Source organism: Neisseria sp. 74A18 (genome assembly GCF_001308005.1).
In the GTDB taxonomy this organism is placed as follows: domain Bacteria; phylum Pseudomonadota; class Gammaproteobacteria; order Burkholderiales; family Neisseriaceae; genus Neisseria; species Neisseria dumasiana.
Map to the genome: position 1 here is coordinate 1 of NZ_LGZA01000026.1, position 41,264 is coordinate 41,264.

32 protein-coding genes and 1 pseudogene are annotated in these 41,264 nt (G+C 51.6%); 18 read left to right on the top strand and 15 right to left on the bottom strand.

Annotated elements, in window-relative coordinates:
- Window positions 1-100 precede the first annotated feature (100 nt).
- The 8 genes and pseudogenes from AKG43_RS08620 (at window position 101) to AKG43_RS12400 (ending at window position 10,311) form a co-directional block, all read left to right on the top strand.
- Window positions 101-1,891: a 2-isopropylmalate synthase gene (locus AKG43_RS08620; RefSeq protein WP_054600167.1), complete on the top strand. Its 1,791-nt coding sequence runs from the start codon at window positions 101-103 to the stop codon at window positions 1,889-1,891.
- A 405-nt stretch (window positions 1,892-2,296) separates the two neighbouring features.
- Window positions 2,297-2,542, top strand: a complete 246-nt coding sequence (locus tag AKG43_RS13350; RefSeq protein ID WP_231718143.1) for a hypothetical protein — start codon at window positions 2,297-2,299, stop codon at window positions 2,540-2,542.
- 289 nt (window positions 2,543-2,831) lie between these two features.
- The gene (locus AKG43_RS08625; RefSeq protein ID WP_054600168.1) at window positions 2,832-3,089 is read left to right on the top strand and encodes a GNAT family N-acetyltransferase; all 258 of its coding nucleotides are present in this window, start codon (window positions 2,832-2,834) and stop codon (window positions 3,087-3,089) included.
- Between the two features lie 220 nt (window positions 3,090-3,309).
- Window positions 3,310-4,212 carry a ribokinase gene (rbsK, locus tag AKG43_RS08630; protein ID WP_054600169.1) on the top strand — a complete coding sequence of 301 codons (903 nt, stop codon included), beginning with the start codon at window positions 3,310-3,312 and terminating at the stop codon, window positions 4,210-4,212.
- Window positions 4,213-4,795: 583 nt separating this feature from the next.
- A complete protein-coding gene (locus tag AKG43_RS08635; protein WP_054600170.1) occupies window positions 4,796-6,001 on the top strand; it encodes a TolC family protein in 1,206 nt (401 codons plus the stop codon).
- Between the two features lie 40 nt (window positions 6,002-6,041).
- Window positions 6,042-8,192, top strand: coding sequence for a type I secretion system permease/ATPase (locus tag AKG43_RS08640; protein ID WP_054600171.1), 2,151 nt, complete (start codon window positions 6,042-6,044; stop codon window positions 8,190-8,192).
- 93 nt (window positions 8,193-8,285) lie between these two features.
- On the top strand, window positions 8,286-9,515 hold the full coding sequence (locus tag AKG43_RS08645; RefSeq protein WP_054600172.1) for an HlyD family type I secretion periplasmic adaptor subunit: 1,230 nt from the start codon (window positions 8,286-8,288) through the stop codon (window positions 9,513-9,515).
- Between the two features lie 278 nt (window positions 9,516-9,793).
- Window positions 9,794-10,311 (top strand): annotated as a pseudogene (locus tag AKG43_RS12400) (YchJ family protein).
- 224 nt (window positions 10,312-10,535) lie between these two features.
- Here AKG43_RS12400 and AKG43_RS08650 read toward each other — a convergent pair.
- The gene (locus AKG43_RS08650; protein ID WP_054600173.1) at window positions 10,536-12,773 is read right to left on the bottom strand and encodes a nitric-oxide reductase large subunit; all 2,238 of its coding nucleotides are present in this window, start codon (window positions 12,771-12,773) and stop codon (window positions 10,536-10,538) included.
- 404 nt (window positions 12,774-13,177) lie between these two features.
- Between AKG43_RS08650 and nirK the strand changes: the two genes are divergently transcribed.
- The 4 genes from nirK (at window position 13,178) to AKG43_RS08670 (ending at window position 17,704) form a co-directional block, all read left to right on the top strand.
- Window positions 13,178-14,671: a copper-containing nitrite reductase gene (gene nirK, locus AKG43_RS08655; protein WP_054600174.1), complete on the top strand. Its 1,494-nt coding sequence runs from the start codon at window positions 13,178-13,180 to the stop codon at window positions 14,669-14,671.
- 167 nt (window positions 14,672-14,838) lie between these two features.
- The gene (locus AKG43_RS08660; protein ID WP_054600196.1) at window positions 14,839-15,561 is read left to right on the top strand and encodes a formylglycine-generating enzyme family protein; all 723 of its coding nucleotides are present in this window, start codon (window positions 14,839-14,841) and stop codon (window positions 15,559-15,561) included.
- A 560-nt stretch (window positions 15,562-16,121) separates the two neighbouring features.
- The gene (locus AKG43_RS08665; RefSeq protein ID WP_082403040.1) at window positions 16,122-16,772 is read left to right on the top strand and encodes a phosphatase PAP2 family protein; all 651 of its coding nucleotides are present in this window, start codon (window positions 16,122-16,124) and stop codon (window positions 16,770-16,772) included.
- Complete coding sequence (locus AKG43_RS08670) at window positions 16,769-17,704, top strand: YheT family hydrolase (protein WP_054600176.1); 936 nt, start codon at window positions 16,769-16,771, stop codon at window positions 17,702-17,704. The genes AKG43_RS08665 and AKG43_RS08670 overlap by 4 nt, the downstream gene beginning before the upstream one ends.
- A gap of 171 nt (window positions 17,705-17,875) precedes the next feature.
- Here the strand turns inward: AKG43_RS08670 and kdsB are convergent, their stop codons facing one another.
- The 5 genes from kdsB to AKG43_RS08695 all read right to left on the bottom strand — a co-directional run bounded on the left by kdsB (window position 17,876) and on the right by AKG43_RS08695 (window position 22,188).
- On the bottom strand, window positions 17,876-18,634 hold the full coding sequence (gene kdsB, locus AKG43_RS08675) for a 3-deoxy-manno-octulosonate cytidylyltransferase (RefSeq protein ID WP_054600177.1): 759 nt from the start codon (window positions 18,632-18,634) through the stop codon (window positions 17,876-17,878).
- Complete coding sequence (locus AKG43_RS08680; RefSeq protein ID WP_054600178.1) at window positions 18,631-18,813, bottom strand: Trm112 family protein; 183 nt, start codon at window positions 18,811-18,813, stop codon at window positions 18,631-18,633. Before AKG43_RS08680 ends, kdsB begins: the two co-directional genes overlap by 4 nt.
- Before the next feature lie 12 nt (window positions 18,814-18,825).
- Entirely contained in the window at window positions 18,826-19,386 is a 561-nt protein-coding gene (locus AKG43_RS08685) for a DUF2059 domain-containing protein (protein WP_054600179.1), read from the bottom strand.
- A complete protein-coding gene (gene lpxK, locus AKG43_RS08690) occupies window positions 19,383-20,426 on the bottom strand; it encodes a tetraacyldisaccharide 4'-kinase (protein WP_054600180.1) in 1,044 nt (347 codons plus the stop codon). The genes AKG43_RS08685 and lpxK overlap by 4 nt, the downstream gene beginning before the upstream one ends.
- Before the next feature lie 190 nt (window positions 20,427-20,616).
- Window positions 20,617-22,188, bottom strand: a complete 1,572-nt coding sequence (locus tag AKG43_RS08695; RefSeq protein ID WP_054600181.1) for a YdgA family protein — start codon at window positions 22,186-22,188, stop codon at window positions 20,617-20,619.
- A 177-nt stretch (window positions 22,189-22,365) separates the two neighbouring features.
- On the opposite strand from AKG43_RS08695, the gene AKG43_RS08700 reads away from it, so the two are divergent.
- Window positions 22,366-22,809, top strand: coding sequence for a DUF4149 domain-containing protein (locus AKG43_RS08700; protein ID WP_054600182.1), 444 nt, complete (start codon window positions 22,366-22,368; stop codon window positions 22,807-22,809).
- A 74-nt stretch (window positions 22,810-22,883) separates the two neighbouring features.
- Here the strand turns inward: AKG43_RS08700 and cysD are convergent, their stop codons facing one another.
- The gene (cysD, locus tag AKG43_RS08705) at window positions 22,884-23,798 is read right to left on the bottom strand and encodes a sulfate adenylyltransferase subunit CysD (RefSeq protein ID WP_054600183.1); all 915 of its coding nucleotides are present in this window, start codon (window positions 23,796-23,798) and stop codon (window positions 22,884-22,886) included.
- Window positions 23,799-24,039: 241 nt separating this feature from the next.
- Here cysD and upp point away from each other — a divergent pair, with 241 nt between their 5' ends.
- Window positions 24,040-24,666 carry a uracil phosphoribosyltransferase gene (upp, locus tag AKG43_RS08710; RefSeq protein ID WP_054600184.1) on the top strand — a complete coding sequence of 209 codons (627 nt, stop codon included), beginning with the start codon at window positions 24,040-24,042 and terminating at the stop codon, window positions 24,664-24,666.
- A 101-nt stretch (window positions 24,667-24,767) separates the two neighbouring features.
- Window positions 24,768-25,082 carry a DUF2322 family protein gene (locus AKG43_RS08715; protein ID WP_054600185.1) on the top strand — a complete coding sequence of 105 codons (315 nt, stop codon included), beginning with the start codon at window positions 24,768-24,770 and terminating at the stop codon, window positions 25,080-25,082.
- A gap of 95 nt (window positions 25,083-25,177) precedes the next feature.
- Here the strand turns inward: AKG43_RS08715 and AKG43_RS08720 are convergent, their stop codons facing one another.
- Window positions 25,178-26,878, bottom strand: coding sequence for a choline/carnitine O-acyltransferase (locus AKG43_RS08720; protein ID WP_054600186.1), 1,701 nt, complete (start codon window positions 26,876-26,878; stop codon window positions 25,178-25,180).
- Between the two features lie 173 nt (window positions 26,879-27,051).
- Here AKG43_RS08720 and AKG43_RS08725 point away from each other — a divergent pair, with 173 nt between their 5' ends.
- Entirely contained in the window at window positions 27,052-27,687 is a 636-nt protein-coding gene (locus tag AKG43_RS08725; RefSeq protein ID WP_054600187.1) for a tetratricopeptide repeat protein, read from the top strand.
- Window positions 27,688-27,741: 54 nt separating this feature from the next.
- Here the strand turns inward: AKG43_RS08725 and rpoD are convergent, their stop codons facing one another.
- The 5 genes from rpoD to recB all read right to left on the bottom strand — a co-directional run bounded on the left by rpoD (window position 27,742) and on the right by recB (window position 36,552).
- A complete protein-coding gene (rpoD, locus tag AKG43_RS08730) occupies window positions 27,742-29,706 on the bottom strand; it encodes an RNA polymerase sigma factor RpoD (protein ID WP_054600188.1) in 1,965 nt (654 codons plus the stop codon).
- 123 nt (window positions 29,707-29,829) lie between these two features.
- Window positions 29,830-31,605, bottom strand: coding sequence for a DNA primase (gene dnaG / locus AKG43_RS08735; protein WP_054600189.1), 1,776 nt, complete (start codon window positions 31,603-31,605; stop codon window positions 29,830-29,832).
- Between the two features lie 68 nt (window positions 31,606-31,673).
- On the bottom strand, window positions 31,674-32,120 hold the full coding sequence (locus tag AKG43_RS08740; RefSeq protein WP_054600190.1) for a GatB/YqeY domain-containing protein: 447 nt from the start codon (window positions 32,118-32,120) through the stop codon (window positions 31,674-31,676).
- Window positions 32,121-32,418: 298 nt separating this feature from the next.
- The gene (gene rpsU / locus AKG43_RS08745; RefSeq protein WP_054600191.1) at window positions 32,419-32,631 is read right to left on the bottom strand and encodes a 30S ribosomal protein S21; all 213 of its coding nucleotides are present in this window, start codon (window positions 32,629-32,631) and stop codon (window positions 32,419-32,421) included.
- A 297-nt stretch (window positions 32,632-32,928) separates the two neighbouring features.
- Window positions 32,929-36,552, bottom strand: coding sequence for an exodeoxyribonuclease V subunit beta (gene recB / locus AKG43_RS08750; protein WP_054600192.1), 3,624 nt, complete (start codon window positions 36,550-36,552; stop codon window positions 32,929-32,931).
- Window positions 36,553-36,874: 322 nt separating this feature from the next.
- Between recB and AKG43_RS08755 the strand changes: the two genes are divergently transcribed.
- The gene (locus tag AKG43_RS08755; protein ID WP_054600193.1) at window positions 36,875-38,194 is read left to right on the top strand and encodes an MFS transporter; all 1,320 of its coding nucleotides are present in this window, start codon (window positions 36,875-36,877) and stop codon (window positions 38,192-38,194) included.
- Between the two features lie 76 nt (window positions 38,195-38,270).
- On the opposite strand, the gene AKG43_RS08760 is transcribed toward AKG43_RS08755, so the two are convergent.
- Window positions 38,271-39,359: a metallophosphoesterase gene (locus AKG43_RS08760; protein WP_054600194.1), complete on the bottom strand. Its 1,089-nt coding sequence runs from the start codon at window positions 39,357-39,359 to the stop codon at window positions 38,271-38,273.
- Window positions 39,360-39,569: 210 nt separating this feature from the next.
- Here AKG43_RS08760 and AKG43_RS08765 point away from each other — a divergent pair, with 210 nt between their 5' ends.
- The gene (locus AKG43_RS08765) at window positions 39,570-40,469 is read left to right on the top strand and encodes a Dyp-type peroxidase (protein ID WP_054600195.1); all 900 of its coding nucleotides are present in this window, start codon (window positions 39,570-39,572) and stop codon (window positions 40,467-40,469) included.
- A gap of 101 nt (window positions 40,470-40,570) precedes the next feature.
- On the opposite strand, the gene AKG43_RS12980 is transcribed toward AKG43_RS08765, so the two are convergent.
- A partial coding sequence (locus AKG43_RS12980; protein WP_231718142.1) for a DUF6396 domain-containing protein occupies window positions 40,571-41,264 on the bottom strand: 694 nt, incomplete at its 5' end.

Sequence of the window (41,264 nt, forward strand, 5' to 3'; positions counted from 1 at the left end):
TTTTATTAGTTTTTAAAAATATTTAATTGCCACTTTGTCTTATTTGTGTATAATCCGCACCATGCTGTTAACAAAAAAATTCTATTAGACAAGGTTTACCATGCAATTAGACATTGACCGTTTAATCGCTTACTTCGGCGGCGTGAATGCGCTCGCCGAAGCATTGAGAGAACACGACCCCGAAAATGCAGCGAGCACTGCAGCTATTTATAAATGGCGCATCCGTGGTTCGCTTCCTTTGGCTCAGCTGCAAAAGCTGACAGCATTGGCTGAATCGCAAGGCCGGCCTTTGGATTTAAATGCCTTTTTAAAACAAAAAACTTCATTGGAGAAGCAAACCATGCCACAAAATAACAACCGCGTTATTATTTTTGACACGACATTGCGTGATGGTGAGCAATCACCGGGCGCAGCCATGACTAAAGAGGAGAAAATCCGTATTGCCCGCCAACTGGAAAGATTGGGTGTCGACGTGATTGAGGCAGGTTTTGCGGCAGCGAGTCCGGGGGATTTCGAAGCAGTCAATGAAATTGCCAAATCTCTCAGCCGTGCAACAGTTTGCTCGCTTGCCCGTGCTGTGGAACGTGATATCCGTGCAGCCGGAGAAGCAATTCAACCTGCGCAAAAACGCCGTATCCATACATTTATCGCTACCAGCCCCATTCATATGGAGCATAAGTTGAAGATGAAGCCGAAGCAGGTGATCGAAGCGGCTGTTAAAGCGGTAAAAATTGCCAAAGAATATACCGATGATGTGGAATTTTCATGTGAAGATGCTTTGCGCTCCGAAGTTGATTTTCTGGCGGAAATTTGCGGGGCGGTTATTGAGGTGGGCGCAACTACCATCAATATTCCTGATACCGTAGGATATTCGATCCCTCACCGCACAGAAGCGTTTTTCCGTGAACTGATTGCCAAAACCCCTAATAGCGACAAAGTAATTTGGTCGGCTCACTGCCATAACGATTTGGGTTTGGCTGTGGCAAACTCTTTGGCTGCTTTGCGCGGCGGGGCACGCCAAGTGGAATGTACTGTGAACGGATTGGGCGAGCGTGCCGGTAATGCGGCGATTGAAGAAATCGTTATGGCTTTGAAAGTGCGCCATGATGTGTTCGGTTTAGAAACAGGTATAGACACGACTCAAATTGTTTCCGCTTCAAAATTAGTATCTACGGTTACGGGTTATCCGGTACAGCCAAACAAGGCGGTTGTAGGTGCCAATGCGTTTGCCCATGAATCGGGCATCCATCAAGACGGTGTGCTGAAACACCGCGAAACTTACGAAATTATGTCGGCAGAGTCGGTAGGGTGGGCAACCAACCGGTTAACTTTGGGCAAGCTTTCCGGCCGTAATGCTTTTAAGACGAAATTGTCTGAATTGGGAATCGAGTTGGGTAGCGAAGAAGCCTTGAATGCTGCATTTGCCCGTTTTAAAGAATTGGCTGATAAGAAACGTGAAATTTTCGACGAAGATTTGCATGCTTTGGTATCTGACGAAATGGTAAATTTGTCACATGACAATTACAAATTGGTTTCGCAAAAAATTACTACCGAAACCGGAGAGCAGCCTGTTGCCGAAGTGGTATTTACGGCAAACGGTGTGGAACACAAAGCTTCGGCTACCGGATCAGGGCCCGTTGATGCTATTTTTAAAGCCATTGAAAGTGTGGTTCAAAGCGGGGCGACATTATTATTGTATTCAGTAAATGCCGTAACTGAAGGAACGGAAAGTCAGGGCGAAACGGCAGTGCGCCTGACTCGTGGAAACCGTATTGTAAACGGTCAGGGTGCGGATACCGATGTGTTGGTGGCTACTGCCAAAGCCTATCTTTCTGCCTTAAGCAGATTGGAGTTCGGTGCCGAAAAAATGAAGGCTCAAGGCGATATTTAACAGCAGGCTTGTTGCGCTGAATAAATGTTGCTTTTCAAGCCGGTGTTCTAAAAATAGTTCACTTCTCAACTCGGGGAAACCGGAGTATCGGAAGTGAACTATTTTTATTTTAAGCAAATCATTATATTGAAGCTGTTGCCGACAGACAGGCCAATGAATTGATGCACAATTACATACGTCATACTCAGGCTAGAGACCAGTATCTTCAGTTTCAAACTGTATTGGGATAATCGGGTTAAGCCCGAGCATGAAGAAGCATTTATTGAGTAAGTGGTTTAACTATGCCCTCATGCTGTTTCTGACTAAGTTATTTGTTGCTCATAAACCCTTTTCAGACGGCATAAAGTTTTAAAACGAAGCCAAATGCTCTTGGCGCACGGTAGTGGTGTTGTCGGTATTTCGCTGATGATAGGATTGTTCTTTTCTAGCCAAGGTATGGCCATATTGAGACCTTTGCAAAACCCCCATCTGTGGCGCATTTCTGTGTTGTGCGCTGCTCGCTCGTTTGCTTGTCTATATGATATGTCTGCACCCGCTGTGCTGCTACGCCTTGAACTGCATCCACATCATGGGGGGGCAAAGGTCTCATACTACATCAATGTCTGCTGGTTGAAGCATTGGAGACGAGTGATGGCATTGATTAAAAAATAGTTTTCTGTTTGCGCCGCAGCATGTTTTATAAAATTTGCTTTTAAACGCCATCTTGCCTATGATGGTTGCCGCCTGAAAGCCTGACATCACGGCGATTTTTAAACTAAGGTGTAGCAACACTAGCAGGCGATATATCTGGCAAAAATTATACTTACACAGAAATGTCCGTAGTAGGCTGCTTTAACGCCTTTTCGTGTCAACCGCTTATCTAAGTGTTGTTTAAGAAATCAACATAAATTTTGAGCAAAGCCGCCGGCGGCACAACAAAGCTGCATCATAAGGAGTTACCATGAACACAGTTACACACCTGCCTGAGCAAAATACTTTTATTTTATCGAAAGATTCAGAAGAAGCAGGCCATCTGAAATACGATGTTTCAGACGGCCTGTGGAATATTACCCATACGGTAATCTCTCCTGCTTACCGCGGTCAGGGACTGGCCCGCATTTTAGTAGAAGAAGCTGTGGCGGAAGCGGCAAAACACAATATCCGCCTTACGGCTTCCTGCGATTATGCCGCTTCGGTTCTCGCCAAGCAGCATAGGTAACTGTATTCCCTAATTAATCTGCCTACGGCAAATAGATAAACTTACTTACAAATACGCAACGGCAGTTTGCAGGCTGCAATCATATTCGTGCAGAAAATCAATTTACGGTGCCGCTTGAATGCTTTGGTCATGACTCCTGTGTAAACGGAGTGGCACGACGCATCGGATTAAGTTTATTTTCGATATTTGCCATATCATGCAAAACCATAAAGGAAATACCATGCAAACACCCAAAATTACTGTTATCGGCAGCATCAATATCGATTTGGTTACCGGCTCGCCCCGTTTCCCCAATCCCGGAGAAACCCTGCTGGGCACATCGTTTAACCGCTTTATGGGCGGTAAAGGTGCGAACCAGGCTGTTGCAGCTGCAAGGTTGGGGGCAGAGGTGTGCATGATCGGTGCCGTAGGTGATGATGGTTTCGGCCGCGAAGCACTTATCCATCTTGCGAAAGAGGGTATTTGTACCGACCACATTCAAACATTGTCCGACCAGCCTACCGGTATGGCCAATATCACTGTGGCAGAGGGCGATAACCATATCATAGTGGTTTCAGGTGCGAATTTCGGCATAACTCCGGCCGACATCGAAGCCTGTGAAGCCAGTATTGCCGATGCGGACATCATTCTCAGCCAGCTGGAAATACCCATGGATTGCGTGATTACCGCGGCCAAGCTTGCCCGTAAGCATAACAAACCATTTGTTCTCAACCCCGCACCTGCACAAAAGCTGCCGGCCGAATTGCTTGAGTTGGTTACGCTGCTTACTCCCAACGCTTACGAATTGGCCATCAGTCTCGGCCTTCCGGAAAACACACCTGTCGAAGACCTGATTAAGCAGGCCGGCGTGCCTGTGCTGATGACCCGTGGCAGTGAAGGTGTACTTTATAACGATGAAAACGGTACGCTGCATACACAGCCCAGTTTTAAAGTTTCCCCCGTCGATACAACCGGAGCGGGAGACACCTTTAACGGTGCCTTTGCCGTCTTTTATCATTTGGGTATGGCGGAAGCCACACGAAAAGCCAATGCTGCCGCAGCTTTATCTGTAACCAAAGCCGGAGCGCAAAGCGGGATGCCCACTGCCGAGCAATTAGATGCTTTTCTGGCCGCGCAACAGTAAGTAAGTGTCACATGGCTATGCATAAAGCATTGGAATGTTAATAAAATCGAGAGAGGCCGTCTGAAAAACATTCAGACGGCCTCTCTCGGCCTTTAGAGTATTTTGCATATACAGCCCAATCGTTGAACCATTGTTTTAAACAGGAAAGCTAAGATTCACTTTCACCCTCCTTAAATTGTTATCTGCATAATCCCCCAAAAACACAGCCTAAATTGCTTTTGGGGTATGGGTGAATTTATTTGTATGCGGTATGTGGTGATGGGCGGAGGGGCGGTATAGGCAGTAAGAAGGGAGAAGTTTTACAGATTTGGCACGCTTGAATTTGAATGACTGTAAATTTGATTACTATTTCGTATAGTGTGTACTTTTAGTGTACTTTACCTACCTTTTATCTTACAGTTGCTGAGAAATGTTAAATATGGTGTTATGCTAACAAAGTTAGTATTAATTCCGAAATTGGAATAATTTTATTTACTTGGACAGATAAAGTAAATGCTCAGATATTACGATGATTTGAAAAATGAAAAATAATAAGTCTTCGCTACCCTTGCCCCGCAAACTGAAAATATTATCGGTTATTCCAATGTTAATATTTTTAGGCTTGCAGCCTGCTTCGGCTCAAGGGCTCAAAAATATTTTGCAGAAATCATTAGTGGCCGACCCTGCTTTATTAGAGGCGAAGGCTAATGAGCGCGCAGCCCAAAGCATAACCAAAGCTACCCGTGCAGGCCATTATCCCGTTTTGGCGCTTACGGGAACCCAAATGATCAAACAAAAACATAAATACAGCAGCAATGACAGAGACAGCGGGCTGGGTGTCAGAGGTTCGCTCAATATTTATTCTTGGGGCGGCATACAAGCAGCAGTAAGGCGCGATAAAAATAAAGAAATTTATTATGGCCACAAATTTTTTGAAACACAGGAACAGCTTGGCAGCGAGATAGGCAAGTTATATCTAACTGCCTTGCGTGCCAAAGAATCTTTGGATGTCAGCCGTCAAAGTTTAAACCGGCATAACCATCTTCTAAAAGATCTCAGTATTATCGTTCAATATGATGGGGGGCGCAGATCCGAATTGGTTGAGGCGCGTTCCCGACAGTTGCAGGTTCAGACGGCCATGTCCCACCTGCAAAGAACAATGGAGATAGCATTGAGCCGGTTGGCAAAGTATACCTCCAAGCCAATATCTCCCAAAGATTTAAAAGACCCGTTTGCCGGCGATTCTGCAGTAGCATTGGTCGGAAAATACAGTAATCAAGAAAAAACACTTAATCCCTCCTATCTGGCCCAGCAAGCTGAACGGGAAAGTGTGAAAGCCGAATTAGACGTATCTAAAGCGGCTCGTTTGCCTGCCATTAATCTTGAAGGGATGGCAACGCAAGACACTAAAGAACTTTATCTGAACCTTTCTTGGAATGTTTTGGATATGGCTTCCAGACATAACGTCGAAAAAAATGCTCAAGCGTTAATTGCGGCAGATTCCAAATCCGAGCAGATTTTAAGGGAAGTAACCGAAAAAGCCCGAACGGCAGAGATTGATATGGCACAAAGCCAGCAAAGAGCCGATATCACGGCCCAACATATCATTGCCCAAAAAGAAGTGGTGAAATCGTACGAATTGCAATTCAAAATAGCGCGCCGCACGTTGACGGACGTTTTAGGTGCGTATAACGAGTTGGCAAATATCGAACAGGAAAATGTGAATGCCCGTAACGATTTCAGAGATGCAGCTTTGGAATATTTGGTTTCTCAATCGCAAGTTGCCAATTGGGCGGGTGTAAATCGTTAAATTATAAAATTCAATAAATCATTTATGTGAAAACATTACCATGAAATCTATTATCGAACACATTGCTTTGGCTACCCGCCTGTTGGGCGTGCCTGTTTCTGAAGCGGCGCTTTCTGCAGAAGTTGTGCGGGATAAAAAACTGAATGTGAATTTTCATTCCCTTTCTGAAGTTTTGAGAAGTCATGGATTTGAAAATACACTTTCCAAGCGCGGTTTGGAAGAAATACCTTCTTTGGCCGTTCCCGTGGTGCTGATTCTTCACAATGAAGAGGCTGCCGTAATTACCCAAATTGAAGGTGCCGGGAAAAACAGAAAATACCATGTCCGCCAATCAGACGGGCTCGCTCAAGTGTTGGATCATGATCAGCTTGCCATTCTTTATTTAGGCTATTGTTGGTTCATCAAGCCTAAAATGGTTTCAGACGTGCGCTCAGACCTGCCGGAATATCACTTGCCGAAATCGTGGTTTTGGAAAGTGATTTGGCGTTTTAGAAGTTATTACTATCAGGTTATTTTGGCGACATTCATCATTAACTTCTTAGCCTTGGTCAGCTCGCTGTACGTTATGAACGTATATGACCGGGTTATTCCGAACCAAGCTTATGAAACATTGTGGGTGCTGAGTATAGGCGTGATATTGGCCATTACATTTGAGTTTGCAGCCAAAATGATTCGCGGGCATTTGACTGATATTGCAGGTAAAAAAGCAGATTTAATTATCAGTTCTGCTTTATTCAGACGTGTTATGGCATTGCGTTTGGCCGACCGTCCCGCTTCAGCAGGTTCTTACGCCAATAACTTGCGTGAATTTGAATCCGTGCGTGAGTTTATGACGAGTGCAAGTTTGCTGACGCTGGTGGATTTGCCGTTTTTATTGCTGTTTATTACCGTTATCGGGATTGTAGGCGGAAAACTGGCATTGGTTCCGTTAACCATTATTCCGATTGTGGTTATTGTCGGGTTGCTGGTTCAGCGTCCTCTTTCGCGGCACATCAACGAGTCGATGAAAGAATCTTCACAACGTTCCGGTTTGGCCGTAGAAGCAATAGAAGGTATTGAAACCCTGAAAACCAACAATGCCACATCTTGGGCGCAACAGCGTTGGGACGAATATACGGCAAAAACATCTGCTTCATCCATTAAGGTAAAAGATACCAGCAACTTTATGATTAACTTTGCTACCGGTATGCAGCAGCTCAATACGGTATTTTTGGTTTTGTTGGGTACTTATCTGATACATGCCGATAATCCGGCGGAGCGGATCACAATGGGTGCTTTGATCGCATCGGTTATTTTATCCGGCCGTGCATTGGCTCCTTTGGCGCAGATTGCGGGTTTGGCTACACGCTTCCAGCAGGCCAAGCTTGCTTTGGAGGGTGTAAATAATATTGTCGAGCGTCCGATCGAGCGCAGCCCTGAGCGTCAGTACATTACTTTGGATCATGTGCAGGGCAACATTACCTTTGAAAATGTTTCGTTCAAATATCAGCAGGAAGGTAATGCGGCAGTAACTGATTTGCGCGTTAATATCCGACCGGGTGAGAAAGTAGGTATTCTCGGGCGTATCGGCAGCGGCAAGAGCACGATGCTGAAATTGGCCAGCGGTTTGTATGACACTGAAAAAGGCAGTGTGATGCTCGACGGTGTCGATATGCGCCAACTTGACCCGAATTTTCTGCGTAATCAGGTTGTTTTGTTAAGCCAATCTCCGCGCCTGTTTTTAGGTACGCTGCGCGAGAATATGGATTTGGCCAGAACAGACGGTTATTCGACCGACCAAGATTTATTGATTGCTTTGAAACGGTTTGGTTTAGACCGTATTATCCGCAGCCATCCCCGAGGTTTGGATATGCCTTTGGGCGAAGACGGCTTGGGTTTGTCGGGAGGTCAAAAGCAGATTATCGCATTGGCCCGAATGACGTTGAGAAATCCCAAAGTGGTATTGTTGGATGAGCCGACCACGGGGTTGGATCAGGCTACCGAACGCATGGCCTTGAATGCGGTTGCGCAGTGGGCGAAAGACCGTACCATGATCGTAGTAACCCATCGTCCTCAAGTGCTGCAGATTGTTAACCGCATTATTGTGATGGATAACGGCAAAATCGTTATGGACGGCCCGCGTGATCTGGTATTGCAAAAATTGATGCAAAGCGAAAACAAACCTGAAAAACAGATTGAGTCTGCCGCATAAGCAATGCATCTGACGCGATAAAAACATGATAAATAATGCCGGCTCTGTGTTTTTCAGACGGCCTATAACAAACCGTAAAAGGTAATTGTCATTATGAGTAGTGAAAACAATATTAAATCCAAAGATTTGGCATTGGTGAATGATCTCAATGCCGCATTGCAGAAAGAAAAACACAGTGGGCAGTTTTGGATCATTATCCTGTTTTTCGTTTTTTTGGTGGTGTTTGTTATTTGGGCTTATAACAGCCCGATTGAAGAAGTAACCCGAGGACAGGGTAATGTTATTCCCAGCAGCCGCGAGCAGGTAGTGCAGAGTTTGGATCCGGGTATTATCACGGAAATGCTGGTAAAAGAAGGGGATATTGTTGAAAAAGATCAGGTCTTGCTCAAACTCGACGATACCCGCAGTTCGGCCATTTTGCGCGAAAGCGAGGCCAAAGTTCAAAACTTGGAGGCCATGATCGCCAGATTGAAGGCAGAGGCTTACGGTACGAATTTGAGCTTTCCTCAGGGCATCAGCGACGAACTGAAACAACGCGAGCAAGCTGCTTTTATGGCGCGCCGTCGTTCCGTTACCGAAGCCATTCATAATTTGAGCATCAGTAAAGCGACCCTGGACAAAGAAATCAGCATCACTGCTCCGATGGTGGCTCAAGGCGTGGTGTCGGAAGTTGAACTGTTGAGAATGCGCAGAGAATCAAGTGATTTGGCTTTGCAGATTGCCGAGCGTAAAAACCGCTATATGGCCGATGCCAACAACGAACTGGTGCAGGCTGAATCCGAATTGGCGCAAGCCAAAGAAAATATGGTAATGCGTGCAGACCCGGTAGAGCGTTCGCAGATCCGTTCGCCGATGCGCGGGATTGTGAAAAATATCCAAATCAACACCGTGGGCGGCGTGGTGAATGTGGGGCAGGATATTTTGCAGATTGTGCCTTTAGACGACAAACTGCTGGTAGAAGCGTATATCCGCCCACAAGATGTTGCATTTATGCGCCCGGGCTTGCCGGCGGTTGTGAAAGTGAGTGCTTATGACTATGCAATTTACGGTGGTTTGGACGGCAAAGTAACCTTAATCAGCCCGGATACCGTAAGCAGCAGCAATCAGGCCCGTGCCAACGATTTGAAACTTGACCCGAATCAGGTTTATTACCGTATTTTGGTGCAAACAGACAGTAACAGCTTGAAAGACCGCAACGGCAAAGATATGCCGATTATTCCGGGTATGGTTGCGACGGTGGATGTGAAAACCGGAGAGAAAACCGTTTTCCAATACCTGATCAAACCGATTACCCGCATGAAGCAGGCTTTGCGTGAGCGTTAATGCAAAACAGGTTGAGATGCCGTCTGAAAATGTTCAGACGGCATTTTAGTTTGAAACCTTTGCACAATCTCCAGATGTGGATGCAGTTCAAAGCGCAGGATAGTCAGCCAACCTGTTTTTAATATAAGGCAGCAACGCCGCAGTAAAAGTTAAGTTGATCGACTTATACAAGCGGCTTATCGGTTGCTTGAGATTGCCGCAAAATAAGTGCCCCGGATTTAGGTAAAGAGATTGGATAATCTGCTTTAGGGTGAAACAAATTGATGAATAGATTGGAAATGAAACAAAATCAAAATGATCATGTGCCTGCCGATCATGAAAAAGAAGAGGAAGGGCTTTGCTGTTGTCAATCGGGAGCCGCTTATAAAGATTGCTGCAAGCCGTTCCATGCCGGTCGGCATAATCCGACTACGGCGGAGGCTTTGATGAGTTCGCGTTATAGTGCATATGTGCTTCATTTGGTTGATACATTGTTTCCACAACCGTGCCCGCCCAGCAATGTTTGCTCAATAAAGCTGAAATCGGGCAATGGAGCAGGGATACGCATTGGCTGGGATTGAAGGTTCATCATCACCGCTCGGTAGGAAAAAGGCACGCGCAGGTGGCGTTTACGGCTTATTTTAGAGATTCGGCGGGGCATGAGCAGCAGCACCAAGAGTTATCGGCTTTCGTTAATATCGATGAAAAGTGGTATTTTATTGATCCCACCGTCTGTTTGCCGACAATGAAGCAGCCTTGTTTGTGCGGGTCGGGAAAAAAGTTCAAATTATGTTGCGGGCAGTTTTTTACGTTTTAAATGAAAAACGGTTTTTCAGACGGCCTCGTTGGGTTTACGATGAGTTTGCCGGCGGTAAGCATTGAAGAGGGAAAAGAGATTCCAGATTATTGATCAATATATGGTTGGGCTTGTTAAGTGTTTGAACGGATAAAGGCCGTCTGAAAGTGAGTTTTGCGAACTTCGCTAAAAACTTTTTTCAGATGGCCTTATTGCTTCATGACGATATTGATGAAAGCAACAGCTTACTTATCGCGGCTGAACACCATTTTGGTTGCCTGCCATGCTACGCAGCACGCACCGCCGATGAAGATTAAGTCGGCAACGGTGCGAATCCAGCGCAAAGTATCGAGCAACTCTTGCTGCATAAAGCCTTCGCTGCGGGCATACCACAAACCTTGGGTGATGCTGGCATAAGACTGAATCACACCGATGGGCAGCAGGCTGGTAATGATCATCAGCGTCAAGCCGCCGTTGAGCAGCCAGAAGCCCCATGTCATCAGGCTTTCGCTGAATTCGATATTCGGTTTGATATAGCGGGCAACCAGCAGTACGAAGCCCAGTGCCAAGAAACCGTACACACCGAACAAGGCGGCATGAGCATGCACCGCAGTAGTGTTTAAGCCTTGCAGGTAATAGAGGGAAATCGGCGGGTTAATCAGGAAGCCGAACACACCGGCACCGACCATGTTCCAGAATGCCACGGCTACGAAACACATCAGCGGCCAGCGCAGGCGTTTTGCCCACGGCGAAGTGTGTTGGTAAGACCAATGCTCGTAGGCCTCGCGGCCGAGCAGAATCAGCGGCACCACTTCCAAAGCAGAGAACGACGCGCCTACGGCCATCACGGGCGTGGTGGTTCCCGAAAAATAAAGGTGGTGGAACGTGCCGGGCACGCCGCCGACCATAAACAGGCTGGCGGAAACCAAAGCGGTTACGGTGGCGGTACGTTGCGATACCAAGCCCATGTTGAAGAAGATAAAGGCTAATGCGGCGGTGGCGAATACTTCGAAGAAGCCTTCCACCCACAGGTGTACCACCCACCAACGCCAGTATTCCATAATCGTCAGGCTGGTGTGTTCGCCGTAGAACAGGCCGGGCGCGTAGAACAAGCCGACACCTGCCATAGAAGCGACGAAAATGGCGAGCATGTTTTTGTCGGTTTTTTGTTTGAACGCATTCACGGTGCAGCGCAGCATCAGGAACAGCCACAACAGCAAGCCTACCATCAGCAGAATCTGCCAGAAGCGACCCAAATCAAGATACTCGTAGCCTTGATGGCCGAACCAGAAGTTCAAATCGGCAGGAATGGCGTGGCTCAAGGCCAAGAAGTTGCCGCCGTAAGAACCCAGCACCACGATAAACAGGGCGATATACAGGAAATTCACGCCTGCACGTTGGAATTTCGGGTCTTGACCGCCGTTGATGATGGGGGCGAGGAACAAACCCGCGGTCAGGAAGCCTGTGGCAATCCAGAAAATTGCAGACTGAATGTGCCATGTACGCACTAGGGCATATGGAAACCATTGTGAAATATCGATGCCGTAAAAATGCTGGCCTTCTACGGTGTAGTGAGCGGTAACGCCGCCGAGCAACACTTGCGCCACAAACAAAGCAACGGTCAGGAAAACGTATTTGCCCAATGCTTTTTGAGACGGCGTGAGCGTAATTTTCGACAAAGGATCTTCAGTCGGCGCTTTCGGCTCTTCGTCGTGTTTCTTCAGGAACGAGAAGCCCCATACCAGCAAGCCGATACCCAGCAGCAGGAACACGATACTGGCGAAAGACCACATGTAGTTTTCGGTGGTTGGCACGTTGTTGACCAAAGGCTCGTGCGGCCAGTTGTTGGTGTAGGTCGCATCATGGTCGGGACGGTTGGTGGAAGATGCCCACGAAGTCCAGAAGAAGAAGTTGGTCAGCTTTTGGCGTGCCTCTTCGCTCGGCAGCGTGCCGTTTTTCATGGCAAACGCTTCGCGGGTTTTAATCATCGAAGGATCGTCGCCGTAAAGCGTGATGTAATAAGGCGCAACCTGCTTGATCGCTTCGATACGGGTGTCGGACAACACCACCTTGCCTTGATCGTTGACACGGCTGCCGTTGCGGTATTCGTCGGCCAAACGCGCTTGGATATTCGCTTGTGCCGCTTTATCCAATTCGGCGTATTTCTTACCGAACTCTTTGCCCGCAGTAATATCCAGCCATGCTTCGGCCTCGCGGTGCAGCCAGTCGGCCGTCCAGTCGGGGGCTTGATACGCGCCGTGGCCGAGAATCGAACCCAGCTCCATACCGCCGGTGCTTTGCCATGCGGATTGGCCGGCCAGAATATCCTGTTCGGTCATGACTGTTTCGCCCGAAGCAGAAACATAGGCTTGGGGAATCGGCGGCACTTGCCGGTAAACCTCGACACCTAAATAGCCGAGGATGGAGAAAGTAATGGTCAGTACCGCAATCAGCGAGTACCAGAGCTTTTTATACTGTCCCATTTTACGCTCCTGTGTTTGTGTTGTTTTGGGTGGTTTAAAAAATTCATAAAATATGAATGTTAAAGATTGTAGCATGAGAAAATTAAAAAAGGTATGGTATGCAGGTTAAATTGATGCAGGATGTTGAATCTTGGTTGTTTTCTTCAGGTTTTCTGATGTATGTCAAAAATTAATCTTTCGATAACAATAAGTTGAAGGGTAGATAGAAAGGATTAGTCAGGTCGTCTGAAAGCTAGTTCCAAAGTATTATTCGGGTATTAAAGATTCATATTTTATGACTGAATTGATTCAAATCAACATATCGGTTTCCGCGCTCGTACATAATCTGTGAAAAATAGTAAAAAACCGTTTTTCGATAAAACCCGCTTACTCTGGTAAGAGGAACAACAAAAAAGGAAACTGCCATGAAACATCACATTCTTACCGCCTTGATTGCCTCTGCTTTCGCACTTTCCGCCTGCGGTCAAAAAGCAGCCGAGAAACCTGCCGACACCGCAGCACCCGCATCTGCCCAGCAAAAAGCCGATGCACAAGCACCGCAAGGCGATCTGCCGGTGATTGATGCCGTGATGACACACGCTCCCGAAGTGCCTCCGCCCGTTAACCGCGACTACCCCGCCAAAGTGGTTGTGAAAATGGAAGTGATTGAAAAAGTCATGAAAATGGCCGACGGCGTGGACTACAAATATTGGACATTCGGCGGTCAAGTGCCGGGTCAATTCATCCGTGTGCGCGAAGGCGACCAAGTGGAAGTGCAGTTCTCCAACCACCCCAGCTCTACCGTACCGCATAACGTCGACTTCCATGCCGTAACCGGCCCCGGCGGCGGTGCGGAAGCCACCTTTACCGCGCCCGGCCATACTTCTACCTTCAGCTTCAAAGCTTTGCAGCCCGGCCTGTATATCTACCACTGCGCCACTGCCCCTGTGGGCATGCACATCGCCAACGGTATGTACGGCCTGATTTTGGTCGAGCCTAAAGAAGGCTTGCCGAAAGTGGACAAAGAATTCTATGTGGTACAGGGCGACTTCTATACCAAAGGCAAATACGGCGAACGCGGCCTGCAACCTTTCGATATGGAAAAAGCCATTAAAGAACAGCCCGATTATGTGGTATTTAACGGCCATGTCGGTTCGATTGCCGGTGATAACGCTCTGAAAGCCAAGGTAGGCGAAAGCGTGCGGATTTATGTGGGTAACGGCGGCCCCAACTTAGTGTCTTCTTTCCACGTGATCGGCGAAATCTTCGATAAAGTTTATGTGGAAGGTGGCAAACTGATTAACGAAAACATCCAAACCACTTTGGTGCCTGCCGGCGGTGCAGCCATCGTTGACTTCAAACTGGATGTTCCCGGCAGCTTCACATTGGTTGACCACTCTATTTTCCGTGCGTTTAACAAAGGCGCATTGGGTCAACTGGTAGTAGAAGGCCCTGCCAACAAAGAAATTTATTCGGGCAAAATGAGCGATACCGTTTACCAGCCTGAAGGCGGCACCATCCAAACCGTACCCTTAACCGCCAGCGAAGCTGCACAAGTGGCCGCAGGCCCCGAAAAAGCGGCCGGCAAGGAAGACCAAATCAAGCTTGGTAAAGCCGTGTACAACGCCAACTGTATGGCCTGCCACGGCGCGGAAGGCAAAGGCGTGGAAGGCGCGTTCCCTCCGCTGGCTAATTCTGATTACCTGAAAGCCGACCACAAACGCGGTATCCATGCCGTCTTAAAAGGCGTGAGCGGTAAAATCACCGTCAACGGCAAAGAATACAACAGCGTAATGCCTGCTATGGCCTTAAACGACGAAGATACCGCCAACGTGCTGACCTACATCCTCAACAGCTTCGACAACGGCGGCGGACAAATCTCAGCAGCCGACGTAGCCAAAGAGCGTGCAGCCAAATAAGTAGGGCAATTGGAGGCCGTCTGAAAAACGGTTGGCAAAACAAGCGCGAACTGTTTTCAGACGGCCCTATCTAACTAAAATATCGGTAATGTTGTTAAGGCCGTCTGAAAAACCAGCATGGAGGAAAAGCCGTGAATACCGCTACCAAACTGTTTGCCGCTTTGCTGATGTGTACGGCGGGCATCACAGCCGCTTCGGATATGGCTGCGGTCAAAGGCGGCAGTTACCGCCCGCTTTACCTCAAAAAAGAAACGCCCATGATTCAGGTTAAAGCGTTTCATATGGACAAGCTGCCCGTAACCAACGCCCAGTTTGACGCGTTTGTGAAAAAATACCCGCAATGGCAGCGCGGCAAAGTGGACAGCAAAAAAGCCGAATCAGGCTATCTGCGCCATTGGACGCAAACCGGTTCGAACGCTTTCGCGCCGGCAGCAGAAGACTTAAACAAACCGGTTACCAACGTATCGTGGTTCGCCGCACACGCTTACTGCGGCGCACAAGGCAAACGCCTGCCGACCATTGATGAATGGGAGTTTGCCGGGCAGGCATCCGCCACCAAAATCAACGGCACGGCGGAAGAAGGCTACAACCGCACCATTCTCGACTGGTATGCCGAAGGCAGCCGCAAAGGGCTGCGCGACGTGGGCAAAGGCAAGGCGAACTTTTGGGGCATTCACGATATGCACGGCCTGATTTGGGAGTGGACGGAAGACTTTAACAGCAGCCTGCTCAGTTCCAATGCGGCGGCGGGTAACAATATGTTTTGCAGCGGCGCATCGGCAGGCTCGGCCGACCCCGGCGATTACGCCGCCTTTATGCGCTACGGCATCCGCACCAGTTTGCAGGCTAAGTTTGTGCTGAACAATTTAGGTTTCCGGTGTGTGAAGTAATATCGGGTATCTTTTTTACTGTGTTCCATCAAAACAAGGCAACCTTTTGGTACGTTGGTAACAGCGTACCGTTTTTTTATTTGCGGTAATGGAGTACAAAGGATAAGGCCGTCTGAAAACATATTTTCAGACGGCCTTGCATTGAATAGCGGCTGTTTTGGTTTAAAGAATATATTCCGTTACCCAAAAGCCCAAGATGGTCAGCAAAGATGCCCAGTTAACGAAAATGATCGCTTCCAATAGCAAAACAGACATGATAAACCTCCGTATTTATGTGAACCTTGCTGTTGCAGGCAACAGCACATTTTTGTTTTTATAAACAACTTGAAAGCCATCATACCAACAATTTCTAAACAATTCTTTACCTTTACTTAACTTTCCATTGTGAAAATTGCAATGGTTATCATCTGTAAATAATAAAAATAATCACAACCTGTTAAGTTATGAAAATTAAATAATGAAATCTTGTTAAAACAAGGCGCTTTTACTGCCGCAGCCTGTTATAAACCGTGGCTCTTCTATAAAATGCCGTCTTGTTTTTTATTTGCCGCTTCATTTTTATGTTGTCTCCACGCGCGTTTATACCCAGCATTCCCCTCGTAATATTGTTGTTTTTCAGTATCATTCTGCCGCTGATTGTGGCGGGATTTATTGCCGAAGATATTTGGGATAAAGACCGCTTCCATTTCGAAGAACCGTTGATGCTGTGGGTGCATCAGCATTGGGGCGGTGTGCTTACCGCTCCCGCCGTTGTACTTCACCATATCGGCAAAGCTTCCGTCGCCACGCCGATTACGGTGGTGTTTGCCACTTGGTTTTATCTGCGTAAACAGCGCGGGTATGCGGTATTCGTATTACTGGCGGCATTGCTGCCGACGATGGTGATGACTGTGGCCAAGCAGTTTTTCGGACGGATGCGGCCGGAGCTGTGGCCGCGGGTGGTGCACGAAACCAGTGCGTCGTTTCCCAGCGGACACAGCACGTTTGCCGCGGCGCTCGCTACGATGGTGGTGCTGATTTATTGGCAGTCGCCGCACAGAAAATGGATTATCGCCGCAGCCGCCGCATTTGCCGTGATGATGGGCTTTTCGCGCATCGTGTTGGGCGTTCATTATCCGACGGATGTGTTGGTTGGCTGGATTACCGGCATGAGCATTTCGGTAGGCTTGTATCTGGTGCTGTTCCGCAGGCTGCCGGGAACAGCGGTATGACGTTTCCGCCTTTGGATACGCCGTTTTGGTTGCGCAACGGCAATCTCGAAACCATTTACGCCAAAACATTGCAGCCGCCGGCTCCCGTTTACCGCAGAGAGCTTGTGCCCGACAGCACGGGGCGCACGGTGGTGGCTTATGATTTTATCGACAGCCCGCACCCCGATGCTCCGCTGGTGGTGCTGTTTCACGGTTTGGAAGGCAGCAGCCGCAGCCATTATGCCGTGGCTTTGATGCGGGCGGTGCAGGCGCGAGGGTGGAACGGTGTGGTGGCGCATTTCCGCAGTTGCGGCGGCGTGGCGAATACCGCACCCGTGTTTTACCATTCCGGCGACAGCGGTGAGATAGCCTATATGCTGGAACAATTGTCGCAGCGTTTTGCGGTTATTTATGCGGCGGGCGTGTCGTTGGGGGGAAATGCGTTGGCGAAATATCTCGGCGAAACCGGTGGAGCGGCAGTTCCTCAAGCGGCAGCCGTAGTGTCGGCTCCTGTGGACTTGGCCGCTGCCGGAACGCGCTTCGACCGCGGCCTTACCCGTTTGCTCTACACCCGCTATTTTCTACAATCGCTTATTCCCAAAGCAAAGGCCGCGGGCTACGGCAAGGATTTATACGCCGCTTGCAAAACTTTGGGCGATTTTGACGACCGCTTTACCGCACCTTTGCACGGTTTTGCCGACCGCCATGATTATTACCGCCGCTCGTCGTGCAAGCCGCTGCTGGGTAAGATTGCGGTGCCGACCTTGCTGCTTAACGCGTTAAACGATCCTTTTCTGCCGCAGCAGGCTCTGCCTACCCGTAAGGAAGTCTCGTCTGCGGTTACTTTGCTCCAGCCTGATTACGGCGGACATGTGGGTTTTGTGAACGGAGCGGGCAGAGGCCATCTGAACTGGTTGCCGCAAACGCTTTTGGCATATTTTGAACAGGTTTAGGATGAATCGGCTGAATGGGTTTGGGTTGTATTTGGTCAAGCCTGAGTATGGCGAACATACTTTTTTAAGTTGATTATGATATTTTGATTATGATATTTGCCCGTTGGCGGCCGGAGATGTTTTCAGACGGCCTGTTACCAACGGGCAAATGTTATCTGCTGCTTGGGCGCGTTATCCCTTAAAGACAGCGCGAACTCTTTCCAAATCTTCCGGCGTATCCACGCCTGCGGCGGGGGCGGTGTCGGTCACTTCGACGGCAATCGGGTAGCCGTGCCACAGCACACGCAGCTGCTCCAGCGATTCGGCGGTTTCATGCACGGAAGCGCTCATTTGGGCGTATTGCTGCAAGAAACCGGCGCGGTAGGCGTAAATGCCGATGTGGCGCAGCGGGTTTAAGCCTTCGGGCAGTTTGTCGGTACCGGCAGCCATCGCATCGCGTGGGTAGGGAATCGGCGCACGGCTGAAATACAGGGCGTTGCCGTGGGTGTTGAGCACCACTTTCACGCAGTTCGGGTTGAGAAATTCGGCCAGATTGTCGATAGCGTGCGCGGCGGTGGCCATCGGCACTTGGTTGGCAACTGGCAGGGCGGCGGTGCGGTTGATCAGTTCGGGGTCAATTAAAGGTTCGTCGCCCTGAACGTTCACAATCACGGTGTCGTCGGCCAAGCCCAGCGTAGCGGTGGCTTCGGCCAGGCGGGTGGTACCGCTCTCGTGCGTGTTTGCCGTCATCACGGTTTCGATACCGTGCGCTTGGCAGGCCGTCTGAATGTCGGCATGGTCGGTGGCAACGATGATGCGCGCCGCCTTACTTTTGGCGGCCTGTTCGGCCACGCGCACCACCATCGGTTTTCCGTGGATGTCGGCCAGCGCTTTACCCGGCAGGCGCGAGGAAGAGAGGCGGGCGGGAATCAAAACAACGAATGCGCTCATGCGTGCAACTCTTCTTCGGTGAGTTCGCGCGCTTCGGTTTCAAGCATATAGGGAATGCCGTCGCGGATGGGGTAGGCCAGTTTGCTTTGGCGGCACCAAAGCTCCTGCTTGTCGGCATGGTATTCCAGTTTGCCTTTGCTGACGGGGCAGACGAGGATGTCTAAAAATTTCTTTTCCATGGTTGTGCTTTCTTATTTGGTTTTAGCAGGTTGTTTGCAAACATTCTTACCGCAAAGCACCTGATTGATTTCACGTACCATATTGGGGCGGTATTTTTGATACGATTCTTGCGCATGTTCTGTCATTATATTGGACAGGGGGGTCATTACTGCTTGGAAGTATTTTGGCATTTTAGCGTTGATGGAGCGGCCGATGGGAGACCCGTAAAAGTTGACCATCGCATCGACTTCTTCTTGAGTGTAGATTTTTTGCGTGGATTCAACCGATATGTTGCGTACTTGTGCGCGAAGCTCAGGGGTATTAAGCCGCTGAATATCTTCGGTCAGGTAGCGGGTAATAATTTCTCTTATTTTTTCTCGTTTAGAGGGAGGAACGGTGGCTAAATCCCGGTTTAATTTCTCGCTTTGTAAAATAACAGTAGAAGTTCGGTCAAATATATCGTCCATCATTTTATCGAAGTCTTGTACCTCAAACAGTTTTTCTACCGATGCTTTGCTGGCCGGTGCGGCTTGAGCCAAACCTGTCGTCAGGCACAATACGGCTGCCCATACATATTTTTTAGTGTTGATCATCTTGTTTCTTCTCCGGTATTCGATTCAATGTTCAGACGGCCTGCGACAAACGCCGCCAAGTCAGGCTCGATTATCGCACAAACGGGCAGCACCCACACAGAATGCGGCAGGCCGTCTGAAAGTTTGACGGCGTCTTTTTCGGTAATGATCACGATGTCGGCTTGCGGGAAGTCCGCCGCAGTCAGCGCGGCGTGATCGGGCAGGGCGCGGGTTTCTGCGGGTGCAATGCCCATATTGCGCAAGGTGTGGAAAAACCGTTCGGGCTTGGCAATGCCGGCCACGGCGGCCACGCGCAAGCCGTTCAGACGGCCTGTGTCGAGAAGCTCGTCGGGGCGGTGCAGGCGGTAGATGTTGCCGGTGGCGAGGCGGCTGTGAAATTCGTTGTGGTGCCGGCCGAACGGGGTGTTGCGGTGCGTGTCGGTAACGCCGCTTACCACAACGGCATCAACTTCCTGCAAGCGCGACAGCGGTTCGCGCAAGCCGCCGTTGGGCAGCAAATCCAAATTCAGACGGCCTGCATCGGCGGCGGGGAAGACCACGATTTCGAGATCGCGTTGCAAGGCGTAATGTTGGAGGCCGTCGTCGGCAATGATCACTTGAATGTCGGGGTGGGCGGCAAGCAGTGCGCGGCCGGCATCGATACGGTTGCTGCCGACTGCCGTTGGTGCTTGGGTTTGGCGGTACAGCAATAAAGGCTCGTCTCCGGCCTCTGCGGCAGTGCTGTTTTCATTCAATACATGCGTGCCGCTTGAACTGCGCCCGTAGCCGCGGCTGATAATCCCCGCACGAATGCCCTGCGCCTGCAAGCCCGACACCAAAGCGGCAACCACAGGCGTTTTACCCGCTCCGCCTGCGTGGATATTGCCCACCACCGCCACCGGCACGGGCAATTTGCTGCTTTTCAGACGGCCTGTGCGGTAAAGCAGGCGGCGTAGGGTAGAGGCCGTCTGAAACAGGCGGGCCGGCAGCCACAGCAATATATTCAACACAGGGTTGGGGCGTTGCCAATGGTGTTCGATGATTTCATGGAGCTTGGGCATTCAGACGGCCTTCGGAGGAATGGTGCCGCTATTGTGGCGGGGGGCGGGCGTTTTGGCAAAATTAATTTTCATATAATCCGAAACATATTCCGATATATTCAGACGGCCTGCATCGGTAGATGGCAGGCCGTCTGAAAACCGGTGTTGCCGGTAAGCGGAATGTGTGATGAAGGTATCCGCTTGACAACGGTTACGGAGCGGTTGCCGATACGGCGGCGTTATCGGGCGGCAGGGTGTTGTCGTCAAACTCGGGCTCCGGTGCGGCTTGGAAAGGTTTGCCGTTGAGCTTGAGTTGGTTGTCGGCCAGCTCGATAAGGGTTTTGATGTTGCTGCCGTCAACGGTGAGATACTGTTCCGCAGCCATGGCGTTGACGGTGCTGTCCACCATCAGGCGCAGGGTTTCGTTGATGTCGTCGATACCGGCGCGCCCTTCGGCCAAGTCTTCGGCGTTAACGCTGAAAATGTTGCGGGCTTGGTTGATGGCAAGCTGCTCAAGCAGTTTCTGCGGCACTTGCATGTCTAAACGTGCGGTGGTTTTTTTGAGCATCGCGCTCAGGTCGTTCAAATCGTTTTGATGCAGGCCGTTAAAGCTCATTTCGCCTTTTACGTCCACAATGCCTTCGGGCATGGTGAAATGGAAGGTTTTGACTTTCAGCACGGGGTTTTGGGTAAACAGCCCCGAAGCATCGGTTTTAACGGTTTTGATGATTTCGGCCTGAATCTGCTCTTCGCTCATTTCTTTAGAGGAAAGTTCGGCCAGTTTGTTTTTAACCGCCAGCAGGCTCTTGGCATCGAGATGCTCGCCGGCAATGTTGATGTCGAGCGGGCCGTAGCGGTCGTCGCCGTAGGTTAGGGTTTCAAAGCGGAAACGCCCTTCGCTGTTGATCCATTCTCCGCTTTCGCCGGTTTGGGTGTCGAACCGGAGATTGTCGACCACGATTTTAGACGGCGCAATGGTGCCGGTGGGGTTGATAAACGCGCCGATCTGCAAGTCGGTAACGATATTCACCAATTCGTTGATTTTGATGTTGTAGTCGAAGCCTTCTTGCCATTGGGTGGAGAATTTGCCGAGCTTGAAGCTGCTGTTGCCCAAGGCCAGTTTGTTGCTGCCTTCGGAAGTTTCCGTGCGGATATGCAGGTTTTCCATGGCAATACTGCCCTTGTCGGCCAGCTTGAGTTGCAGGGAAGGTGCGGCATAATCGTGGGTGTAGGCGGCAAAATCGGATTCGTAGGCGGTAGAACCGCTAAAGCCTTTCCAGTTGAGTTTGATGCCGGAAAGTTCTTCGTAGTCGAAAGCAGGCACGTTTAAGGCCAGCTTGCCGCTGCCGCTGAGATACACGGTGTTGGTCATGCTGACGGGGGCGTTTTCACCGAAAAAGCGTGCCAACACTTTGGCGGTTTCGGGGTGGTATTTGAATTCGGTTTCCACATGCGCGCGCACGGGAGTGATGCCGCTGGCAAAGGGGCCGTGTTTAACATGGTTGATAACCGTAATGGGTTCTTTTAAAACGGTTTTCAGGTTGTCGGGCAGGTATTTTTGGGTGTTGTGCAGCAAAGTGGGTTTGAGCCGGATAACGGTGGTTTCGGTTGCGCTGAACCAGCCGCGTTCGTATTGGTGCGATTCGACGGTCAGAAAGCTGGACTCGGCAAGCAGCTTCTGCTGGAAGGCCAGGCTTTCTTCGGCTTTGATGCCCAAATAGTAAGGCAGGGCGGCGAGAACCGATACGCCGATAAACAATACGGATATCAGAAATTTTTTCATTGCGTCAAATATCAAACAGAAAGCGTGCAGGATAGCATTATTTGGCGGGTTTGTCTGTGTAGGCGCGGGGTGCGGTGCAGAAATGTGCCGCCGAAAAGGGCAAAAAAACCGGCCTTTCAAATAAAGAGATTCGGCAGTATCATGGGCGTTATTTTCGATATCCGAAGGGAGGGGTTCATGAAAAAACTGGCGGCAGTATTGGCCGGCGTGTGGTTGGGTTTGCAACTGGGTATGGGCTATGTGGCGGCACCGCTGCTCTTCCAAAACTTGGAAAGAATGCAGGCGGGCGGGTTGGCCGGTGTTTTGTTCAATGTGGTGGCGTATTTCGGTTTGGCGGTGTGGCTGTTGGTGTATGTGGTGTATAAAACCCACACGGGTCGCGGTTATACCCGTTCTTACACGCCGAAATGGATTGTGTTGCTGCTGGTGTTGTTGGCGGTGAACCAGTTTTTGATTACGCCGGTGATTGAGGCGCATAAAGCGGGCGAATCCAATTGGCTGCTCGGCTTGATAGGCGGCTCTTTCGGGCAATGGCACGGTGTGTCGAGCATTGTGTATATGGTGTGCAGTGTGATCGGTTTGGGATTGGTGTTCCGCTTGTTGAAACTGGATACAGATTAATCCGATGGCAGATTGAGTTGAGGCCGTCTGAAAACGCGCGTGGCTGGTTTTCAGACGGCCTTGCTGTATGTGTTTTAAAAGTAGCCGGCTTTTTTGCGCTCTTCCATAGCCGCTTCGGAAACGCGGTCGTCCATGCGGGTGGCGCTGCGTTCGGAAAGGGTGGCGGCGGCGGTTTCGGCGATGATGTCTTCCGGTGTGGCGGCGGTGCTGGCAACGGGGCAGGTGCAGGAAATGTCGCCGACGGTGCGGAAACGCACGCTGCGCACTTGCGCGGTTTCGCCGTCGCGTTTGGGTGTGAGCGGGGTAACGGGCACAAGCAGGCCGCCGCGTTCCACCACTTCGCGTTCGTGGGCATAGTAAATCGGCGGCAGGGCAAGGTTTTCGCGGGCGATGTATTGCCAGATGTCGAGTTCCGTCCAATTGGAAATAGGGAACACGCGCATGTTTTCGCCGGGGAAGAGGCGGGTATTGTAGAGATTCCAAAGTTCGGGGCGTTGGTTTTTCGGGTCCCATTGGCCGAATTCGTCGCGGAAAGAGAAGATGCGCTCTTTGGCGCGGGCTTTTTCTTCGTCGCGCCGCGCACCGCCCATCAGCGCGTCGAAGCCTTGTTCTTCAATGGTTTCGACAAGGGTAACGGCTTGGGCGGCGTTGCGCGAGTCGTTTTCGCGGCGCAAAACCACCGTGCCGCGTTTGATGGAATCTTCCACGCTGCCCACCACCAGCTCCACGCCGGTGCGGGCGACGGTTTGGTCGCGGAAGGCAATCACTTCGGGATAATTGTGGCCGGTATCCACATGCAGCAGTTTGAACGGCAGCTTGAGCGGCCGGCCTTCGATTTGAAAAGCTTTCACGGCCAGCGCGAGCAGCACCACCGAATCTTTGCCGCCCGAAAACAGCAGCGCGGGGTTTTTCGCTTCGGCAATCACTTCGCGGATGATGTAGATGGATTCGGCTTCAAGCCAGTTGAGGTGGTGGTTTTGGATAGACATGATGTGTTCTTTTCAGATGGCCTTGATGCGCTTTACTTTAATCAGGCCGTCTGAAAAAAGGAAAGAATGGTTGGTTTTAATTTAAGATGATTTTGTTATAAAACCTGCGGCTTTTTGCTTTTGGGGCAAGGGCGGGCGTTGGCAAAGCGGGCTTTGCGGCGTGCAGGCCGCTCTTTCAATACGTTTCTGAAAAGCCGTATAATAGCCGCCGTACTATAACGACACAGCAGAAAGCGCCACCATGAACATTACCGTTATCGACCACCCGCTGGTCAAACACAAACTCACCTTGATGCGCGAAGCCGAATGCAGCACGTTTAAATTCCGCACGCTGACCACCGAGTTGGCGCGCTTGATGGCTTATGAAGCCACCCGCGATTTCGCGACGGAAAACTATATTATCGACGGCTGGTGCGGCCAGATCGAAGGCGAGCGCATTAAAGGTAAAACGCTCACAGTTGTGCCGATTCTGCGCGCCGGCTTGGGTATGCTCGACGGCGTGCTGGATTTGATTCCCACCGCCAAAATCAGCGTGGTCGGCCTGCAACGCGACGAAGAAACGCTCAAACCCGTTTCTTATTTTGAAAAATTCGTCGACAGCATGGATTCGCGTCCGGCGTTGATTATCGACCCCATGTTGGCAACCGGCGGCTCGATGGTGGCCACCATTGATTTGCTGAAGCAGAAAGGCTGCCGCAATATCAAAGCCTTGGTGCTGGTGGCCGCGCCCGAAGGCGTGAAGCTGGTAAACGAAGCCCACCCCGACGTAACCATTTACACTGCCGCGCTCGACAGCCATCTCAACGAACACGGTTACATCATCCCCGGTTTGGGCGATGCGGGCGATAAGATTTTCGGTACGCGTTAAAAGATTGCCTGAGAGAAAAAGGCCGTCTGAATAATGTTTCAGACGGCATCCATTTATCCGGCACACGGATTGACTAGATTGTTAAATGAGAAAGAACAGCCATGAGTTTTCAAGATAATTTAGCCGCACTGGCGGCCATCGACCATTTGAGCGGCTTAGACGTGCTGCATAACGGCGAAACCATCCACCATATTCCTGCCGCGCCGGGCAAGCTCGGTTCGCTTAAGCTCTATCACGCCTTGGCTCAAGAATTTGACGGCGTATTGAACCGCGAAGCGGCCGAGCGCGGCTTGGCTTTGTTTGCCGAACATGTTGCCGATGCCGAAGCCCATCCCGGCAAACATCCGAACATTGATTTGCTGTTTAAAGTGAAGGCGGAAGACCTCACTTTGAAGTTGAAACCGTTGGAACGCTGACGCGGTTCGTATATCGAGGCCGTCTGAAAAAAGCCCCGCCCGTTAGTGTAATCGGGAGGGGCTTTTTTCAGACGGCCTTAACGTCGGGTATCGGTTTAAAGCGGCTTATTGTTTTCTTTAACTGTGGGGTTGAAGAAAAACAGCAAGCGTTCCGCGCCCTGTTTCAAGGCTTCCAGAAAAATCGCCACTTCATGCTTTTGATGTTCGGGATAGCTGGCGGTAAACAACCAGCCGTCTTGAGTTAGGGTGTAGTTGATGCCCAAGCCGCCGGCAGATGTGGGTGCAAAAGCAAAATTAACGATTATGCTGTCGTCTCCCAAGGTAGAGGTTGAGAGAAAATCCGTAGTGAACACTTCGTAACCTTTGTCTTTAAACACCGCAGGAACACGGCTGCTGCCGTTTTGTTTGGCAGTCAGTTTCAATCCTAGCAGATGGCGGTTCGCACCTTGTGCGAGTTTGGCGGCTTTAACGCGGGCCTTGTGTTCGGCTAGTGCGGCATCAAGCAGGCTGTGATCGGGTTGTTCTTGCAGCAAACTGCCGACGAATGCCAGCGATTCTTCCGAAATCGGGCGCACGCATTCGGTGCGGCCGTTGCGGAAGTGGCTCACATCCACTGCTTCGTAGATGTTGCGCACTTCGCCGTAGGTAGTCAGCAAGGCATATTGGAACATAAACTGCATCAAGGCATCGTGGCTGATGCCCTTGGGAATGGTGTTGCCGTTAAATGTTACGGGAAGGCTGCTCACGCGCATTTTGACGGCTTGTTCGGCATATTGCTGCTGCCATTGCGGCCAATTTTTCTTTTGGGCGGGTGTCAGGTTCCATTGATGGCGGCTGATGGCCGGCGCGGTTTTTTTGCCTTGCGGCGTGCGGAGTTTTTCGTCGGCAAGTGCAACGATGTTTTTAAGTGTGCCGCCGTCTTCCCAAGTGTGTTCGCAATGCAGGAACAGGTTTTGGGTGGAGCTGTTGTAGCAGAAGGTCATGGGTTTGTAGCACCACACATTCTGATGGGGCTGGAACGTGGCGCGGGCAAGGTCTTCATCGGGGCTTAATGAAATATCGTCCAAGCTGATGTGGAACAAATCGGTTTCGATATGTTCGGCCAATTCGGTGTTGTCGTCTTTACGTTTCAAATCACGGTAAAGCCGTGCCGCAGCATTGCCGCCGAGATAGGAAGCGATGGCGACGGGATACGGGTTGCAGGTGTAGTCAGACAAAATCTGCTCGAATGCCTGCTTGAATGTATCGGGGTGGTAGGCCTCAAAATTGTCGTCGAGCGCAGTAATACGGTAATAAAACCCGTTGTGCAGCACACCGATATGGCGGTTTGCGGTTGCGGCAATGCGGTAGCCGTCGCTGCCGGTTTGGGGAATGCGTGCCGCACCGCGCAGAATCTGCCATTGATGCATGCACACCGGCGTGCCTTGCGGCGTTTGGGGCACGGGAATACGCCCGTGGTGGTAATCGGCACACACGGCGGCGATGGCGGCCGCCCATTCGCTCAAACTTTTACCATGCGTGCGGATGGTAAAGCCTACATTGCTCGCCAGCGGCAGAGGTGTGCGGATATCGAGATAGCTTTTCAGCCAAGCATCCAGCAGCCAGCTGGTGTCGGCTTGTTCGGCGGATGTTTGCAGTTGCGTTTGTAATGTTTTCCCTATCCGGCTTTGGAAATGGCGCACGGAAGCCGTGGTTTTTTTATATTCTTCATCACTCAGCAGCGGACGCACCTGTTTGAGGTAGCGGGCACAGGTTTCGGTAAGATCGGGCACCGGCAAGCGTGGTTGCTGGGTCATGCTTCTCTCCTTTTGTTAAGTTTATGATATTTAGTAGATTGTAGCGGAAAAACTCGTCTAAAGTAACCTGTGGTAAGAATATTATGCCGTTTGTTTATTGAGTGACGGTTGTTTAGATGGTTGTTAGTATAATGTCATTTTTTTAACGTGCACTCACTCTGAAAGGAAGAATAATGAAAGTCTTACGGTGGTTCGCCGCACCCGCCTGTGCAGCAGTTTTGGCTTTGTCGGCCTGCGCAAACGTACAGCAGGGAACGTATCAAGAGGCAAGAGAGGCATACAGCAAAGGCCGCTACGACCAAGCCTATACCATCATGAAAGGCCTTGCCGAAAAAGGTGAAGTAAACGCCCAAAACCAATTGGGTTTGATGTTTTCAGACGGCATCGGCCGGCCGGCGGATTATGAACAAGCCAAGCATTGGTGGGAAAAAGCTGCCGGGCAAAATCATGTGAATGCCCAATATCATTTAGGATTGTTATACGAAAACGGTTGGGGCGTAGTGCCGGATGCCCGTTTGGCAGCCGAATGGTACGAAAAAGCCACCGCACAGGGTCAGGTGCAGGCCATGGCCAATCTCGGCTCATTTTATGAGTCCGGAAAAGGCGTGAAACGCAATTTGCGTAAAGCGGCCGAATGGTACGGCCAAGCTGCGGAAAAAGGTGATGCCGACAGCCAATATAAGGTGGGCATGATGTATTTGAACGGCAGCGGTGTGAAGCGTAATCGGGTAAAAGCCAAATATTGGCTTGAGAAAGCTGCGGAGCAGGGTAATGCCAGAGCCGCTCAAGTATTGAAAAAGAGAATCTAACTGAAAAAACCGTCTGATGAATCAGACGGTTTTTTTTGATGGTGTTGCTGCGGCTTACTGTTTGTTTTCTTCACTGTCCAAGAAGCTGCGCAAGCGGTCGCTGCGGGTCGGGTGGCGCAGTTTGCGCAAGGCTTTGGCTTCGATTTGGCGGATACGCTCGCGGGTTACGTCAAACTGCTTGCCCACTTCTTCCAACGTGTGGTCGGTATTCATGTCGATACCGAAGCGCATACGCAATACTTTGGCTTCGCGCGGAGTCAGGCTTTCCAGCACTTCTTTGGTAACTTCGTGCAGGCTCGAATACATGGCCGCATCTGCCGGAGCGACGTTGTTTACGTCTTCGATGAAATCGCCCAAGTGTGAATCGTCGTCGTCACCGATCGGCGTTTCCATAGAAATCGGCTCTTTGGCGATTTTCATGATCTTGCGGATTTTATCTTCCGGCATTTCCATCAGTTCGGCCAGTTTGGCTGAATCCGGCTCTTCGCCGGTTTCTTGCAGATATTGGCGCGAGATGCGGTTCATTTTGTTGATGGTTTCAATCATGTGAACCGGAATACGGATGGTACGCGCTTGGTCGGCAATCGAGCGGGTGATGGCCTGACGAATCCACCAAGTGGCATAGGTTGAGAATTTATAACCGCGGCGGTATTCAAATTTATCTACCGCTTTCATCAAACCGATATTGCCTTCTTGAATCAAATCGAGAAACTGCAAGCCGCGGTTGGTGTATTTTTTCGCAATCGAAATCACCAACCGCAAGTTGGCCTGAATCATTTCCTGTTTGGCCGCCGCGGTTTCTTTTTCGCTGATGACCATGTTTTTATTGATTTCTTTCAGCTCTTCGATGGAAATGCGGGTTTCGGTTTCCATTTCTGCCAGCTTGGCTTGCTTTTCGATGATGGCATGGCGGAAGCGGTCGAGAGCGTTGCTCCATACGTTGTTTTTTGCAACTTCTTCTTCCACCCAATCAAGGCGCGTGATTTCGGGCAGGAAGTAATTGATGAAGTAGTCTCTGTCCATGTGCACGCGGTCGAGGCAGATATCGCGGATTTCGCGCTCGAGGCGGCGGATGCTTTCCACCCGTTCGCGAAGGTTGCTGCTCAGGCTTTCGATTTGGCGGGTGGCAAAACGCACTTCGAGCAGTTTGGAGGCGATGGCATCGCGGTGCTGCAAATAGGTTTCGTGACGGCTGTCGTGCTTGCTCAGGGCGGCGATCATTTTGTCGTAATCTTCTTGGATACGTTCAAAATGTTCGAGCACTTTTTGTTTCAACTCTTCCAGATTGGTGGCGGCGATGGCTTCGGGGCTGCTGTCGTCTTCATCGTCGTCGCTGTCGCCGTCGTTATCGTCGGCGTCGTCGTTTTCGCTGTTGTCTGCGGAAGAACTCGCGCTTTCCAAATGCCCCAATCCTAATTCGTTCAGCAATACCTCGTTGGGATCGATGATGGCTTCAACAACTTCGTCTACTTTGATTTCATCTTCGCGGATGCGTTTGATCAGCTCCAAAATTTCGGCAATCGAACCGGGGCAGGCAGAGATAGCCTGTACCATGTTTTTCAGGGCATTTTCGATTTTTTTGGCGATGATGATTTCATCTTCGCGGGTCAGCAGGTCGACTTGGCCCATTTCCCGCATATACATGCGCACAGGGTCGGTGGTGCGGCCGAATTCGCTGTCTACGCTGGAAAGGGCGGCTTCGGCCTCCGCAACGGCATCATCGTCGGTAATGGCGGCGGTGTTGTCGCTCATCAGCATTTCTTCGGCATCGGGTGCCTGCTCGGTCACTTGGATGCCCAAACCTGAAATCATGCTGACGATGTTGTCGATTTGCTCTGCGTCGGACATATCGTCGGGCAGCGCATCGTTGATTTCGGAATAGGTGATATAGCCGCGCTCTTTGCCCATGATGATGAGCTGGCGCAACCGTGCGCGTTGCTCTTCGAGCGTTAGCGGACGGTTGTCGTCTTGTTCTTCATATTCGCTGTCGTGTGTATTGTTGCTGTGTTGGTTTGACATAGAATGTTCTCGGTGTTTGGTTTAACGGGAGGCCGTCTGAAACAAATCGGTAGGGTGTTCTGCGGTAGGTACAAGACGACTCGGTTGCAGCAGGGTGTATGTTTTTCAGACGGCCTTGGGCTTTTATCGTGTGGCCGGCATCAATAATGCCAGCAGTAGTTTTTTTTCGTTGTCATTCAAACCGGTGTGCCGGTTTTTTTCTTTCAATGCTTCGATTTGTGTGTTTTTCAGCTCGTTCAGGAGCTTGGTCATGCCGAGTTGGAAGTTTTCGCAGTCTTCTTCGCTGCTGCCTTCCAAGGCTTGCGGATCGTTGAGCGCGCTTTGGAAAATACGGTTTATCGTGGTTTCGTAAGGGCTTCCACGCATGTGTTCCAAAATGTGTGCGCTTGTGGGCAGCTCCGGCAAGCTTTTAATCAGTTCGGCGAGATTGGCCAAACAGGCAAAATCGCCGCTAAGGGTCAGATACTCGGGCAACTCTATATATGAAGCCCATGCGGGATTTATCAAGAGGCTACGTATCTGGCGTTCCGCCAATGTAGACATTTGCGGTTGTTTAAAGGTTTCTTTGGGCAGTTTGTAATTTTTCTGCCGGGCTTGGCGTTTGGGGGCTTCTTCGCCCATCAGGCGGGCGAGATCGGCGGTATCGATGCCCACCAGTTCGCTTAAACGCTGCCTTAATAAAAAGCCTAAAGCGGGTGCGGTAATCTGTGCTAGCAGGGGCGAGCTGGTTTTGACCAGTTCGGCTTTGCCTTCCTGCGTATCCAGATTAAGGCCGTCTGAAAGGTGTTCCCAAAAATATTCCGACAGGGGTTTGCTTTGGTTGAGCAGGGCATCTTCAAACGGTGTTTTGCCGTAAGCGCGGATGTAGCTGTCGGGGTCGTGCTCTTCCGGCAAAAACAGGAAATGCAGCGATTTGTCGTCTTTCAGTTGCGGCAAGGCGTTTTCTAAAGCCCGCCATGCGGCTTTTCTGCCGGCACGGTCGCCGTCGAAGCAGAAGTAAATGCTGTCGGTTTGGCGCATCAGCAGTTTGACGTGGTCGGCGGTGGTGGCTGTGCCGAGCGCGGCTACGCCGTAACCGATGCCGAATTGTGCCAAGGCAACAACGTCCATATAGCCTTCCACCACCAAAATCCGCCCGGCTTCTTTAATGGCGGCTCGGGCTTCGTGCAGGCCGTAGAGGTTGCGGCCTTTGTCGAACAGCGGCGTTTCGGGCGAGTTGAGGTATTTCGGCTCGCCTTTGTCGAGTATGCGGCCGCCGAAGCCGATAACCTGACCGCGTTGGTTGCGGATGGGAAACATGATGCGGTCGCGGAAGCGGTCGTAATATTTGCCGTCTTTCTCGATGACCATGCCGCTTTCTACCAACGGTGTATTCGGGTAGGGCTGGAATACCTGTGCCAGCGGCTGCCAGCTGTCGGGCGCGTAGCCTAAGCCGTAGTGTGCGATGATTTCGTCGCTCAGGCCGCGTTTGGCAAGATACTGCTGCGCGCGCGTATCCTGTTTCAGACGGCCTGTGTAAAAAGCGGCGGCGGCTTCGGTGGTTTCTTCGAGCGTTTGCTGTTTTTTCTTGCGCTCGGCACGCTGCTCGGGGTTTTCTTGTTGCCCGCGGGTGCGCGGTACGGTCATGCCGACGCGGTCGGCCAAATACTGCACGGCTTCGGTAAAACTCAAGCCCTGATATTCCATGATAAAGCCGATGGCCGAACCGTGTGCGCCGCAGCCGAAACAGTGGTAAAACTGTTTGTGCGGGCTGACGGAAAACGACGGCGATTTTTCTTTATGAAACGGACAACAGGCCATATAGTTGGCGCCGCCTTTTTTCAGCGGCACATGCTCGTCGATAATATCTACGATATCGACTTTGGCCAGCAGTTCGTCGATAAATTCACTCGGTATCATGGTTATGTATCGAGGCCGTCTGAAAGAGACGTTTGAGAAGGCGTTTTCTTTCAGACGGCCTTTTCGGATCAGGCGGCGAGCACCGATTTCAGCACTTTGTTCACTTCGCCCATGTCGGCTTTTCCGGCCAATCGGGTTTTCAATACGCCCATTACTTTGCCCATATCGGCCATGCCTGCTGCGCCGGTTTCGGCAACGGCGGCCTCTACTGCGCTGCGGATTTCTTCAGGCGACATCATTTGCGGCAGGTAGCGTTTGAGCACTTCGGTTTCGGCGTTTTCTTTCTCCGCCAAATCGGTGCGGCCGGCGTCGGTGTAGATTTTGGCGCTGTCGTTGCGCTGTTTTACCATCTTGGTAATGATGGCAATCACTTTGGCGTCGTCGGCTTCCATGCGCTCGTCCACTTCAAACTGCTTGATGGCGGCGTTGATAAGGCGCACGGTGGACAGGGTAACGCTGTCTTTGGCGCGCATGGCGGTTTTCATGTCTTCGGAAAGTTGCGCTTTCAGGCTCATGGCGGGCTCACTTTGTTGGGGTTTCAAACCATTTTAATGGTGTTGTTTGGTTTAAAAACAAGCTGTTTCGGCATTTCGGGCGGAAATGCGGGGCAAACGGCCGTTTGTGTGTGCGGCGGTTTTGAATGTAGCTGTTTGACGCTGCTGCTTCTTGGTGTGACGAAGCATGAAAAGGTTTCGTAGCGGTGTGTTTGTGGGATTGATTTAGTTAATAAAGTTTGTTTCTTATACAAGCCAAAACACCGCAAAGCGCAAGGCTTTACGGTGTATTGCTTAATCACATCTTCAGAAAGTGTGATTAGTAGAGTTTCGGAGGCAGTTGTTGGCTGCGCAGGCGTTTTTGCAGACGTTTAACTGCAGCGGCTTTTTTGCGTTTGCGCTCGGTAGTCGGTTTTTCGTAAGCTTCGCGGGCGCGCAGTTCGGTCAGCAGGCCGGTTTTTTCAACAGCGCGTTTGAAACGGCGCATGGCAACTTCAAAAGGTTCGTTTTCTTTTACACGAATAGCAGGCATTTTATTTCCTTAAAATTTGGTTTCGGCCTTCTTGTTTTTCAGACGGCCTGTGAATGGGGTTTTGTTGTATCGCTGTCGGCCTTGCGGCGGGGCGGGATACGCGCCGTGATGTAAACATCACCTCCTAACGGGCGGCACGGACGGGTGTGTCGGAAAAATAACGAGCCGTGTCAAACGGCTGCACAATAATTGGCGGATTATCTTATTCTTTGGCTTCGTTGTCAAGAAAACCTCCAGCGGCAAAGGGTTGGCGGCGTCCGGTTGCACGGGGTATGGTGCGGGCGGTTTTGCAGGTATTTACAGCCATTCCTGCAATAGGGAGGTGTCGATGTTCCACGACCAAATGCCGTTGTTGCCGCTGCCGTTTAAACCGCGCAGGAAGAGATAGCGAACGGCAACGGTGTGCAGGGGCTGCTGGCGTGAGGCGAAGTGGCGGGCGGTGGCAATGGCGTAAATCAGGGCTTGCAGGTAATAGTGGTGGTGGGCGACGGCTTCGTTCATGGCTGCTTGTGTGTAGTCTTCGGCGGCATAGCCCAAGTGGTTGGATTTATAGTCGATTACGGTAACGAGGCCGTCTGAATCGCGGCAGACCATATCGATGAAGCCGTTTAAAAAACCGTTAACGTCGTTGAAGTCGAGCAGTTTGGCGGCGGTGGCGCATTCGGCGGGCAGCCCGTGTTCTGTTTCGGCGAACCATTGCTGCAAACGGTTGAGTGTGAAGTCGTGCATGAACAGGGTAAAGCCCATTTCGGCAAGGCGTTGGGTGGCGGGAATGTCGGCCAGCGCGGTTTGACCGTCGAGCGGGGAGAGGCGGGTGTGGTCGAGCATGGCGGTAACGGCGGGCAGCCAGCCGGCATCGAAACCGTAGTGTTCCAGCGTGGCGGCAACGGTTTCGCTTTGTGCGGCGGCGGGAGAGCCGAAATCGAAGGTTTCGAGTATTTCGTGCAGGCACACGCCTGCGCTTGCGCCGCGCGGGAAGGTGTGGATGCTGCGGGTATCGGTGTGTTCAGACGGCATGGAGGATAAAGGTGCGTCGGTTGCGGTTTCCGCTGTGTCGATGGCCGGTTGCAGTTCTTCGCGGGTATGCTCGTCGGTGTTGCGGGTGTGGCGGCTCAAGCCGGTAAAGCTGGTATGGCGTATGAACTCGAACGGGCGTGCAGAAACGCCGGCTGCTTGGTAGAGGCCGTCTGAAACGGAGGGTGCTTGATATTCCGCCGGTTCGGGAGGTGTTTCGGTAAAGCTGAAGTCGGTATTTTCGGGAGCGTTGTCGATGAACCGCTGCCAGTTGTTTTTCAGCATGGTGTCCGCTTCGCTTTTTGCCGCGGCGTATGCGGCGGCGATGTCGGCGCGGCGGCTGTCGGCGGTGCCTTCGAGCAGGTAGGCGAAGGTGTTGTCGGGCGTGTGGCTGCAACGGGCGGCGTAGATAACCAGATGTTCTTCGGCGCGGGTGAGGGCAACGTACAGCAGGCGCAGGTTTTCGCTTAGGTTTTCGTCGGCAAGCTGGTTGCGGTCGGCGTCGTCGAGCTGTGTTTCGTGCAGCAGTTCGGTGGGGCGGCGGGGGCGGTGCAGAATCTGCCAGCCTTGCGGGGTGTTCTTTTTCGCATCCCACACGAAGGGGCAATATACCAGCGGATACTGCAAGCCTTTGGCGGCGTGCATGGTCACGATTTTGACGAGGTTTTCGTCGCTTTCGAGCCGCAGCAGATTGTTTTCGCCTTTGGGATGTTCGGCGTTTTGGGCCGTCTGAATCTGGTTTTTGAGCCATTCCCGGAGTGCGGCGGGGGAGCGGCTTTGTTCGTCTTCTTCGGCCAAGCGTTCGATCAGTTGGTGGTAGTTGGTGAGACTGCGGGTGCTGCCGCGCGCGAGCAGGCGGGCTTCGATGCCGTGTTCGGCGGCAAACTGCTGCATGGCGGCGTAGATGCCGTGTTGCTGCCATACTTCGGCGGCGGTTTGGGCGGAGTTGATCCACGAGAGCAGGGCGGTTTCGTTGCGGTTGAGTTCGTGGATCATGGCGGCGGTGTAGCGGAACAATATGCCGCCGAGCACGAAGCGCAATGTTTCGGTGCGTTGCGGTTGCAGCCAGAAGCCGATCAGGGCGTCAACGGCCTCGGCTTCTTCTGATGCAAACACCGATTCGCGTTGCAGCAGCACGCTTTGGATGTTGCGCTGTTTCAGGGCTTTGGCAATCATCTGCCCTTCGTTGTGGGTGCGCACGAGCACGGCAATCTGCCCCGATTGCAGCGGCACGGCGGGGCCGGCGGTGTTTTTCTGATAATTCAGACGGCCTGCTACGGCATCGTTGAGAACGGCGGCGATTTCGTCGGCACAGTTATCCGCCGCACGGCTGCGCAGCGCGTCTTTGTTGCCGCCGCCGTCGGTTTCGTGGTTGAGCCAGCGTATGGAAACGGCGGTTTTGGGCGGATTCAGACGGCTTTCGCTGCGGGCGGCGTTTACGTCGGCATAGTCGATGCTGTCGAGCACGAAGGGGCGGTTTTTCTGTTTGAACAAGGCGCCGATGCCGTTGATCAGTTTGGCGTGGCTGCGGAAGTTGGTGGTCAGGGTGTAGCGGGCGTCGGCATCTTCGGCGGCCTGCATGTAGGCGTAGATGTCTGCCCCGCGAAAGCTGTAAATCGCCTGTTTGGGATCGCCGACCAAAAACAGCGGGTTGCCCTGACGGATAAACAGTTGTTTGAATATTTCGTATTGCAGGGGGTCGGTGTCTTGGAATTCGTCGATCAGAGCGGCTTTCCAAACGGCTGCAACGGTTTGTGCCAATTGTTCGCGGTGCGGGCTGCGGATAAGGGCATGGTAAACATCGAGCAGCAGGTCGTCGAAACTGCGTTCGCGGCGGGATTTTTTTTCAGCCTCCAACGCATTGCCGATGTATTGCAGCATATCGAGTTGCAGCTGTATCAGGGTGTTTTGTTCGGCTTCGGCCAAACCGTTGAAGCATTCGCCCAGCCGTGCGAGTATGTTTAAGCGGGCAAAGGCGGCGGTGTCGGGCGTGGCGGTTTTTTTGGTGGCGGCTTCAAGAGCGTCGGCGGCAAAAAGGGGGAGTTTGTCGTGGTTGGAAGGCAGAGTGTTGCTTTCTGCTGCGGCTTCCAGTAAGGCAAAAACGTTTTGGAAGGTGTTTTTGCGGTATTTGTTGCCGTTTAAAACGGGGTGGATTGTCCAAAAGGTTTGCACCAATTCGGGCAGTTGGGTGCGGATATTTTCCCAGCATTCCGCCAATGTCTTTTGTGCGGTTTCCATATTGCTTTCAGGCCGTCTGAAAGCCAGATAGGGGCGGCCGATAAAGCTTTTGATTTCGGAAAGCATGGTTTCGGGCGTGTGGTGGTGCTCGAACACCAGTTTGGCCAACAGCGGATTGTGCGACACGTTTTCGCGCCAAAAGTCTTGGGCGGGCACCAGCAGGCGTTCGCGCGAGTCTTCGGTTAGTTCTACGTCGAAAGGGGCTTGGCAGAAAAAGGCATAATCGCGCAGCAGGCGTTGGCAGAAGCCGTGAATGGTATAAATGGCGGCATTGTCGAAGCGGCTGATGGCTGCCTTCAGGCGCACAATCAGGCGCTCTTGGCTTTCTTGCTGCAAGGCGGCTTCGAGCAGGTTGGGTAAAAATACGTCGCCTTCGTGGTGTTGCGCGCAATACGCGGCGAGGCCGTCTGAATGGTGTGCGGCATCCGGCACGTTTTCCAATACCGATAACACATCGTCCAACCGCGCCCGCAGGCGGGTTTTCAGTTCGGCGGTAGCGGCTTTGGTAAAGGTAACGACCAACACGCTTTCTACGGGCATTTTTTCCAGCACGATCAAACGGGTAAACAAAGCAGCAATGCCGTAGGTTTTGCCTGTGCCGGCAGAGGCTTCGATAAGGGACGTGCCCGAAATGGGAATGGTGAGCGGGTTAAACGGTTGTGCTGGCATGGCGTTGCAGGTGGTGTGAGGCCGTCTGAAAAATATCCGGCTAAGGGTAAACAGGGAGATGACGGTGCTTGGGCGGGCTGTCTGTATATCGGTTTCAGACGGCCTTTACTTACATATATATATACGATGGCGGTGCAAGCATAGGCCGAAGTGTAAAGGGTTTGCAGTAAAACAGCCAGCACCGCCGTTGCCGCTGTGTATCTTTGGCGCGAATCGGGTCGGTTTTCATATTCTTGCTTGCCCTTTCGCTGTAAAAAGGCCACAATCCCGCTGATTGTTAACAATTTCCGTATTTAAATCACCGGTGTTAAGGAATCGGACAATGGATATCATCACCCGTTTACATAACCTGCCTGTGGGCAAGTTTCATTACAAGTTGTTGATATTGATCGGCTTGGGTTGGCTGTTTGATGCAATGGATACCGGCATGGTGTCGTTTGTGTTGGCTACGTTGGGTAAAGAATGGAATCTGACGCCGTCTGAATTGGGCTGGATTGTCAGCGTCGGCTTTATCGGCATGGCGTTGGGGGCGGTGTTGAGCGGAAGGATGGCCGACCGCATCGGACGCAAGAATGTGTTTGTGGCCACGATGGTGTTGTACAGCATTGCCACGGGTTTGTGTGCTTTCGCTTGGAATCTCGAAAGCCTGCTGTTTTTCCGCTTTTGGGTCGGTTTCGGTTTGGGCGGCCAGCTGCCGGTGGCGGTGTCACTGGTAAGCGAGTATGCGCCGCCGAAAGTGCGTGGGCGTTTTATCGTGCTGCTGGAAAGTTTTTGGGGGCTGGGTTGGTTGGCCGCCGCGCTGGTGTCGTATTTTTTTATTCCGCAATACGGTTGGCAAAGCGCGTTTTTGATTGGCGCACTGCCGGTGTTTTACGCCTTTTTCGTGTGGAAGCATCTGCCCGAGTCGGTGCCTTATCTGATCAGCAAAGGGCGTGTTGGCGAAGCGCATGAAATCGTCGTCGGGCTGGAAAAGCAGGCAGGCATAGAGGCGGTTCAGACGGCCTCGGTAGCCGAGCGTGCGCCGCAGGAAAACCCGCGTTTCGCACAGCTGTGGCAACCGCCTTTTGCCAAGCGTACTTTGATGTTGTGGCTGATTTGGTTCGGCATCGTGTTTTCGTATTACGGCATTTTCACTTGGCTGCCGAAGCTGCTGGTGGAGCAGGGCTATACGGTGGTGAAAACGTTCGAATATGTGCTGGTGATGATTTTGGCGCAGCTGCCGGGCTATTTTGCGGCGGCGGTGCTGGTGGAAAAAATCGGCCGCAAGGCCACGCTGGCCGGTTTTCTGTTTGCCTGTGCGGTGTGTGCCTATTTCTTCGGCCGCAGCGATTCGGCGGCGATGATTATGTTTTGGGGCTGTTGGATGTCGTTTTTCAACTTGGGCGCGTGGGGCGTGCTTTACACTTATACGCCGGAGCTTTATCCCGTGCGCTTCCGCGCCTTCGGTTCGGGCTGGGCCGGTGCCGTCGGCCGTATCGGCGGTATTGTCGCGCCGATGGCGGTGGCGGCCATGATTGGCGGCGACGGCGGTTTCGGGCGGATTTTCGTGATGTTTACCGCTGTGCTGATGGCGGTGGTTGCCGTGATTGTGGTGCTGGGCGAGGAAACCAAGGGGCGCAGTTTGGAAGACATCAGCGGTTAAGCTGCGAGTTTCTCACGATTAGGCCGTCTGAAAACGATTGTTCAGACGGCCTTTGTCGTGTTATCAGCAGGTGAGGCTATTTGCCTTTCACATCAATGATCCACACTTCCGATTGCGAACCCAAACGCAGCGGCACGCCCCAGAAGCCGTAACCCGAAGTAACGAAAAAGTGGCCGTTGCCGATTTGCTCGTAGCCGTAGTGCAGGCGGTTGAGAAAGCGGACGATTAAATTGGCCGGCGCCACTTGGCCGTTGTGCACATGGCCGGATACCTGAACGTCTATCGGTAGTTTGCTGTGAGCTTCGATATCGGTAGGGCGGTGATCCATCAACAGCACGGGTAAGGCGGTGTTTTGACCGCGCAGCAAGGTTTCCGTAGCGGGGCGGGTTTTGTCCAAATCATCGTTGCGGCCTACTACCAGCAAGCGGCCGTCCACCACCGTGCTTTCATTGGCGAGCACTTTAATGCCCGCTTTGGTCAGCTCTTCATAAATCTCGCGTTCGTGGCCGAACAAATCATGGTTGCCCAAAGTGGCATACACACCCAGCGGGGCCCGCAGTTTTTCAAGATGCGGCTGCATGTTTTCGGCGCGGTAGGCGTTTACATTGTCGTCCATCAAATCGCCGGGCAGCAGAATAATATCGACTTTTTCGCGGTTCATGATGTCGGCGAGTTTATCCAGCTGGCGCGAGCCGAACAGCACGCCCAAATGGGTATCGCTGGCCATGCCGATGCGCAGCGGTTTCTCAAGCGGTTTTTCGATGTTGATTTCGGCATGATGCACCACGGGCGTGTAAGCGTTATAAACCGCCAGCCCCAGCAACCCCGCCACAAATAGCGGAGCAAACAGCCGCAGGCTGCGCGACATGGGTTTTTGTTCCATAAAGCGGCATAGCAGCAGATACAGCACAAACGTCGCCAAGGCCGCATACATCACAAACAGCAGCAACACCATCCAAAACGCCATCCAGCGGAACACCGCATGCCCCAGCTGCAACAGCAGCCCCGCAATCAGCGCATTGGTAATCAAAAAAGCAACGCCCATCAGCCAGCGTCTGCCCCGTGCGGCAATATAGGGGGCGAACAGCCATTGCAGCGACCGGCCCAAGCCGAAGGTAAACACCTGCAGCAGCAACAGTACCAATATAAACAAAACAATACGCATAATGCTTCCCGTAAAAAACAGATGCAGATTCTACCACAGCGCGATTACCCGCCTGTGCCCCTGTGTTTGCAGGCGCGGCAAAGCAGTAATGCAGTTTGTTTGGGTTCCGTCCTGCCGATTCTTTTCAGACGGCCTTAAAATACTATCCGGCATGGGCTATAATTAAAACCTGTCAAACACAAATCCATCCGCATCATCCGAAGGAAAAACATGAACCCGCAAACCGCCATTATTCCCGCAGGCAGTAAAGCCGCCGTATTTATCGAAGCCGACATCACAGGCAGCCGCGAGCAGATTCAGCTCGCCGCCCGCCAAAGCCTTGAAGCCCTCGACCAATTGCAGCAAAAATTTCCCGACGCACTGCTTGGTCTAACCATCGCCTTCGGTAGCGCATTCTGGCAAAGCCTGAACCACAACGGCGAAGGCAGCGAAATCAAACCGTTTACCCCGCTGGGCAACGGCTTGGCTCCCGCCACGCAGCACGACATCATGTTCCACATCCAATCGTTGCGCCCCGATGTTAACTTTTCGCTGGCTATGGCCTTATTGGAAGCATTCGGCGACAGCATCGACGTAAAAGACGAAACCCACGGCTTCCGCTGGATCGAAGAACGCGGGTTGGACGGTTTTGTAGACGGCACCGAAAACCCCACCGGCGACAACATCCGCATCGTCGGCACCGTGCCCGAAGGCAAGCCCGATGCAGGCGGCAGCTATGTGTTGCTGCAAAAATACCGCCACGATCTCAAAAAATGGAACAAAGTGCCGCTGGCCGAGCAAGAAGCCGCCGTCGGCCGCACCAAAGAAACCAACGAAGAATTCAGCAAAGACGTGCGCCTGCCCGATTCCCACTTAGGCCGCGTCAATCTCAAAGAAAACGGCGTGAGCCTCGAAATTGTCCGCCGCAGCCTGCCCTACGGCACCGCATCGGGCGAACACGGCTTGGTATTTATCGCCTACTGCGGCACACTGCACAATATCGAAGCACAATTGCTGAGCATGTTCGGCCATACCGACGGCAAAACCGACCTGCTGCTCAAACACGTTACCACCGCCGTAACCGGTGCCTATTACTACGCACCATCACTGGAGCGGTTGCAGAATCTGTAATGGTTTGGTGAATAAGAGATGCAAATCGAGAGGCCGTCTGAAATATTGAACCATCCAAGGATTTGGGGAACAGTTCAATATTTCAGACGGCCTCCGATATGTTAAGACAACAGGTTTTTAAACTTTTGCCGCCAAGACAGGGTTTGCGGTTTCTGCGGCGGGTTGGAGGAAACAGGGTGGGCAGAATATGCCTTGGCTGCTTCCGGTTGGGGCGGTTCGGCAAGGGGAAGACCAGTTTTCACATCCAGCTTGGCTTGACCGGCCAGTTTTTTCATCAGCTCGTCGGAGGGCTTGGGCGGTTCTTTTCCCTCCACCCAGCGTTGGAAGGCAATCTTGCCGTCCCATTCCGGCAATGGTGCCGGCGGTAATGGCACTATTTCATCCAAATCAGGGACTTTGGGGGCCATAAAGTCGTAATTGGAAAGATAATCACTGATGATGTTGTAGCGGCGGGCGCGTTCGGCATCCGGAGTCATATTTAAATATTCTTTATATTCAAAACCTTTAGCAAGGCTGAAAGCTGCTTGGCTATTGCCGTTTTTTACACCTTGGTAATAGGCCGCTATCGCTTCTTCGTGTCGTCCAAGCCCCGATAAGTTGATCCCTAACCATTCTGACGCATCTCCTTGGCCTTGTTCGGAAGCACAGCGGTAGAGCTTACGCATCAACTCCAACCGGAATTCATGTGTTTCTTCATGGTCAATCCAAGCCACCTTTTCAGCCAATACGAATTGTGCGTCTCTACTGCCCATATCGGCGGCTTTGCGTAAAAAAGCCAGTTCGCTGTCCGGCGGT

Excerpts from the sequence above, each read along its gene's own strand:
- AKG43_RS08665 (WP_082403040.1), top strand. The coding sequence starts at position 16,122 with ATGTTGTCTCCACGCGCGTTTATACCCAGCATTCCCCTCGTAATATTG.
- AKG43_RS08695 (WP_054600181.1), bottom strand. The coding sequence starts at position 22,188 with ATGAAAAAATTTCTGATATCCGTATTGTTTATCGGCGTATCGGTTCTC.
- AKG43_RS08765 (WP_054600195.1), top strand. The coding sequence starts at position 39,570 with ATGAACCCGCAAACCGCCATTATTCCCGCAGGCAGTAAAGCCGCCGTA.
- dnaG (WP_054600189.1), bottom strand. The coding sequence starts at position 31,605 with ATGATACCGAGTGAATTTATCGACGAACTGCTGGCCAAAGTCGATATC.
- AKG43_RS13350 (WP_231718143.1), top strand. The coding sequence starts at position 2,297 with ATGATAGGATTGTTCTTTTCTAGCCAAGGTATGGCCATATTGAGACCT.
- AKG43_RS08620 (WP_054600167.1), top strand. The coding sequence starts at position 101 with ATGCAATTAGACATTGACCGTTTAATCGCTTACTTCGGCGGCGTGAAT.
- AKG43_RS08660 (WP_054600196.1), top strand. The coding sequence starts at position 14,839 with ATGTGTACGGCGGGCATCACAGCCGCTTCGGATATGGCTGCGGTCAAA.
- kdsB (WP_054600177.1), bottom strand. The coding sequence starts at position 18,634 with ATGAGCGCATTCGTTGTTTTGATTCCCGCCCGCCTCTCTTCCTCGCGC.
- AKG43_RS08755 (WP_054600193.1), top strand. The coding sequence starts at position 36,875 with ATGGATATCATCACCCGTTTACATAACCTGCCTGTGGGCAAGTTTCAT.
- AKG43_RS08760 (WP_054600194.1), bottom strand. The coding sequence starts at position 39,359 with ATGCGTATTGTTTTGTTTATATTGGTACTGTTGCTGCTGCAGGTGTTT.
- AKG43_RS08740 (WP_054600190.1), bottom strand. The coding sequence starts at position 32,120 with ATGAGCCTGAAAGCGCAACTTTCCGAAGACATGAAAACCGCCATGCGC.
- rpsU (WP_054600191.1), bottom strand. The coding sequence starts at position 32,631 with ATGCCTGCTATTCGTGTAAAAGAAAACGAACCTTTTGAAGTTGCCATG.
- AKG43_RS08640 (WP_054600171.1), top strand. The coding sequence starts at position 6,042 with ATGAAATCTATTATCGAACACATTGCTTTGGCTACCCGCCTGTTGGGC.
- AKG43_RS08720 (WP_054600186.1), bottom strand. The coding sequence starts at position 26,878 with ATGACCCAGCAACCACGCTTGCCGGTGCCCGATCTTACCGAAACCTGT.
- upp (WP_054600184.1), top strand. The coding sequence starts at position 24,040 with ATGAACATTACCGTTATCGACCACCCGCTGGTCAAACACAAACTCACC.
- cysD (WP_054600183.1), bottom strand. The coding sequence starts at position 23,798 with ATGTCTATCCAAAACCACCACCTCAACTGGCTTGAAGCCGAATCCATC.
- AKG43_RS08625 (WP_054600168.1), top strand. The coding sequence starts at position 2,832 with ATGAACACAGTTACACACCTGCCTGAGCAAAATACTTTTATTTTATCG.
- AKG43_RS08715 (WP_054600185.1), top strand. The coding sequence starts at position 24,768 with ATGAGTTTTCAAGATAATTTAGCCGCACTGGCGGCCATCGACCATTTG.
- rbsK (WP_054600169.1), top strand. The coding sequence starts at position 3,310 with ATGCAAACACCCAAAATTACTGTTATCGGCAGCATCAATATCGATTTG.
- AKG43_RS08650 (WP_054600173.1), bottom strand. The coding sequence starts at position 12,773 with ATGGGACAGTATAAAAAGCTCTGGTACTCGCTGATTGCGGTACTGACC.
- AKG43_RS08685 (WP_054600179.1), bottom strand. The coding sequence starts at position 19,386 with ATGATCAACACTAAAAAATATGTATGGGCAGCCGTATTGTGCCTGACG.
- lpxK (WP_054600180.1), bottom strand. The coding sequence starts at position 20,426 with ATGCCCAAGCTCCATGAAATCATCGAACACCATTGGCAACGCCCCAAC.
- AKG43_RS08670 (WP_054600176.1), top strand. The coding sequence starts at position 16,769 with ATGACGTTTCCGCCTTTGGATACGCCGTTTTGGTTGCGCAACGGCAAT.
- AKG43_RS08680 (WP_054600178.1), bottom strand. The coding sequence starts at position 18,813 with ATGGAAAAGAAATTTTTAGACATCCTCGTCTGCCCCGTCAGCAAAGGC.
- nirK (WP_054600174.1), top strand. The coding sequence starts at position 13,178 with ATGAAACATCACATTCTTACCGCCTTGATTGCCTCTGCTTTCGCACTT.
- AKG43_RS08700 (WP_054600182.1), top strand. The coding sequence starts at position 22,366 with ATGAAAAAACTGGCGGCAGTATTGGCCGGCGTGTGGTTGGGTTTGCAA.
- AKG43_RS08725 (WP_054600187.1), top strand. The coding sequence starts at position 27,052 with ATGAAAGTCTTACGGTGGTTCGCCGCACCCGCCTGTGCAGCAGTTTTG.
- rpoD (WP_054600188.1), bottom strand. The coding sequence starts at position 29,706 with ATGTCAAACCAACACAGCAACAATACACACGACAGCGAATATGAAGAA.
- AKG43_RS08635 (WP_054600170.1), top strand. The coding sequence starts at position 4,796 with ATGTTAATATTTTTAGGCTTGCAGCCTGCTTCGGCTCAAGGGCTCAAA.
- AKG43_RS08645 (WP_054600172.1), top strand. The coding sequence starts at position 8,286 with ATGAGTAGTGAAAACAATATTAAATCCAAAGATTTGGCATTGGTGAAT.
- recB (WP_054600192.1), bottom strand. The coding sequence starts at position 36,552 with ATGCCAGCACAACCGTTTAACCCGCTCACCATTCCCATTTCGGGCACG.